The sequence below is a fragment of the Rhizobium sp. AP16 genome (assembly GCF_000281735.1).
Classification (GTDB): Bacteria; Pseudomonadota; Alphaproteobacteria; order Rhizobiales; family Rhizobiaceae; genus Rhizobium; species Rhizobium rhizogenes.
This window is the reverse complement of sequence record NZ_AJVM01000063.1, coordinates 165,705-223,375: the sequence shown is the minus strand read 5'-3', so window position 1 is coordinate 223,375 and position 57,671 is coordinate 165,705. Positions and strand designations below refer to the sequence as shown.

Genomic DNA, 57,671 nt, shown 5'->3' with positions numbered 1-57,671 from the left:
TCATGCGATCACGATCATGGGGGATTCCTTCCCGGCGATCGGCATCGTCGCCGCCGTCCTCGGCGTCATCAAGGCCATGAGCCATATCAACGAATCGCCTGAGGTGCTCGGGCACCTGATCGGCTCGGCGCTGGTCGGCACCTTCCTCGGCATCATTCTGTCCTACTCCGTCTGCGCGCCGCTGGTCTCGCAGATCAAGATCGTGCGCAACAAGCAGCATCGCCTCTACGTGATCGTGAAGCAGACGCTGCTCGCCTACATGAACGGCTCCGTGCCGCAGGTGGCGCTCGAATACGGCCGCAAGACGATCTCCTCCTATGAGCGGCCGTCCATCGACGCGGTCGAGCAGGAAATGATGAACCCCGGCGGTGAGAGCAAGGCGGCCTGACGATCATGAGCCAGCAATCAACGCACCCAAAACAGACGATGGATCCCGTCCTCTTCGCCAAGCTGACCGGTGGCCTTGGCGACCCTGCGACGCTTGCAAAGCTGGGCACGGCCTTCGGCCAGGTCTATGCCGAGTTCCTCCCCGACATCATCAAGAGCGAAACCGGCCTGGATGTCTCCGTCGGCTATGCCGGCTGCCGGTCGGGCCTGATGAGCGAGCTCGTCGCCGGCATCGGCAGCAATTGCGCCCTGGTGAACGGCTCCCTGCGCAACTGGTCGCAGAACTTCCTGCTCGGCTGCGGCACGGGCTTCGTCATGACCTTGATGGAGCATCTGCTGGGCGCCCAGCCCGAGACAATCGACTCCCCCGCCGCGCGGCCGCTTTCGGTAATCGAACTCGACCTCTCCGTCATGGTGTTCGACAAGATCGCCAACGTGCTGCGCTCGGCCGTCAACGCGACCGGCGGCTTCGAACCCTATCTGGATCCGCCCTACAATATCGAGGATCGTCCGACGCCGGTTGCCGGCCAGACCGACGATTTCGCCGCCGCCATCGCAATGACGATCTCGCTCGGCAAGACCGTTTCGGAAATCGTCGTCATCGTTCCGCAATACGAGCTGCTGCGCACCGTGGTCAGCGCGCCGCGAGCGAAGAACCCATCCGCCTCGACCGGCGCGTGGGCGGAGCAACTCAACGAGCAGGTACGCCGCTCGCAGGTGACGCTCGAAGCCCGCATCCGGCTGCAATCGCTGACGCTCGACACGATCTCCAGGCTCGCCGTCGGCGATGTCATTCCCTTTATGGATACGAGCGACGTCCAGGTCGAGGTCAGCGCCAACAGCAAGGACCTCTATGTCTGCGAATTCGGCCGCTCCGGCGAGAACTACACGGTACGCGTCAAGGACACCGTGAATTCCGACGACGAGCTTCTTCGACACCTGATGAATTGAGCGGCCGGGGTGCGGCCCGCACCCACGGCAGCTTGAGGCAAGTTTCAACTGGAATAGTGATTTCATGGCTACGAAGACGACACAGAAAAGCAGCGAGGATTCGCTCGAAATCGCAAGCAGCGACGCCGCATTGGACGAGGCTATCGACGGCCTGCGTGGCGTCCTGAAGAAAGATACCGACGGCGTCGCGCCGGATTTCGATCTCGACGCGTTCGGCGCCGAGCCGGCCACCGGTCTTTCGGCCTTCGGCGATGAATTCGGTGGCGACGATGCAGGCTCCGCCTTCGGCGCAGGCGATTTCGGCGGCCCCTCCGCCTTTGCCGAAACGGCCGCTCCCGGCAGCGCGCTGAGCGCCAATCTCGACCTGATCATGGATATCCCGATCGACGTCCAGATCGTGCTCGGCAGCAGCCGCATGCAGGTTTCCGGCCTGATGAACCTGACCGAAGGCGCGATTATCGCCCTCGACAAGAGGATCGGTGAACCCGTCGAAATCACCGTAAACGGCCGCTGCATCGGCCGGGGCGAAATTACCGTCCTGGAACACGACGATACCCGGTTCGGCATCAAGCTGATCGAGCTGTCCAACAACAAGGCGAAATGAGTCATTTCGCTCCGTTTATTTGATTTTGCATACTATTCCCGAAGATCATTTCGGGATCGGGCAATGAAAGCCTGATTTCTTTTCAGAATAAGCCACTCCCTGTTCGGGACGGAGATGAAGACCATGATGGACTTTGACGATTTCAGCGGCGCCCTTGCCGAGAAACCGTTGTCTCAGGCCGAGAAGGCCGCAGCCGTTCTTCTTGCCATGGGAAAACAAGTGGCGGGACGGCTGCTGAAATATTTCACGCAGCATGAATTGCAGCTCATCATTGCCTCGGCGCAATCGCTGCGGCTCATTCCGCCCGACGAACTGGCGCAGCTCGTGGCGGAATTCGAGGATCTCTTCACCGAAGGCGCCGGCCTGATGGACAATGCCAAGGCGATCGAGAGCATTCTCGAAGAGGGCCTGACGCCGGACGAGGTCGATAGCCTGCTCGGCCGACGCACGGCCTTCCAGGCCTATGAGGCTTCGATCTGGGATCGCCTCGGCGAAGCGGATCCGGCCTTCGTCGCCAAGTTCTTCCTGCGCGAACATCCGCAAACCATCGCCTATATGCTGTCGATGATGCCATCCTCCTTCGGCGCCAAGATCCTCCTGCAGCTGCCGGAGGCGCAGCGCGCCGACATCATGAACCGCACGGTCAATCTCAAGGATGTCAGCCCGAAAGCGGCGCAGATCATCGAGAACCGCGTCCAGGGGCTGATGACGGAGATCGAAGCCGAGCGCAACGCATCCGGCTCGACCAAGGTGGCGGAGCTGATGAACGAGCTCGACAAGCCGCAGGTCGATACCCTGCTGACGTCGCTCGAAACGCTGAGCAAGGAATCGGTCGACAAGGTTCGCCCGAAGATCTTCCTCTTCGACGACCTCATGCTCATGCCGCAGCAGAGCCGTGTGCTGCTGCTCAACGACATCGCCTCGGATATCATCACCATGGCGCTGCGCGGCTCGACCATGGACATCCGCGAAATCGTGCTCGCATCGATCAGCCCACGCCAGCGCCGCATGATCGAATCCGATCTGCAGGTGCCCAGCAACGGCGTCAATGCACGCGAAATCGCCGTCGCCCGACGCGCCATCGCGCAGGAAGCCATCCGGCTTTCCAATTCCGGCCAGATCGAACTCAAGGCCAAGGACACGACACCTGTGGAGAAAGCCGCGTAAGTTCGACGCGACTCACCTGAATCGTCCTAGACTGTTCAAAACAGGGCCGCGCGTGCTGCGCGGCCTCTTTCCGTTTCGCGAAGGACGGCTGCTTTGGCTGACGAAGACAAGGACAGTAAAACAGAGAAACCGACGGAGAAAAAACTCCGCGACACCATGGAGAAGGGCAATGTGCCCCACTCCCGGGAAGCCACGATCTTTGCTTCCATGCTGGCGACCGTCATCTATGTCACCTTCTTCCTGCCGGAGCGCATGGGGCGCATGGGCGAGGTGCTGCGAGACCTCTTCGAGAAGCCGGATCAATGGAAGCTGGAAACGGGGCCGGACGCCCTTTCACTGTTTACCCGAATCGGTTGGGAAGTCGGCAATCTCGTGTTGCCCGCCATCGTTCTGTTCTTCATCTTCGGGATCGGCTCCTCGATGTTCCAGAACCTGCCCACGCCGGTTCTCGACCGCATTCAGCCGAAATTCTCGCGCATATCGCCTGTTTCCGGCTGGAACCGCATCTTCAGCACATCCGGCCTTGTGGAATTCGGCAAGTCGCTCGCCAAGATCGTGGTGGTCAGCATCATCATGTTCTTCGTACTGCGCGGCCAGTTCTTCCACGCGATCGATTCGCTGGCTTCCGATCCGCAGACGATTTTCGTTCGGCTGTCGACCATCGTCCAGAGAATCCTGATGATCGTGCTGTTGGCAACCGCCGTCGTCGGCATTGCCGACGTGCTGTGGAGCCGTCACCATTGGTTCGATCAGCTGAAGATGACCAAGCAGGAGATCAAGGACGAATTCAAGCAGTCGCAGGGCGATCCGATCGTCAAGTCGCGCCAGCGCTCGGTTGCCCGCGACCGCGCCCGCCGGCGGATGATAAAGCAGGTGCCACGCGCAACCCTTGTTATCGCCAATCCGACCCATTTCGCCGTGGCGTTGCGCTATGTCCGCGAGGAAGGCGACGCGCCCGTCGTCGTTGCCAAGGGTCAGGACCTCATCGCGCTGAAAATCAGAGAGATTGCAGAGGCAAACGGCATTCCCGTTTTCGAGGATCCGCCACTCGCACGCTCCATGTTTGCGCAAGTCTCGGTCGATAGTGTCATCCCGTCAGTATTTTACAAGGCCGTCGCAGAGCTAATCCATCGGATCTACGCACAGTCGAATAGAACACGGGTACGATAAATCGAATGAAAAAATGCCCCTACTCTGCTCAACGTGAACGCATTCTCGCTGAGGCCATCAGCCCGGTCGCCAGCGAATTGCGGCTTCTCGACGCCGCCGATCTGATTTCGCTGCTGCGATTCGAACGATACGGCAATCTTGCGGACCTCGTGGCCTCGGCCGCCGAGCTCTATTTCCTTCCCGGCATCGTCAATTTCGGGCTCGGCGGCGATTACAAGCTCGATTGGAGCGGCCCGGCCGAGGTCACGATCGACCTCGAAATCAAGCCGCGTGGCGTCACCATCTATGCCAAGCTCGCGCTTGCCGACCATCATGCCGGCATCGAGATCAACCACATCGCCTTCGAGAAAGCATCCGCTGATCCGGACGAGAATACAGCACTTCTCGCCCGCAGTCTCAAGGATGCCCGCTATGCGATCGGCAGCGCAACGCAGGCGGCCTGAGGACGCCTGAATCATTCCGGAATTTACGATATGAAGATCCGCTGAGGAGCGTCGGCGTCAACTGATGTAACCGAAGCGGATCGCCTTCGCGATCGCCTGGATGCGATTGACACTGTCGAGCTTGATCGTCGCCGAGCCGAGATAGGCGTTGACGGTATGTACCGACAAACCGAGCTTTTCGGCGATTTCCTCGCTGATCCGTCCGTCGCCGGCCAGTTGCAGGCAGGCAATCTCTCGTTCGCTCAATGCTTCGGCGGCCGGCGAGCGGCGCTCATCGAGCGACAGAAGCTCCATCATGATCTGGCAGCTGCGGCCATGCAGCTCGACGATCATGTCGCTCGCCACGTCCATGAACTTCGCGGTGAAAACGACATAGCCATTGCCGACCGAGCCCAGCCGCACCGGAAAAGCAACACCGGCGAAAGGCAGGAGATGCGGCTTCAGGCGCTGGGTGAAAGCGGCAAAATCCGGCGTCTCGGCCGTGCTGTCGCTGTCGCGGCCGTTCCACATCAAAGGTAGCAGCGACTTCTCGATATGCTCGATCATCGCTTCGCCATAGGCCTCGACGAAGGCCTTGTTCATGACGGGATTGGCCGAACCCCAGTTCTCCAGTTCGCAGACCAGGCGCTGCTTGCTCGGCAGGCCGGAACCGCTGAGCCGATAGAGTGCGAAATTCTGCGCGTCGATCAATTTCTGCATCGACACCAGCTTCGGGAAGAGATCGGAGCGGCCGGAAATCCGATGCAAACGACTAAGCTTCGTCTCGCCCGACATGTCCGTCGCCTTGCCCGGCTGATATCGCATTCAATAGGCCTTCAAACGAGGTTGTTTCTGACGGCAAACGCGATGGCTTCCGATCGCGTTTTCGTCGCGGTCTTGCGCATGACGCTGGTGATGTAGTTGTTGATGGTATTGCGCGAGATGCCAAGAATCATAGCGATCTCGTCGCTGGTCTTGCCCTCGGCAATCCAGAACAGACATTCCAGTTCGCGCTCGGTCAAATCGAAATCGCGCTCCAGCTTGCCTTCTACACTGCGGGTGAAGCTGGCGAAATAGCCCGCCAGCAGCCCGACATCGCGCAACCGCTCCGGCGACAGCAACAGGCTGTCACGGGCCAGAAGCATCAGCGAGAACCGCGTGCGCCCGACATTGAAGGTCAGCGCGCAATAGTGACGGCTGACACCCTCCGGCGGCTCGACATCATCGGGCAGGAAGGCAAAAACCGGTTGGAACAGCGACATGGATTTTTCCAGCTCGCCGGCACGGCCATAGCCGTTCGTGAGTTCGGAAGCCAGGCGCCGGACGAGATCGAAGGGCCAATCCGAAGACACGACGAAATCGAGCCCGCTCTCCTGAATCAGGTCGCAGCGCGCCAGGAGATAGTGAGAGGCGCCGACATAATCCGTCAGCACGCGCAGGCCGGATTGGAGATAGGCCGGTCCCGCAACGGCAGTCAGTTGCAGAATGAGCTGATCGCGCGACATGGCGCTGGAAGGGGCGGCTGCTCGCGCATCCTTATCGCCCTTGCTCGCCTGCGATATCTGCATGTCCATTTTCTGCGTTCCTGCCACTGTCGGACGATGGGACGTCAACGAGAGCATTGCTCGGTCTGGACCCAGGGCACCCCCCCCGAAAACCGACATCGATCTTCAAAAAAGGCGCCTGCGCCAACTTAAATTACGATTACGCCTCAAACGCATCCGGCGGAGGCACGGCGCGCAAGCGCTAACATGAATTCCACTTCGGCAATCGCATTGGCCCAGATCGCCGGAAACCCAATCAACAAACTATAAACTGATTTCTCCGCGTCCCTGCATCTTCAAACCTTGAATTCACCGGGGGCGGATTACAGCCCGATTCGCGCCGATTCGGCGCTGTTGCGGACAGATGAGCAGACTGTAAGTCGATTCTTTCTACCCAGCAATGAAATTTGCCTTCTCTTCTTCACTTGCCAACATCTCATACAGCCTGATTTCGTGATGGTGGCTTGCAGCAAATATTCGCGAAATCCAGGATTGCAACGACCTTGTTGCATCCTATCCGTTCACGCGAAAAGACCGGGATCTCCCCGGTCCTTTTATCAGGCGGCCTTGTCGACGGCCCATTTTCTGAGGATCTTGGCGGCTCGCTCCTCGCTGATTTCCACCATCCGCGAGAGGCGACGCTCCGGCCCTTCCTTGACGCGGCGATTGAAAGTGCTGTTGTCCTCGCCCATCGTCAGCAGATCGTCGGTACTGTCGAAGCCGAAATCCGAACCGAAGCCGTCCATCAGCGCCGCGCCGGGTCCGCCGACCGCGCCGGGTGCGAAATCCGGCAATTCGAGCCCGGCCGCGTCCGGCAGAGCCGTGCCGTTGGCACCGCCGCCAAGCGAGCGGATCAGCGGACGGAAGCCCAGCCAGATGATGAGGACGGCGACCGCGACGAAGGCGAGCGAATTGATGATGCCTGCGATATTGCGGCTCAGCACATCCATGATGTTGAGACCCGACGCGTTGTCGTCGAGCAGCTGGGTGTCGAGGAAGTCCATCGCATTGACCGTCACCACGTCGCCGCGGCTTGGATCGAGGCCGGCAGCGGTTGCAACGATCTTCTGCATCTCGGCGATATAGGCATCGACCTTTGCCGGATCGGCCGGCTGACCGACCATCTGGGCGATACGGCCCCTGTTGACCACCACAGCGACCGACAGTTTTTCGATCCTGTAGCTGTTGCGGACCGTTGCGGTCGTCTTGCTATTGATTTCGTAATTGGTCTGCTCTTCGCGCTTGTCGGTCTGGTCGTTCGATGTCGGCCCATTGCCGCCGGCCTGAGGTGCGGCCTGCGGAATGTTCTGCTCGACGGTCGCCGCCGTGTCCGACTGGCGCTGCTGCGACTTCTGCGCTTCCTTGGTGGTGCGGACCGAACGCTCGACCTTTGATTCCGGATCGTAGGTGGTTTCCTGCACCTGCTGGCTGTCGGTGTTCAGCTGGGCCGTCACGCTGGAGCGGAAATTGTCCATGCCGAGGAAGGGTGCCAGCGCCTTGTCGATATTCGATGCGATTTCGCCCTGAACATTCTGCACGATGCCGAGATTGCGGTTCAGAGCCCCATTGCTCTGATCGTCGCCGGAGGCGAGCAGCTGCCCGGTGGAATCGAGGATGGTGACGTCGTCGACCTCAAGACCGGGCACGGCGGAGGCGACGAGATGGCGGATGGCCTGGGCGGCCTTGCGCGCCGCTTCGGCATTGGCCCGGATCATCACCGAGGCCGTCGGCTTCTGGTCCGCCTTCCGGAAGTTGCCGACATCCTGCATGACGATATGAACACGCGCCGCGCTGATGCCGGAGATCGAGGTGATCGTCCGGCCGATTTCGCCCTCCAGCGCACGGACACGAGTCACTTCCTGCATGAAGGAGGTCAGGCCGAGCGAGCCGACATTGTCGAAGAGCTCATAGCCGGCATTGGTGCTGTTCGGCAGGCCGCGCTCGGCAAGTAGCGCGCGGGCCTTGCCGGTCATGCCGGTCGGCACGGTCAGGCTGGTGCCGTCCGCCCCCACCTGGAAATTGATCTTGGCTTCGGCAAGCGCAATGCTGATCTGATTCAGATCGGTCGCATCCAGGCCGACATAAAGCGTCTCCTGGGCAGGCTTGTTGACGTAAAGGGCTGCAAACAGGACCAGCGCCACGGACAAAATGCCCACGCCGGCGAGAGTCAGCAACCGCGTCCTCCCGAGATTCTGCAGATTCCTGAACAAGGGAACTAATTGATTTAACAGATTCATTCTGTTCTCGCACGATTCGTCAAAGACCTGATGGCTTTGTGCCCTGCAGCGAAGATAGGAATCGAAACTTGTGCGAGCGTTTCGTCCGGCGGGGAAAACGAGAGAAGCGAGAAGAAAACTATTTAAAAAAGTATAGGAAAAACAATACCAGGTACCGGCGGTTGCGGTCAGAAGAAATCGAAATCGCCGGCAGCCTTGGCAAGCGGCTGGGAATGGCCGTGACGCTGGCTGCCGCCCAGTGCCTTCTGCATCTCGGTGAGCTTCACCAGGCTCAGCGCCGTCGCGACATCGACCATCCAGCCATCCGGCATGTCGCCGGTAATGGTATCGATGAATTCGGCGATACCGCGTGTCTTCTGTACGGCCAGATCGATGCCCTGCATGACCTTCATCGCGTCAGGCGATTCCAGCACATTGACGCCGCTGAGATCGAGCAGTTGCGGCTCGATGCGCTCGATCAGGTAAGCGATATCGTGCAGTTCCGCGACGATCCGCATCAGGATGGCGGGGAGCGTCTCCTGCATGGCGGTCATGTCGGCGCGCTGGATGTTGGTCATCGGGTAGTCCTCGCTGATCAGAAAAATTCGATCGCATTGTCGACAGGCTTCGGGGCTGCAACGGGGCGCTGTTCCAGGGCCACGGTCTTCTGTGTTTCGGCGCCGGTCAGCGGATATTGCCGCGCACGGCCGGAAACCGGCCAGTACTCCACCTTGCGCCCATGCTCGCCGCCCGTGCTGGAGCTGACGACCGGGATGCCTTCATCCCGCAGGAACTGCATGGCGAAGGCCGCATTCTGTTCGCCGACATTGGAGAAGGTGGCGATCGTCTTTGCGCCGCCGAAAACCTTCGCCTCCAGCCGGTCGCGACGCGCGCCCTGCTTCAGAAGACCGTTGATCAGCAGTTCCATCAGATGCACGCCGTAGCGCGTGGCGTCGCCGCCGCTTGTCGGCGAGGACGCCATTCCCGGCAGCAGAAAATGGTTCATACCGCCGACGCCAGCCACCGGATCGCGCAAACATGCCGCCACACACGAGCCGAGAATGGTCGCCAGGACCACCTCGGGGTCACCGATGACCTTATACTCGCCCTGAATGATATGCACACGACGGGCGGTGGCCTCGAGGATCATTTCAGCGCTCCGAACACGGCCTCGATTGCAGCCTTCATCTTTTCGATGGTGAAGGGCTTGGCGAGAACATTGTTGGCGCCAAGCTGTGCCGCCTTCTGCACCAGGGCGCGATCGCCCTGCGCCGTCAGGATGATGAAGGCGGCCTTCTTGGTTGCCGGATTGGTGCGAACGGCCTGCAACAGGCCGAGACCATCCATCTTCGGCATGTTGAAGTCCGAGATCACCAGATGATGCGGCTGCTGCTGCATGATCTTCATGCCCTGCTCGCCGTCGCCGGCGGCAGTGATCTGCTTGAAACCCAGTTGCGTCAGCGCATCGCTGAGCAACAGGCGGCTGGTGACCTGATCGTCGACGATCAGAACTTTGATTTTCTCCGCTAGAGACATTATTCGCTCCCTTCCTTTCGGGCGGCTGTTACTTTCAATATTTCCTCGCCAATGGCGTTCAGCGGAAACTGCTGTTCGACTGCACCGAGCTCAAACGCGACCCTCGGCATTCCATAGACCACGCAGGTCTTTTCGTTCTGGCCGATAGTGCGCGCGCCGGCATGACGCATCTTGAGAAGACCCGCGGCGCCATCGCGCCCCATGCCGGTCAGGATCACGCCCACGGCGTTGCGGCCGGCAAGCTCGGCCACCGAATCGAACAGTACATCGACGGAAGGGCGATGGCCGTTGACCGGCCCGCCCTCGACCAGCCGGCAATGCGGCGCCGAAGAGCTGGCGACCTGCAGATGCCTTTCACCGCCGGGTGCCAGATAGATCTTGCCGATCTCCAGCCGCGCGCCGTCGCTCGCCTCCTGCACCACGGGGGCGCAGAGACGGTTGAGACGCTCGGCGAAACTGCGGGTGAAACTCGGCGGCATATGCTGGGTGATGACCGTCGGCGGGCAATTGGCCGGGAATTTCTGCAGCACCGCGATCAACGCCTCGACACCGCCGGTGGAGGAGCCGATCGCAACGATCTTGCGGCCGACACGGAAATCGGCAACCGCGGGCGGCGGGGCATGGCTGGCGGCAGGCTTGACATATTGCCGCTGCGAACGGGCCGCCGCCTTCACCTTTTCGGCGAGATCGCCGAAGGGACGGGGCTCGCCCGGCACCGGCTTGCCGACGCAATCGAAGGCACCGATCTCCAGCGCGGCCAGCGTCGCCTCCGCGCCGCGATGCGTCATGGTCGAGACCATGATGACCGGCATGGGCCTCAGCGTCATGATCTTTTCGAGGAAGTCGAGGCCGTTCATGTTCGGCATCTCGATATCGAGCGTCACGACGTCGGGATTGAGCGCCTTGATCGCGGCACGCGCTTCCAGCGCATCCCCGGCCTGGCCGATGACGTCGACCTCAGGATCGGAGCGCAGGACGGCGGTGATCAGGCCGCGCATGGTGGGCGAGTCGTCGACGACGAGAACGCGGGCGGGAGCGCTCATGGTTTTCTCCCCCCGTGCTTGCCGATATGGCGATAGGTGGTGATACCGATATTGTCGAAGAGGTGCTTGGCGTCGCCGGCGACCCGCTCGGAATGGCCGATATAGAGATGGCCGTTGTCCTGCAGCTGACCCGCGAAACGCGACCAGATCTTCGTCTGCGTCGGCTCATCGAAATAGATGACGACGTTGCGGCAGAAGATGACGTCGAAGCTGCCCTTGAACGGCCATTGCGCCAGGAGGTTCAGTTCGTTGAAGGTGATCAGCCGCTTGACGCGATCGTCGATCTGGAACTTGCGGCGCCCCTGGATCTCCACTTCCTGGAACCATTGCTTGCGCATGGCGGGCGAGACAGTTTCGAGTGCTGCCTCGTCATATGCGCCCGCGCGGGCAAGGCCGAGAATCTTCGGATCGATATCCGTCGCCAGTATCCTGAAATCGAGGTCCGCGGCATTCGGCATCAGCGACAAAACCGTGAGCGCGATGGAATAAGGCTCCTGGCCGTCGGAACAGGCCGCCGACCAGATGCGGACGCGACCGCCCGCCTTGGCGCGCGCCAGAAGGCCCGGCAGGACCTCGTCGCGCAGATGATCGAAATGGTGGTTTTCGCGAAAGAAGCGCGTGAAATTGGTCGTCAAGTGCGACAGCATCTCGCGCCGCTGGACGGCGCCTGCCGGCGAAGAAACGAGCTGGCAATAATCGCGGAAGCCCGGCAGGCCGAGCGCGCGGATATGCTTGGACAGCCGCGAATAGACCAGCGATGCCTTGGTCTCGTTCAGAGAGATCCCGGCGTCCGAATAGATCATGGCGGCGATTTCGGAGAGATCCCGGCGGGTCAGCGGATATTCGCCGCTGGCCAGCACCTCGTCCGGGGATACTCTTAGATCTATTGCTCCCATCACGCTCATGCGGCCTGGCTTTCGTGTTCGGGGAACAGGGTTTCGAGTTCGATGAGACAGATCATGCGGCGGTCGATCGCCAGGACGCCACGCGCGAACTGCCGTTCATAATCGGAAGAGACTTCCGGCGTCGGCTGGATCGTGTCGTCGGTGACCGTGAGGATATCCGACACGGCATCGACCAAAAGGCCCACGACCTTGCGCTTGACCTGCGCGACGATGATCACATGCCGCACGGTTGGCTCGGCGCGCCCCATGCCGAGCCGGGCAGAGAGGTCGACGATCGGCAGCACGGCGCCGCGCAAATTGATGACGCCAAGCATATAGCCGGGCGAATGCGGCATCGCGGTTGCGGGCGTCCAGCCGCGAATTTCGCGGACGGACATGATGTCGACGCAGAATTCCTGATCGCCGATCCGGAAGGCGATCAGCTCTCGGGCACCATGGGTCAGGCTCTTGATCGCGTCGGACATAGGCTCAACCCACCGCTGCGTAGGATATTTCAGCCTTCAGCGACTGGCCGCGCGAGGCGCCGACCACGGCATCGACATCGAGGATGAGCGCGACACGCCCATCGCCGAGGATGGTCGCCGCAGCGATGCCGGGCACATGGGTGTAGTTCGCCTCGAGGCTCTTGATGACGACCTGACGCTGGCCCTGGATGGCATCGACCATGAGAGCGCGCTGTCCGCCGCCTTCCGATTCCACCAGCAGCGCGACGCCTTCGACCGGATCGGCCTGGGTGGCGCGGAAGTTCAGGATGCGTCCGACATCGACCAGCGGGCAGAAGCTGTTGCGGATCGAGATCAGGCGATGGTTGGCACCGAAGGAATGAATAGCGGCGGCTTCCGGTTGCAGGGTTTCGACGATTGCGGTCAGCGGCACGACCAGCGTCTGGCCGGCCACAGTCACCACCATGCCGTCGAGGACGGCAAGCGTCAGCGGCAAGCTCATGGTGAAGACGGAGCCATGTCCCGGCTTTGAGGTGATGTTGATGCGGCCGCCGAGCGCCTGGATCGAGCGCTTGACCACGTCCATACCGACGCCACGGCCGGAAATGTCGGAGATCTTGTCTGCGGTCGAAAAGCCCGGCAGGAAGATCAGGTTGTCGATTTCCTCGTCGGAAAGATTGGCATCGGCGGCGATCAGGTCATTGTCGATCGCCTTCTGGCGGACCTTCTCGCGGTTGATGCCGGCGCCGTCGTCGGCCAGCTCGATCAGGATGCGGCCAGAGCGATGCTTTGCCGTCAGGCGAACCGTGCCTTCCGGGTTCTTGCCGAGTGCCGCGCGCTTTTCCGGGGTCTCGACGCCGTGGTCGACAGCGTTGCGGATCATGTGGGTGAGCGGCTCAGCCAGCTTGTCGATGACCGTCTTGTCGACTTCGGTGTTTTCACCCTCTGTGATCAGACGGATCGACTTGCCGGTCATATCGGCGATTTCGCGGACGATGCGCGACATGCGCTGGAAGACCGGCTTCACCGGCTGCGCGCGGATCGCCATGACGCTGTCCTGGATCTCGCGGGTGAGCTGCTGCAGCTCCTCGAGGCCCATATTGATCGAGGATGTACCGTTATTGTCGTTTTCGATGACGCTCTGCGACAGCATCGCCTGGTTGATGACCAGTTCGCCGACGAGGTTGATCAGGCGGTCGACGCGATCGAGATCGACACGGATGGTCTGGCCGACGCCGGCAGCGGCGGCATTGTTCTGCGCGGCGGCACTGGCAGCGGCAGCCGCAGCTTCCTTCTTTTCGACGCGGGCGGCGGCGAGCTGCGCGATATTGCTTACCGTCTCGGCGGCGGCAACCGCGGCGGCCACATCATTCGCTGGCTGCGGCGCTTGCTCGACCACTTCCGCGGCCTGTCCGGCGCCATCATCGTCGAGGGCAGAGAGATCGAATGGCACGGGCACCATCGGCAGCTCATCGTCACCCTTCGAGGCGGCATCCTCGATCCGCCGGACATCGAGCTCGCAATCCCATTCGGCGAATTCGAAGACGGTGCGGATGGCATCTTCGCCCTTGTCCGTCCGGACCGAGATCGTCCAGGCGAAATAGGCGCCTTCAGCATCGATTTCGTCCAGGCCCGGCAAGGCATCCATATTGCAATGAACGCTCAGCTCACCGATGCGCGCGAGATCGCGCAGCAGCAGCGTCGCATCATTGCCCTTGGCGTAGAGATCGGCGCGCGGCTTGAAGCTGACCTGGTATTCCGGCATGGCTACGGGCGCTTCGTCAGCACCGAAATCATCATCGAAGCTGAAGGGGATCGGCTGGAAACCGCTATCATCCGTCGCGGCAGGCGCAACCTCGACCGGGGCCGGTGCGAGTGCGACGGGCTTTGCCTGCTTGGGCGCAGCTTCGACAGCGGCGGACGCCGAAGGCAACTCGCCATGGGCCAGCGCCTCCAGCTCCTTGACCAGGCCTCGGCTACGGGCAGGATCGACGCTGCCGCCGTCGCGGGCCACATTGGTCAGATCCGCCAGCACATCGGCGGCCTTCAGCATGACCTTCAGGACATCCTGGGTCGGCTCCAGCTTGTTGGATCGAACGCAATCGAGCGTCGTCTCGAAGACATGGGCAAAGGAGACGAGATCATCGAGACCGAAGGCCCCTGCCCCACCCTTGATGGAATGAACGGCGCGGAAGACGGCATTGACGGTTTCCGGATCGCGGTCGCCATCATTCATTTTCAGGAGACCGGATTCCAGTTCGGCGAGCTGCTCTTCGCACTCCTGGAAGAAAATCTCTTTGATTTCGTTCATATCCATGAGGGACGGATCCTGTTTAAGCGGTTACACGCTCGATGGCATCGATCAGCTTGGCGGGGTCGAAAGGCTTGACGATCCAGCCCGTCGCACCGGCCTGGCGGGCACGGTTCTTCTTTTCGGCATCGCTTTCGGTCGTCAGCACCAGGATCGGGATAGCGCGGTACTTGTCGTTGCGGCGCACACCCTCGATGAAACCGAAACCGTCAAGGCGCGGCATGTTGATGTCGGTGACGATGACGTCGGGATTGGCTTCCTCGAGGACTTCCAGCCCCTCGATGCCGTCTTCAGCCTGAATGGTCTCGAAGCCGGCATTGTTGAGGGTGACGAGAAGCATGTTTCGAATGGTCCGTGAATCGTCCACGGTCAGCACTTTTTTCTTCATTGCCGGATCTCCTTGGCAAGCAGGTGATCGATGTCGATACCGATCATCTGCAGCGTTTTTTGAAATGCATCCGACACCTTCGAAAAGGTGAAGGACAGCTTGTCTTCATCCCAAGTCTTGGCGGCGGCCATGATGACCTGAATGCACAAAGCGCCGATCCTTTCGACGCTGGAGGCGTCGATCGCGACGTTGCTGCCGCGCAGCCCCATCAGCTTGCCGCGAAGCGCCGAGGCCTCGTTGAGGTCCAGCACCGCGGCCAGACTGACTGTCTTTTCGCCTTTCCTGCTCGCCATCGCTTCAATCCTTGTTGCCTGAAATCGAGCCCCGTGGCCCGCATTCGCATGTAATAGAGTGGTCAATAGGCATTCCGTTCGCCCCCAGCTGCTGCCCTGCGGGGCGGAAAATCGAATTCGACATCATCGTCCTGACGCAGGCCGAAGACGTCGTCGCGCCTGGGGGCCGGCAGACGTTGCGCGCCGACCGCCGAACGCGGCGCCACGGCATGGCGCCGTTCACGTTCAAGGCGGAACTCGCGGATCGTGCGGCCGAGATCGAGGATGGTGTCATGGAGGTGATCGGCACCCTCCTGCGAACGACCGGCGAGGCTGCCGGCAGCGGAAGCGCGTTCGCTGAGACTGCCGATCTCGACAGTCACGCTGCGCAGGCCCGCAGCCTGTTCGTCGGTGGCGGCGGCGATGCCGGAGATGGCGTCGTTGATATCGGTCACCTGGCGCACGATACTACCGATCGCCTCCTGCGTACGACCGACCATCCGCACGCCGGCGTCGACCTGCGCCTTGGTGCCGGTCACCAGCACCTTGATCTCGCGGGCGGCATCGGCGGAGCGCTGCGCGAGAGCGCGGACTTCCTGGGCGACGACCGCAAAACCACGACCGCTGTCGCCGGCACGCGCCGCCTCGATACCGGCGTTGAGAGCCAGGAGGTTGGTCTGGAATGCGATCTCGTCGATGACGCCGATGATCTGGCCGATCTTTTCGGCCGATGTCTCGATGTCGGCCATGGCGGAGATGGCCTGGCCGACAACCTGACCGCTGTCTTCCACCGCAACGCGCGTGGAGGCGGCGGCGCGCTCGGCCGACCGGGTGCTCGTCGCATTGCCGCCGATCTGCTCGGCAAGCTCAGCGAGCTGTCTCGCGGAGGTGGCGAGCCCCTTGGATTGTTCCGTGGAATCCTGCGCAAGGGACCGGGAATCACGAGCGATGGCATTCGTCGTCGCTTCGGCCGCCTGTACGCCGACGGACAGGGCCGTAAATTGCTGCTGGATATCGTCCAGCGCGGCATTCAGTGCTTCCACCAGTTCGGTGTAGGCCGGTGGGGCATCGGCCGGCATGCGGACCGTGAGGTCGCGCTCGGCAAGGCCCTGGATGACATCTGCGAAGAGACCGGCCACTTCCGCCTGATCGGCGGCCCGCTGATCGGCCAGCGCACGCTGATGATTGAGGCGCAGCTCGTTGAAGCGCAGCGATACCGCGATTTCGACATCGACCATGACAAGACGGACGGCGGCCTTGACCAGCTCGCTCAGTTCACGAGCGCGGCGCTTGGTTCCCGGCAAAACGGCCCGGCCACCCATCTCTTCGACGATGCCGGCCAGAATATGCTCCAGAACCACGCCATGGCCGGCGACGTGCCAACGCGGGTCGAGCCCCATCTTGCTTTCGCTGTCGGAGAGAACCTTGACGCGCTCCGCATAGAGGCTGTCGAAGCGGGCATCCGTCAGCACGTCCCAGTGGGAGGATTGCAGATCCTGCAGCCGTTCGAGCTGGCTCTCGCTGGCAAAATTGCGCGCGGCGTCCGGAAAGGTCTGGAAACGGTGAAAGAGATCGCGCAAGCCTGCTTTCAGATGGGTCTCGAGCATCGGCCGATTGCGGCGCACGATCTCGCATTGCTCGGCGGCGAGCCCCGCAAAACGCAAGCGATCGCGAAGGCTTCCCGCCTGCGTCCGCCCTGCCTGATCTGACGGCGAATCCTGCGCCAAAATCGTCCCTGCCGAACTGCCGGGCGCAAAGAGCCCCGGCGAAACCGCTAATAATCGGGTTCAGACGCTATGAGAGGACGAGAAAGGGCGGAGGTCGCCGTCGATCGATTGATCGCGGCACACTGAAGCTCGCTCGTTCATCAAAGTCTGTTCCCGGACCTATTTGATGAGATTGATACCGGATCGAGCCCGGTACGACGGGGCGGCTTCATGCCTGGTGAGAACGAGTAACAATTGTCCCATTCCGACGTGCAGCTTCCATGTTTATGGTTAATTCCTTGCTTGAAGGTTAATAGCCGTCGTCGGACCCTCCGTTTTAATTTGAACTGTTCCCGGTTCAATTTCGCTCACTGGCCGATTCGAGTAAAACCGGGGCCGGCCGCAAGTCACGGGCAAGCTTCATGCTTTAATCCTGCAAGTAGAGACACCTTCGATGTCGACGTGGAGAGAGCAATGATTGTTCTTGGTTTGACTGCCTTGTTGACCGCCGGCATGACGCTTGCCGCCTTCACATTTCTGAGCCGCCTCGAAGAGGTGCGCGTGAAGAGCTCCCCGCGGGTACTCTGAAAATTCCTTTCCAACGCCCATAGGCGACACAAATCCCTCATGAAGGGGTCCTATGTGCGCGGCATCGCGCCGCGCTTTCCGCCATCTTTCCCGCGCATCGGGAGCTGGCGTCGAGCTCGATAGTTCCGTATGAAGCCTCACGACCCGGCACCGAGATCGACCTGTCAATGTCCGATACGACCAATTCCGAATCTAGCCACCAGAGACTTTCGCCGCGGCTTGCTCTCGCCATCATCTTCGGCATCACGCTTTGGCGCGTGATCATGCTCGTCTTCAACAGGACGGATCTGTTCGTCGACGAGGCGCAATACTGGTTCTGGGGACAGAACCTCGATTTCGGCTATTATTCCAAGCCGCCGATGATCGCCTGGGTTATCCGTTTCTTCAATGCGATATCGGGATCGGACTCGACCTTCTGGATCCGCGTTTCCGCGCCGCTCTTCCATCTTGCCACCGCGCTGATGCTGATGCTGACCACGCGGCGGCTATTTGCCGGGGATACGGGAGAAGAGATCGCGCCTTGGGTCGGCGTCATCTTCGTCACCCTGCCGGCCGCCTCGCTGTCGGCGGTGCTGGTATCGACCGATACGATCCAGATCCTGTTCGTCACCATTGCCATCTGGGCCTTTCTCGGCCTGACCCGGCGCTCGTCCCTCCTCGAGGCGCTGATCCTCGGCGCCAGCCTCGGCATCGCCTTCCTGACGAAATATTCCGTGCTTTTCCTGCTGCCGGGCGTCGGCATCGCCATGCTGACCTTGCGTTCGGCGCGTATTGCCTGGCGCGACGTGTTCATCGCCGCCATCGTCGGCGCCATCGTCGTTTTCCCTAACCTCTGGTGGAACTTCGCCCATGACGCAGCGACGGTGCGCCATACCGAAAGCATCGCCCGGTGGAATGGCGGGGGCAACAGTGGCGGGTTGGTGCAGCACCTGCTCGGCGGGCTCGGCTTCCTCGGCGCGCAATTCGGCGTCGTCGGCCCTGTCATCTTCTATGCCATGCTCTGGGCCGTCTGGCGGTTGATCCGCGGAAAAAGCGACGATAGGGAAAAGCTGCTTATCTGGCTGTCGGTTCCAGTCGTCGCCATGATCACGCTGCAGGCGCTGTTCGCCAAGGCCTATGCCAACTGGGCCGTCGCTGCCTATGCAGCCGGCACCATCCTCGCCGTCTGGATTCTCTATCGCCTGACGAAGAAGGGCCTCGTCGTTTCGCTGATCATCGGCGCCGTCGTTGCCTTCCTGCTGCCGGTGCTCACTGTCCTTGCCTATGACATCAAGCTGCCGAACGGCGATCTGGTGATGAAGCGCTATGTCGGCCGCAGCGCCATCAGCCTGGAGGTCGCCGATATCGCGACCAAGGCGAACTTGCCCGACATCGTCTCCAGCGACCGGGATATTCTCGCCGACCTGTTCTATACGCTGAAGGGTAAGCCCTATCGCATCCATGCCCGCAATTTCGGCGGCTTCCCCAAGAGCTATTACGAGCAGAATTTCTCGCTGCCCTCGAATACGACCGCCGATGTGCTCTATGTCGACGACGGACCGCTCGATTGCACGGCTGGCCGATCGGAACTGATCAAGAGCTGGTCGCCCGAGTTCGGCTACAAGAAAGGCAAGACGATCTACGCCTATCGCGTTTCGCCAGCCTGCCTCACGCCCGCTCCCTAGTCCTGACCCTGCTTGGGGGCGCGACGTGGACAGACGCCCCAGCCAAGCTCCGGCATTTCCGCGAAGACGGCGCCACCCTCTTCGAAGGCGAGGCGCAATTGCGCTTCCGTGGCCCGATGAATATCATGATGGCCGCCCTCGTAGTCACGAATCGTGCTTCGTGACACGCCGGCCCTTTCCGCGATGTCCGACTGTGTCCAGTCCAGCAGCCCGCGTGCCGCTCGGCAGAGCGCGGGGGTGAGAATCATTGGTTTATTGCCTTGATTCACAACCAGAAACCACCCATATTGGTCAACATAAGCCAAATATGTCATAAACTGCGCGGGATTTCCAGTATCGAGGAGATGGCTAATGCCACACGACACGCCTTTGATTTCGACCATCGTCATGGGCCTTGTGCTGGCATTCATTTTTGGCGCCATCGCCAATCGATTCAAACTGCCGCCGCTTGTGGGTTATCTCATCGCCGGCGTGCTTGCAGGCCCGCATACGCCGGGCTTCGTCGCCGACCAAGGTCTTGCACCTGAACTCGCTGAAATCGGCGTCATTCTCCTGATGTTCGGCGTCGGCCTGCATTTTTCGCTGAAAGACCTGCTGTCGGTGCGCGGCATAGCCGTCCCCGGCGCCATCGTCCAGATCGGCTTTGCCACCCTGCTCGGCTGGGGGCTCGGCGCGCTGATGGGCTGGCCGCTCGGCGGCAGCCTGGTCTTCGGCCTAGCGCTCTCCGTCGCCTCGACTGTCGTTCTGTTGAAAGCCCTGCAGGAACGGCGGCTGATCGAGACCGAGCGCGGCAAGATCGCGGTGGGCTGGCTGATCGTCGAGGATCTGGCCATGGTGCTGGCCCTCGTCCTCATTCCCGCCGCCGCCAGCATTTCCGGCGACGGCCATGGCGCGGTCGAGCCGCTATCAGCCGGCATCAACCGGTTGTTCGGCCTCGATATGGGCCTCACCGGCATCATCGCCATGACGCTCTTCAAGGTCGCCGCCTTCGTCGGACTGATGCTGGTCGTCGGCCGGCGGGTTATTCCCTGGATCCTGCATCGCATCGCCCATACCGGCTCGCGCGAACTCTTCCGCCTCGGCGTTCTTGCCATCGCGCTTGGCGTTGCCTTCGGGGCCGCGAAACTCTTCGGCGTGTCGCTGGCGCTCGGCGCCTTCTTTGCCGGCATGATTCTCGCGGAAAGCGAACTCAGCCATCGGGCAGCGCAGGAAAGCCTGCCGCTGCGCGATGCTTTCGCCGTGCTGTTCTTCGTCTCGGTCGGCATGCTGTTCGACCCCAACATCCTGATCGAAAACCCTCTGCCGCTGCTGGCGACGGTGTTCATCATCGTCATCGGTAAATCCGCCGCCGCCTTCTTCATTGTTCTGGCCTTCCGCAAGCCGATGAGTACGGCATTGATCATCTCGGCCAGTCTGGCGCAGATCGGCGAATTCTCCTTCATCCTCGCCGCCCTCGGCGTCGAGCTCGGCCTATTACCAAGCGAAGGCCGCGACCTGATCCTCGGCGGCGCGATCATCTCGATCATCCTCAATCCGCTGGTCTTCTTCGCGTGCGACTGGCTGCGGAAGAGATTGGATGGCAAGCGCCCGAGCGAAGTGCCGGAGGTGGTCGAGCCCGCCGCGCAGGCTGAACAACCCTCGGCAAGCGAAGCTCCTGCGGCCGCTGCCGAACAGCCAGCCCCCGCCGCCATCGACGAGGAGGAGCGCACGGTTACGCTCACCGGCCACGCCATCCTGATCGGTTACGGCCGCGTCGGCAGCATCGTCGGGGAAAACCTCAAATCATCCGGAACGCCCTTCGTGGTCATCGAGGATGCAGAGAAGCGCATCGCCGAGCTGAAGCAGGCGGGGATCGAGACGATCTACGGCAACGCCGCCTCCGCGAAGACCCTCGGATATGCCAATATCGCCGAGGCCCGCAGTCTGGTCATCGCCATCCCCAACACCTTCGAAGCCTGCAGTGCGGCGGAACAGGCGCGCGCCATCAACCCATCGATCCTGATCGTCGCTCGCGCCCATTCCGACGCTGAAATCGACGTGCTCAAGCAATATGGCGCCGATACCGTCATCATGGGAGAGCGGGAAATTGCGCTGGGCATGGTTGACCGGTTGGCTCAAGTGCATCATGACAGGCCGCACTATGAAGACGCGGAGCGTCCTGATATCATGACCGAACCGTCGGAACCTGCTCCGACGAAGGAATGAAGGCATTTATAACCGTTGAACCCGTTCGAATTCGGCGCCGCCGACAACGAAGAGAACGATGAGAGGACGCACCACGCCGGAACGCGCGTGATCGCCTCGCTGTTCGTCGCCTTCTTCGCCTATCTCGGACTGGCGCTCGGTGGCGGCATCAATCTTGCCGCGCGGGCGGATGCGGAAGCCTTTTCCTCGGGCAGGGACAGCCAACCGCTTTACATCGCCCAGCGCGATCCGTTGCGCGGCATGGTCGTCGCCGACCGCTCGGCCCTGCCGAAAGCCACCTGGCACGATATCGGGCCGATAACGCTCGCGGCCATTCCGTCTTTTGGACGTCTCATCGACCCGTGGCAGCCGCGCGATCGCGGCGACGTCACGCGACCGGAAATCTTTACATTTCGCGCCTATCTCGCCCGCGCGCCGCCGGCCAGCTTCGTCTGACCGGTTAACGCGCCCATCGGCGCATCCCCGACATGACCTACGTCCGCCAGCGGCCCCGCCGCTGGCATAAGTGTATTTCCAAGGATAATACCCATGCGCACTTCACGATGGCTGGTGGCACTCTACTCGGTGATCATCGTGCTTGGCTTTCTCGTTGCCTTGCCGAACGTACTTCCGCAGTCGACCCTCAGCAAAATCCCAAACTGGCTGCCGCATAGCCAGGTACCACTCGGCCTCGACCTTCGCGGCGGCTCCTATCTCGTCCTCGAAGTCGATGAGAAGGATCTGACCAACGGCCGGCTGCAATCCTTGCAGCAGGATTCGCGCCGCGTCCTGCGCGACAAGAACATCCTGACCCGCTCGATCGTCCGCAACGGCGACCAGATCGTCGTAACGCTCACCGATCCGACGCAGAGCGGCGATGCGGTGACCCAGCTGCAGACGCTTGCCAACACGATCACATCCGGTCTTTCGGCCGGCCAGTCCGACCTGACGATCGCCCCGAACGCCGGCGCGATCACCATGTCCTTCTCGAAGGCCGGTATCGCCAGCAACGTCGATTCCGCCGTCCAGCAGAGCCTGGAAGTCATCCGCAAGCGTGTCGACCAGGTGGGCGTCGCTGAACCGACCATCCAGCGCGTCGGCCCCAACCGCGTTCTCGTGCAGCTTCCAGGCGCACAGGACCCGTCGCGCCTGCGCGAGCTTCTCGGCTCGACCGCGAAGATGTCCTTCCATCTGCTCGCCGACAATGTCGATCCAAACAATCCCGGCCCCGGCGTCACGATCCTCAAGGACGAGCAGGGCCAGAGCTATCCGGTGCTCGATCGTATCGAGCTTTCCGGCGACCGCCTGACCGACGCCCGCGTCAGCTTCGATCCGAACACGCATGAGCCGCTCGTCACCTTCCGCTTCGACAGCGCCGGCGCCAACCGCTTTGCGGAAATCACCCGCGAAAATGTCGGCAAGCCCTTCGCCATCGTGCTCGACAACAAGGTGCTGAGCGCACCGAATATCCGCGAGCCGATCACCGGCGGTTCGGGCCAGATCTCCGGCAACTTCACCGCCGATAGCGCCACCACGCTCGCAGCCCTGCTGCGCGCCGGCGCCCTGCCGGCCAAGCTGACGGTCATCGAAGAACGCACCGTCGGCGCCGACCTCGGCGCCGATGCGATCCAGAAGGGCATCTATAGCGGCCTGGTGGGCTTCGTCCTGGTTGCCGCCTTCATCTTCGTACTCTACGGCGCCTGGGGGATCCTCGCCAATGTTGCACTGCTGATCCACACGATTCTGACCTTCTCGGCCCTGACGCTGGTCGGTGCCACGCTGACGCTGCCCGGCATCGCCGGCATCGTCCTCGGTATCGGCCTTGCGGTTGATGCCAACGTTCTCATCAACGAACGTATCCGCGAAGAAACCCGCAAGGGCCGCGGTGCCTTCGCCGCCATCGATAACGGCTTCAGGAAGGCCTATTCGACGATTATCGACGGCAACATGACAGCCCTGATCGCGGCTGCCATCCTGTTCTACTTTGGCTCCGGCCCGGTTCGCGGCTTTGCCGTCACCATGGGTCTCGGCCTCATTATCTCGATGTTCACCTCCGTCGCCTTCGTGCGCGTCGTGATGATCGCCATCACCCGTCGCCGCAAGCTGAAGGTGCTCAACATCAGGCCGCTGATCCCCTTCAGCCCCTATGACAAGCACATTCACTTCATGAAGGCCCGCTTCTTTGGCGTCACCGTCTCGGCGATCCTGTCGATCGCCTCGGTGGTACTGTTCATCCATCCGGGCCTCAACTACGGCGTCGATTTCCGCGGCGGCATCCAGATGTCGGTCAAGACCAAGGACGCGGCCGACTTGTCGACGTTCCGCGAGGGCCTGAACACACTCGGCCTCGGCGAAATCTCACTGCAGTCTTTCGGCGACAACAACAGTATCCTTGTCCGCGCCCAGCGCCAGGACGGCGGCGAAGAGGCACAGACAGCCGCGGTGACCAAGCTCAAGGCAGAAATCACCAAGATCGACCCAGCCGCGACCATTGAAGGCACCGATGTCATCGGTCCGAAGGTCTCGGGCGAGCTTGCCTGGGCCGGCATCCTGTCGGTCGTGATCGCCAGCCTGGCGATGCTCGTCTACATCTGGGTGCGGTTCGAATGGCCGTTCGCGGTCGGCGCCATCGTCACGTTGGTCCTCGACGTCACCAAGGCGATCGGCTTCTTCGCGATCACCGGCCTCGATTTCAACCTGACGGCCATCGCCGCGATCCTGACGCTTGTGGGATACTCGGTGAACGACAAGGTTGTGGTCTATGACCGTATGCGTGAAAACATGCGGCTCTACAAGTCGATGCCGCTGCGCGACATCATCGACAAGTCGATCAACGAGACCCTGGCGCGAAGCCTCTATACCAACGCCACCGCCTTCCTGGCGCTGGTGCCGATGGCGATCTGGGGCGGCAGCGCCGTCTCCAGCTTCGCGATCCCGATGGTGTTCGGCATACTTGTCGCTGGCGCCTCGTCGATCTTCATTGCCGCGCCGATCCTGCTCTTCCTCGGCGACTGGCGCCGCCGCCATGCCAAGCCCGTCGCCAACGATGCCGCACCGGCAGACGGCAAGTCCGGCAAGGACAACAAGCAGATCCCGGCCGCCGAATAAGCAGCGGATCGACATGAATGAGGACGTGCCCGGTCTCCGGGCACGTCCAAGCGGTCTTCAGGCTGGATCACTCTAGATCGACGGCATATGCAGCGGCAGCCCCGGACGTGGCGCCACTATTCTTTCCAAAGCACCGTTTTCCTGCTCGCTAATGAGCACATATTTTCCGTCGGGCGTGAAGGCGATGTTGCCCGGCCGCATGCCGTTGGTGCGGATCCGGCCGGTAATCTTTCCGGCGGGATCGATCAGGCAGACTTCGCCCAGCCCGTAGAGCGCGCAATAAAGCACGCCATCGCGATCGAAGGCCATGCCCGCAGGGCCGCGCAGCGCCGTGACGGCGGGCGTCGGTATCACCTGTGCAAACAGCTCTTGCCGTGCGCCGACGACCTGACGATGGATTTTCCCGGTCAGGGTCTCGCTGTAATAGAGCCGCCCGTCCGAACCGAAGGCGATGCCGCTGGCATGGAGCAGGCCGGTCGCGAGCACCCGCAACACGCGGCCCTCGCCGGGGTCGATCTGATAGACGCGGCCATTATAGGGAGCTCGGAAGAAATCCGGATTGATATCGGAGCCTTCGTGCAGATCGGAGGCGCGGACACCGGAATCGGTCATATAGAGCAAGCCGTCCGGGCCGAAGGCAAGATCGTTCGGATAGAGAAACGGGCCGTCGCTGCCGCCTTCGATGACCTGCAGCGTCCGGCCTTCCGGCGAGAGGCGAACCAGGGAATTTTCAGGGCCGCCGGCTACCCAGAAGCAATTGTTGCCATCGACAGCGAGGCCGCTTGGCAGGCCGCCGGGTCGGCAGACCTCATGACGTGTCCCGTTGGCGGCAATCACGCTCAGGCAGCGGCGACTGTCGCCCATCTCCACCAGCGCGACGCGCCCATCCGGCAGACCAACCGGCCCTCCAGGCTGGCGCAATCCGGTGGCGATTGTCTCGTTCATGCTCGGGACCCCTCACCTCTGCGCTCCAAAAATCGACTGTCACAAATGTTACATAAGTACGCAAAAGGCCGTTTTCGAGCAGGCATTCGTTAAATCTGAAGTAGTTCCTCGGCGGGAAGGTCACATCGGCGTGTAAAACCGGCCGAACTTGACAGTTTTGGACAATTGGGAACATTCATCGAACATTCGGATATGATTGCGATCGTGATTCGCCGCCGATTCCGCATTCGCGCGCCTGCCGTGCGAAGCCTTCAGGAGAGCCCATGAGCGCCGCCTATCTGGAAAAGCTGAACCCGGAGCAGCGGCTGGCGGTGGAGCACGGCACCACGGTCGAAGGCAGCCATATTGCCGGGCCGCTGCTGGTGATTGCCGGCGCCGGCTCCGGCAAGACCAACACGCTCGCCCACCGCGTCGCACATCTGATCGTCAAGGGCGCCGATCCCCGCCGTATCCTGCTGATGACCTTTTCCCGACGCGCCGCCGCCGAAATGGGCCGCCGCGTCGAGCGCATCTGCCGCGAGGTTCTCGGCGCCAATGCCGGCATCATGGCCGACGCGCTCGCCTGGACCGGCACGTTTCACGGCATCGGCGCACGGCTTCTCAGGGATTATGCCGAGCAGATCGGCCTTGACCCAGCCTTCACCATCCATGACCGCGAGGACAGTGCCGACCTGATGAACCTCATTCGGCACGATCTCGGCTTCTCCAAGCTGGAAAGCCGCTTCCCGACCAAGGGAACGTGCCTTGCCATCTATTCCCGCGCCGTCAATTCCGAAGCGCCGCTCGAAGAGATGCTGCGCGATTTCTTCCCCTGGTGCGCCACTTGGGACAAGCAGCTGCGCGACCTCTTTGCCGCCTATGTCGAGGCCAAGCAGGCGCAGAACGTCCTCGATTACGACGACCTGCTGCTCTACTGGGCGCACATGCTGCACGAACCGCTGATCGCGGAAGACATTGGCGGCCGCTTCGACCATGTGCTGGTCGACGAATATCAGGATACCAACCGGCTGCAATCGTCGATCCTGCTGGCGCTGAAGCCCGATGGCCAGGGGCTGACCGTGGTCGGCGACGATGCGCAGTCGATCTATTCCTTTCGCGCCGCGACGGTGCGCAATATTCTCGATTTCCCCACCGCCTTCACGCCATCAGCCAATATCGTCACGCTCGACCGTAACTATCGCTCGACGCAGCCGATCCTTGCCGCCGCCAATGCGGTCATCGACCTCGCCTCCGAGCGCTTCACCAAAAACCTGCGCACGGAGCGGCAGAGCGCCGAGCGCCCGCGGCTGGTGACGGTGCGCGACGAGGCCGATCAGGCGCGCTATATCGCCGACCAGGTGCTGGAAAACCGCGAGAGCGGCGCGAAGCTGAAGCAGCAGGCCGTGCTGTTTCGCACCTCAAGTCACAGCGGACCGCTGGAAATCGAGCTCACCCGCCGCAACATTCCGTTCGTCAAATTCGGCGGACTGAAGTTTCTCGACAGCGCCCATGTCAAGGATATGCTGGCCGCTCTCCGCTTTGCCCAGAACCCGCGCGATCGCGTCGCCGGCTTCCGGCTGATGCAGCTGCTTCCGGGCGTCGGCCCCTCGACCGCGCAGCGCGTGCTCGACCATATCGGTGAAGAAGCCAGTCCGATGGCCGCTCTTGCCGAGTTTCCTGCACCGCCGCGCTCGGGCGAGGACTGGACGGGTTTCGTTGCGACCATGCAGGAACTGAAAAGCGGCAAGGCGGGATGGCCGGCGGAAATCGGTCTCGTGCGGCAATGGTACGAGCCGCATCTGGAGCGGGCACATGAGGATGCCTCGACGCGGCTGGCGGATCTGATCCAGCTCGAGCAGATTGCCGGCGGCTACGGCTCGCGCGAACGCTTCCTCACCGAACTGACGCTCGACCCGCCGGACGCCACCAGCGACCAGGCGGGTGTACCGCTGCTCGACGAGGATTATCTCATCCTCTCGACCATCCATTCCGCCAAGGGTCAGGAATGGACGAAGGTCTTCCTCCTTAACGTTGTCGATGGCTGCATCCCGGCCGACCTCGCCGTTGGCTCGTCCGCCGAGATCGAGGAGGAGCGGCGGCTGCTCTATGTCGCCATGACGCGCGCCAAGGACGGCCTCGACCTGGTCATTCCGCAACGCTTCTTCACCCACGGCCAGCATGCGCAGGGCGACCGGCATGTCTTCGCCTCGCGCACCCGCTTCATTCCGGTGACTTTGCTGCAGTTCTTCGAAGTCTGCGGCTGGCCGCAGGCGCGATCAGACAGCCCCGCCGCGATCCAGGCGCGGCAGGTGCGCGTCGATGTCGGCGCGCGGATGCGCGGCATGTGGCGGTGACGTCAGTTTAACTCCCGGAACATCTCGATGATCGCCGAGAAATCGCGGCCGCCATTGCCCTGCTTTTCGAACAGCGCGAAGAGTTGTGCTGCCTCGGCGCCCAGCGGCGTCGATGCGCCGCTCGACAATGCCGCTTCCTGCGACAGGCGCAGATCCTTCAGCATCAGCGCCGCCGCAAAGCCGGGTTTGTAGTCGTTGTTGGCGGGTGACGTCGGCACCGGGCCCGGCACCGGGCAATAGGTGTTGATCGACCAGCATTGGCCTGAAGATGTCGAGGCGACGTCGAACAGCGCCTGATGCGAGAGGCCGAGCTTTTCGCCGAGAACGAAGGCTTCGCAGACGCCGATCATGGAAATGCCGAGGATCATGTTGTTGCAGATCTTCGCAGCCTGGCCGGCGCCGGCATCGCCGCAATGGACGATCTTCTTTCCCATCACTTCCAAAAGCGGCTTGGCAGCCGCAAAACTCTCCGACGAGCCGCCGGCCATGAAGGTGAGCGTTCCCGCCGCCGCGCCGCCGGTGCCGCCGGAAACCGGCGCGTCGAGCGACAGGCAACCGACATCCCCGGCCATGGCGTGCGCCTTGCGGGCGCTGTCGACATCGATGGTGGAGCTGTCGATCAGCAAGGTGCCCTTCGGCACCGAGCGCAAGATGTCGGTCCAGACGGTTAGCACGTGCTGACCTTTCGGCAACATGGTGATGACGGCTTCGGCGTCCGCCAGTGCCTCGGTCAGCACGCTTGCGGCCTTGACGCCCGTCGCCTCCGCTGCCTTCAGCATGTCATGCGAGAGGTCGAAGCCGATGACGGCGTGGCCGGCCTTGACCAGATTGGCGGCCATAGGGCCACCCATATTGCCGAGCCCGATGAATGCGATCCGTGTCATGATGCTCTCCTCCCATTCTCTCTTACGCTGCGAAAAGCGGCGGTTGCGCCGGTACGAAGAAGCGCTCGATGGCGGCGGCATCGACATCAGCAAGGCTTGCCGGCAACCATTTCGGATTACGGTCCTTATCGATGACAGCGGCACGCACGCCTTCGTAGAAGTCCGGATTATACAATATGCCGAGGCAGGCACCGAGTTCACGATTGAGGCATTCGGCAAGGCTGGCGCTCGCCCGGCCGGCACGCAGAAGCCGCAAGGTCAATTTCAGGCTGGTCGGCGAGCGGGTGCGGATCGCCTCAGCCGTTTCAGCGGCGAAATCGCCGGGCTCACGCGCTAGCCCCTGCAGGATATCCTCGACCGTGTCATGCGCCAAAGCCCGGTCGATTGCATCGCGGTTGGCAGCAAGACGGCTTTCGCCGGCATCGAGAGCCAGGCCTGCAATTGCCCTGTGCACATCTGTCGGCAATGCGGCGGAAGGCAGCGCAGCGATCGTCTCGATCAAGACCAGCAAATCCGAAGAGGCAATGGAATGATCGGCCAACTCCGCATGGATGGCATCGGCGGCATTGATGGCGAGACCGGTCAAACCCATCCAGGTGCCGGTTTCACCGGGCATGTGCGACAGCAGCCATGTGGCGCCGACATCGGGGAAATAGCCGATGCCGGTTTCCGGCATGGCAAGCCGCGTGCGCTCGGTGACGACACGGTGGCTACCATGCGCCGAGAGACCGACGCCGCCACCCATGGTGATGCCGTCCATCAGCGCCACATAAGGCTTGGGATAATGGGCAATGGCATGGTTGAGACGGAACTCCTCGCGCCAGAAGGTCTCGGCGCCATCCGATTTTTCCTTGCCGCTCTGGTGCAGCAGGCGGATGTCCCCGCCGGCGCAGAAGGCCCGTTCACCCTCCCCCTTGATGATGACGCTGGCGATGGAGGGATCGGCAGCGAAATCATCCAGCGCCGTCGCAATCGCCCGGATCATCGGCAATGTCAGGCTGTTCAGCGCCTGCGGCCGGTTGAGGCGGATGAGACCCGCCGATCCCCGGCGCTCGATGATGACCTCGTCCGTGCTGTCCATTCGAATCTCCCTATCCTTGCTTCCCTAATCAATAGGCGCTCAGCGGTTGTCGGCAAGGATCATCTCGGCGGCTTTTTCGGCAATCATGATGGTCGGCGAGTTGGTGTTGCCCGACGTGATTGACGGCATCACCGAGGCATCGGCGATCCGGAGCCTTGCCAGCGCCCGGAACCGCAAGCGCGGATCGACTACGCTCAGCGGATCGCCGCCCATGCGGCAGGTGCCGACCGGATGAAAGATCGTCGTGCCGATATCGCCGGCGGCGCGATCGAGATCGGCATCGGTCTGATAGGACGGGCCGGGCTTGAACTCTTCCGGCCGAAACCTGGCGAAAGACGGCTGCGCCACGATCCGCCGCGTCAGGCGGATGGAGCGCACAGCGATTTCGCGGTCGCGCGATGCCGAGAGATAGTTTGGGCTGATCGCCGGCTGCATGGCGAAATCGGGGCTTCGGATATGCACCGAGCCGCGGCTCTCGGGCCTCAGATTGCAGACGCTGGCGGTGATCGCCGGAAAGGGATGGACGGGATCGCCGAACTTGTCGAGCGAGACCGGCTGCACATGATATTGCAGATCCGGCGTTTCCTTGTCCGGGCCGGAACGGGTGAAGATGCCGAGCTGGCTCGGGGCCATCGCCATCGGCCCGGAGCGGCGGACGAGATATTCGAGCCCGATCGCCGCCTTGCCGAACATCGACGTCGCCTTCTCGTTCAAGGTCGGCACGCCTGTTACCTTATAGGCCATGCGCAGCTGCAGATGATCCTGCAGGTTCTCGCCGACCGCCTTCACCTCACGCACCACCTCAATACCGGCCTCGCTCAACACCTCTCCGCGGCCGATGCCGGAGAGTTCGAGGATTTGCGGCGAGCCGATCGACCCGGCCGACAAGACCGTCTCCCTGGTCGCATAGGCGCGCTTCGCCACCCCGTCATGCTGGAATTCGACGCCGGTAACGGCATCGCCCTCGATGATGAGGCGGCGCACCTGTGCCTTGGTGAGGACGCTGAGATTGCCTTGCTTTAACGCTGGCCGCAGGAAGGCTTTCGACGTGTTCCAGCGGATGCCGGAGCGCTGGTTGACATCGAAATAGCCGGAGCCTTCATTATCGCCGCGATTGAAATCCGCAGTTTCCGGAATGCCGGCTTCTCGCGCCGCCGCCTGGAAGGCATCGAGCACGGCCCAGCGTACGCGGGCCTTTTCGACCCGCCATTCGCCGCCGGCGCCGTGCATCTCGTCCTTGCCCCTGTGGTGATCCTCGGACTTCACGAAATAGGGGAGAACATCATCCCAGCCCCAGCCGGCACAGCCGAGCTGCCGCCAGAGATCATAGTCGCGCGCCTGCCCGCGCATATAGATCATGCCGTTGATCGAGGAGCAGCCGCCGAGCACCTTGCCGCGCGGATAGTTCAGTGCGCGGCCGTTCAGCCCCTCTTCCGGCGTGGTGGTAAAGCACCAGTCAGTGCGGGGATTGTTGATGCAATAGAGGTAGCCGACCGGAATGTGGATCCAGTGGTAATTATCATTGCCCCCTGCCTCCAGCAGCAGCACCCTGGTGTTGCGATCCGCCGACAGCCGGTTAGCCAGCACGCAGCCGGCACTGCCGGCACCGATGATGATGTAGTCGAAGCGATCCATGTCCTGCCAGCTTAACGTCGATATTCAAATCCCAGCTTCCGTCCCAGCCGCGACGCATAGAACTCGCCGATGATGCCTCGGCGGAAGAGCAGGACGCAGACCATAAAGACGATGCCGGTGATGATGGTGACGGGGAAATCCGAGGTGGCGAGATAGTTTTCCAGCGTCGCCACCAGGCCGGCGCCGAAGAGCGGGCCGATCAAGGTGCCGATGCCGCCGAGGAGCGTCATGAGGATCACCTCGCCGGACATCTGCCAGGCGACGTCGGTGAGCGTCGCGAACTGGAAGACCAGCGCCTTGACCGCGCCGGCGAGCCCGGCCAGTGCGGCCGACATGACGAAGGCGCCGAGCTTGTAGCGCGCCACGGAATAACCAAGCGAAATCGCCCGCTGCTCGTTTTCACGGATCGATTTCAGGATCATGCCGAAGGGTGAATTGATGAAGCGCCAAATGATCAGCACGCTGATGATGAACACCGCCAGCACGAAGTAATACATGTTGAACGCGTTGTTCAAATCGAGAATGCCTAGGAGATAGCCGCGCGGCACCGACTGGATGCCGTCCTCGCCCTTGGTGAACTCCGCCTGCAGGCAGAAGAAATAGAACATGTAGGAGAGCGCCAGGGTGATCATGGAGAAATAGATGCCCTGGCGGCGGATGGCGACGAAACCCATGATCAGGCCGAGCAGCGCCGCGCCGCCGACGCCGATCAATATGCCAAGTTCCGGCGGCAGGCCCCATTCCTTCACCGCATGCGCGGTGAAATAGGCAGCGCCGCCGAAAAAGGTCGCATGGCCGAAGGACAGCAGCCCGGTATAGCCGAGCAGCAGGTTGAAGGCGCAGGCAAACAACGCGAAGCACAGCACCTTCATGACGAAGATGGGATAGATGAAGAACGGCACCCAGATCAGAACGACGAGGCCGGCGACCAGCAGCAGCTTTTGCACTGTCAATGCCGGGCGTGTGCTGGATTTGGGCGAGGTGATATCGGTCATTGTCACACATCCCGGCCAAAGAGGCCCGCGGGCCTGAGGAGCAGCACGATCGCCATGATCACGAAGATGACGATATTAGAGGCTTCCGGATAGAAGACCTTGGTCAGGCCCTCGGCAACCCCCAGCATATAGCCGGTGACGATGGCGCCCATGATCGAGCCCATGCCGCCAACGACCACGACGGCAAAGACGATGATGATCATGTTCGATCCCATCAGCGGCGAGACCTGGTAGATGGGTGCCGCCAGCACGCCGGCAAAAGCCGCAAGCGCCACACCGAAACCATAGGTCAGCGTCAGAAGCACCGGGACGTTGACGCCGAAGACCTGCACGAGCACCGAATTTTCCGTCGCGGCGCGCAGATAAGCGCCGAGCTTGGTCTTTTCGATCAGCAGCCAGGTGCCGATGCAGACCACGAGCGAGGCGACGACCACCCAGCCGCGATAGACCGGCAGGAACATGAAACCGATGTTCTTCGCGCCTGCGAGCGCCGACGGCACCGCATAGGGCTGGCCCGAGGAGCCATAGAGATAGCGGAAGGTGCCCTCGATGGTCAGCGCCATGCCGAAGGTGAAGAGCAGGCCGTAAAGCGGATCGATCGTGTAGAGCTGCCGCAGGCATAGCCGCTCGACCACAGCGCCGAACAGGCCAACAATCAGCGGCGCCAGCACCAGCACCGGCCAGTAACCGATGCCGGCATAGGCAAGCAGCAGATAGGCGGTGAAGGCGCCGAGCATGTAGAAGGCGCCATGGGCGAAATTGATCACCCGGAGCATACCGAAGATGATCGCGAGCCCGAGGCTCAGAAGCGCATAGAAGGAGCCGTTGATCAGCCCGATCAACAATTGGCCGAGAAGCGCCTGGAGTGGAATGCCGAATATCGTGGTCATGGCGTCAAACCCCCAGAACCTTGTGCAGCATGCCCATCCGTTCCGGCAATTCGCCGACCGGAAATTCCGCAACCATCTGGCCGTGATCCATCAGATAGAAGCGATCGGCAATGCGGCTCGCGAAGCGGAAGTTCTGCTCGACCAGAAGAATGGTCATGCCGCGCTCCCGCAACTTCCTCAGCACCTCGCCGATGCGCTGGACGATGACGGGGGCGAGCCCTTCCGTCGGTTCATCAAGCAGCAGCATGCGGACGCCGGTGCGTAGGATGCGGGCCATGGCGAGCATCTGCTGCTCCCCGCCGGAAAGCTTGGTGCCGGGGCTGTTGCGGCGTTCGTGCAGATTGGGAAACAGCTCGAAAATCTCGTCCACGGTCATACCGCCCGCAGCCACCACCGGCGGCAGCATCAGGTTTTCGTGGACGGTGAGCGTCGAGAAGATGCCACGCTCCTCCGGCACGAAGCCGATGCCCTTATGCGCCGTCTTGTGCAGCGGCACCTGCATCATGTCGGCGCCGGCAAAGGCGATCCTGCCCTTGCGCGCCCGGACGATGCCGACGATGGTGCGCAGCGTCGTCGTCTTGCCGACGCCATTGCGGCCGAGAATAGTGATAGTCTCGCCCTCGGCGACATTCATGTCGACGCCGTGCAATATGTGGCTTTCGCCATACCAGGCGTTGAGGCCCTGGACTTCGAGCAGTGCTGCCATCGTCAGTCCTCCTCCGTGCCCATATAGGCCTCGCGGACGCGCGGGTCCTGGCTGACCGTGGCGTAATCGCCGGCGGCAAGGATCTCGCCGCGCTGCAGCACCGTGACATGGTGGCAGATATTGGCGACGACGGAGAGATTGTGCTCGACCATCAGCACCGCGCGGGTACGCGCCACCTCGCGGATGATGGCGGAGACGGTGTTGACGTCCTCCAGCCCCATGCCGGCCATCGGCTCGTCGAGCAACAGCACCTTCGGATCGAGCGCCAGCGTCGTTGCGATCTCCAGCACGCGCTTGCGGCCATAGGAGAGATCGGCGGCGACGGCATCGCGCTCCTTCGTCAGGCCGACGGCCGCGAGCAGTTGCTCGGCGCGGTCGTCAAGGCTCGCCAGTGCCGAGACCGGCAGCCAGAATTGATGCGCCAGATTGTTCGACCGCTGCAAGGCGACACGGACATTGTCGAGCACGGTCAGATGCGGAAAGACGGCAGAGATCTGGAAGGAGCGCACCAGTCCCATGCGCGCCACCTTGTCCGGCTTCGTTCGGGTGATATCGGTGCCAAGCAGGGTGATAGTGCCATGCGTCGGCTGCAGGAACTTGGTGAGCAGGTTGAACACCGTCGTCTTGCCGGCGCCGTTCGGACCGATGAGGGCGTGGACGCTGGCATCATGCACGTCGAGATCGACATTCTTGACGGCCGTGAAGCCGCCGAAATCGCGGCGAAGACCACGGGCGGACAAGACCACCCGTGGCACTTCCTGTTGCTTTGTCGCGGGTATCGCCATCAGGTCGCCCGCGTTGTCATGGCTTGACCAGATCGCAGCCGCTCTTGGCCGGATCGATATAGGCTTCCTTGCCGGGAATGGTCGCCAGCACGTTGTAGTAGTCCCACGGCTCCTTACTCTCTTCGGGTTTCTTGACCTGAAGGAGATACATGTCGTGGATCATGCGGCCATTCGCGCCGACCGTGCCTCCGCGTCCGAAGACGTCATCGACCGGCATTTCGTGCAGCTCCTTGGCAACCGCTTCGGTGTCGTCGGTGCCGGCCTTCTGCACAGCCTTCAGATATTGCAGCACGGCGGAATAGGTGCCGGCATGGATCATGTTCGGCATCTTGCCGGTGCGGGCAAAGAAGCGCTTGCCGAATTCGCGGCTCTTGTCGTCGAGGTTCCAGTAATAGCCCTCGGTCAGCGTCAGCCCCTGCGCCGCCTGCAAGCCGAGGCCATGGACTTCGGCGAGCGTGAAGAGCAGCGCCGCCAGATGCTGACCGCCCTGGGTGATGCCGAATTCCGACGCCTGCTTGATGGCGTTCGCCGTGTCGAGGCCGGCATTGGCAAGACCGATGACCTTGGCGCCGGACGATTGCGCCTGCAGCAGGAAGGACGAGAAATCGTTGGTCGAGAGCGGATGGCGCACCGAACCGAGGATCTTGCCGCCGCTTGCCTTGACGTAATCCCCGGTCTGCTGCTCCAGCGAATAGCCGAAGGCATAGTCGGCGGTCAGGAAGAACCAGGTATCTCCCCCCTGCTTGACCAGAGCACCGCCGGTGCCGACGGCCAGCGCATGCGTGTCATAGGCCCAGTGAAAGCCATAGGGCGAGCACTGCTTACCGGTGAGATCCGTCGTCGCCGCGCCGGTGACGATATCGATCTTCTTCTTTTCCTTGGCGACGGCCTGCACGGCGAGCGCCACCGACGAGGTCGTCAGCTCCATGATGGCATCGACCTTATCCTGGTCATACCATTGCCTGGCGATGTTGGAGGCGATGTCCGGCTTGTTCTGGTGATCGGCATTGATGATCTCGATCGGCACGCCCAGCACCTTGCCGCCGAAATCCTCCGCAGCCATCTTGGCCGCTTCCACCGAGGACTTGCCGCCGAAGTCGGCATAGACGCCCGACTGGTCGTTCAGAATACCGATCTTCACCACACCGTCGGACGCACCAGCCGCGAAGGCGGCGGTGCCGGATGCAAGCAGAAGTGCCAGGGATGCAATGAGACTCTTTCGCATATCCTCTCCTCCCAGAGATTTGGCAAACATGAATCTGTTCAAAATTGGCGAGCCGTTCTCCTCAAAACGACTTTCCTAACATTCAAGATCACGGAAATCGTGCGTTGACGCAAGCGGTGTTTGGAACTAATTCCAAACAAGGTCTGTTCATTTTTGAACAGAAGGGAAGACATGAAGAGCGCGCCGCATTTCACTTGGGACGATCTGCAATTTTTCCTGGCCGTGGCGAGGACGGGGCAGCTTTCGACCGCCGCACGGCAATTGCGCAGCAGCCACGCCACCGTCTCACGCCGCATCGACCGGCTGGAATTCGCCTTGAAGGTCAAGCTCTTCGAGCGCAATCCGCGCGGTTACGTGCTGACAGGCATGGGCCAGCGCTTCATCGACACGGCCGAGCGGATGGAACAGGAAACCGAGCGGCTGCGGGCGGACCTGACTGTCGGCTCGGCGGCGCAGCGCGGCGTGGTACGCATCAGCGCGCCGGAAGGTATTTCCAACTTCTTCTTCACCACCATGCTGCCGGAGTTCACCGCGCGCTATCCGAACATCTCGCTGGAGCTGGTGACGATCCAGCAGATCATGTCGCTGTCGCGCAAGGAAGCCGATATCGTCGTCGTGCTCGACCCGCCGAAAGCCGGCCCCTACTTCACCGAGAAACTCACCGACTACCATCTGCAGGTTTATGGATCACGGGACTACCTTGCCAACCACCCGCCGGTCGAAAGCCGTAACGATCTGCCGGACCATGCCTTCGTCGGCTACATCGAAGACATGATCTTCGCGCCCGGTCTCGATTATCTCGGCGATATCCATCCGCGCATCAAGCCGCAATTCCAGAGTTCCAGCATCTTCGCGCAATTGACGGCGACGAAGAACGGGCTTGGGCTCTGCGTATTACCCTACTTCATCGCCTGCCGGCATCCGGATCTTCAGATGGTGCTGCCGGATGACGTCGACCTGAAGCGTCACTACTGGATCACCTGCCACCGCGACCTGCGCCAGTCGCCGCGTGTGCGTACTGTTATCGATTTTCTGATGGAAGCAGTGCACCGCAATGCCCCGGCCTTTCTCGGCCACGGATCGGCTTGAATATCCGATGTCAAAGACTGGGTGCCGCGAACACCTTGCGTAAGCCGCTAGCATCGAAGCCGGATCTGTCGGCGAGCTGAAGTTCCCATTCCAGCGACGAGCGCACGATCGTCTCCATGCAATTATACTTCGGCGTCCAGCCCAGTTCGCGATGGGCAAGCGTGGCGTCGGCAACGACGCTGGCGGTATCGCCCGGCCGGCGCGGCGCCATGTGAATCCGGAAGGCACGGCCATGCACGCGCATGACCATGTTCAGCACATCCAGCACCGAATAGCCGACGCCATAGCCGCAATTGGCGACAAGCGGCCGGCCGCCATCACGCAGATGCCGGAGCGCCATCAAATGCGCGTCGACGAGATCGGAGACATGGATATAGTCACGCACGCCGGTACCGTCATGCGTCGGATAGTCGGTGCCGTAGATCTCCACCTGACGGCGGCGGCCGAGTGCGGCCTCGCAGGCAACCTTGACCAGATGGGTGGCGCCATCGGTCGATTGCCCGGCCCGCCCCTGCGGATCGGCGCCGGCAACGTTGAAATAGCGCAGCGCCACATAGCGGAAATCATACGCCGTGGCTGCATCACGCAGCATCAGCTCCGACATCAGCTTGGACTGACCGTAGGGCGTTTCTGGCAGGAGGGGCGCGCTTTCCTTCACCGGTCTATCGGCGGGCTGCGAGCCATAGACTGCGGCGGTGGACGAAAAGACGAAATGGCGAATGCCGGCTCTGATCGCCGCACTCATCAGGGTGCGTGTCTTGCCGGTATTGTTCTCATAATAGCCAAGCGGGTCTTCGATCGAGGCCGGCACGACCGAGGATCCGGCAAAGTGAATGATGGCGTCGATATCGTTTTCGGCAAAGATCGTCTGCAACAGGGTTTCATCGGCGGCATCACCAAGATAGAAGCGCGCGGCCGAAGGCACAGCCCAGCGAAAGCCGGTGGACAGACGGTCGACGACCACGACGTCCTCGCCGGCATCCAGCAATCTCCAGACCATATGGCTGCCGATATAGCCGGCTCCGCCCGTCACCAACACCGTCATTCTTCGCGTCCCCGCCAAGTCTTAAGCAGGGGATATATGAGGGTTGTATTCGTGCGATTTGATTAAAAGCGCGCGCTGTGGGGGCCGTTGGGAGGGGAAGTTTGTTGCTATGGTTAGGAGGGGTTTTCCGGGATTGGTGGGATTTTAGTGATCCGGGTCAAACACACAAAAAACCCGGCTCAGCGGCCGGGTTTAGTCAATTCATCTGCCAGCAAGCCTATGGGCTCACAAACTCAAAACATACCGGCTCAACCGCTCGGCCGCATCTTCCACCTGTGCCGGATCGCGCAGGAAGCAGGCGCGCAGGAAGAGTTCGCCTCCCTGGCCGAAGGCGGTTCCAGGTGCGAGGCCAACGCCGGTCTTGTCGACGATGTCGATGGCGGCCTTGCGGCTGTCGGTGACGCCGTCGATCTTCAGGAAGGCGTAAAGCGCGCCGTCCGGCTTCAGGGTCTGGACGCGGTTGGTGGCGAGCAGCGCGTCACAAAGGATATCGCGCGAGCGGGTGGCCTTGGCGATGTTGGAGCGGACGAAATCGTCGCCTTCGTTCAGTGCGGCGACCGCGCCCTTCTGCATGAACTGCGCCACGCCGGAGGTCGAATACTGCACGAGGTTTTCCATCACCTGGCCAATCTCGGCGGGTGCGACGATCCAGCCGACGCGCCAGCCGGTCATCGACCAGTTCTTCGAGAAGGAATTGACGAACAAGATCTTGTCGTCGGCTTCCTTGATGTCGAGGAAGGAAGGAGCCCGGCCGCCGGCATAATAGTAAAGTGCATAGATCTCGTCGGCCATGATCCAGAGGCCATGCTCGCGGGCAAGCGCCAGGATATCAGAGAGGTCCTTGTGCGTCGCAGTCCAGCCGGTCGGGTTCGACGGCGTGTTGATGAACAAGCCCTTGGTCCTCGGCGTGATCGCCGCCTTCAGCCGCTCGAGATCAAGCGTCCACTTACCATTCTCGAATTGCAGCGGCACGCCGACCGAGCGGGCGCCGGCAATCTCCAGCGCCGCCGCGATATTCGGCCAGGCGGGCGAGAAGTAGATCATTTCATCGCCGGGCGAGGTGATCGCCTGCACCGAGAGCTGAATTGCCTGCATGCCGGAGCCGGTGACGTAGAAATTCTCCATTGGCAGGGAGACATCGAAGTGCCGGGCGTAATAGGCCGACAGGGCCTGACGCAGTTCCGGGATGCCGCGTTGCCAGGTGTAGAAAGTTTCGCCGGCATTGAGCGAGGCCATGGCGGCGCGATTGATGAAATCCGGCGTCGGCAGATCGCCCTCGCCGACCCACAGCGGCAGCAGGCCGTCGCGGCCACGAGCGTAATTCACGACTTCGACGATCCCGCTTTCGGGCGCTGCCAGGGCGCGCGGGCTGAGGCTATTCAATATCGACATGCAAAGTCTCCGGTTTTCGCCTTCATAGAGCAGAACGGCTGCGAAATCCCATGACTTTGCCTTAGCGACCGATCGATTTCCGTGATGAATAAAAGCCCCGGCCCTTGCGAGGCCGAGGCTTTTGAAGAACGGATCTGTCGAAGCGACTTAGCGCTTGGCGAGAAGATCGCGGATTTCGGTAAGCAGCTGGACATCGGCGGGCGGCGGCGCTGCCTCGGCAACCTTGTTGTCCTTGCGCTCGACCTGCGCCCGCAGCGTATTCACGCCCTTGACCATCAGGAAGATGATCCAGGCAAGAATGAGGAAGTTGATGAGAACGGTGATAAAGCTACCGTAAGCGAGAACCGCGCCCTGCGCACGGGCACCAGCCAACGTCGGTGCATTGACCGCCGAGGAAAGGCCAAGGAAGTAATTCGAGAAATCGAAGCCGCCGAAAATCGCGCCCACGATTGGCATGATGATATCGTCAACCAGTGATTTTACGATACCTCCGAAGGCGCCGCCGATGATCACGCCGACCGCGAGATCCATGACATTACCTTTGGCGATAAATGCCTTGAATTCATTCAGCATTGACTAGTCCCCTTCGCGTTGCCATTGAATTCATCATTAACTATTAGCATCATCTTTTGTATTATTTTTCAATAGCGAACCAACATGATAGTTAACGCGCGACCGTATATCCCACGGTAACTGCCCCGATGAAGCAATTTTAAAGTGCGATCACCGGCTTACTTGTTCGTCAGTTGCGGGTAACACAACCAAAACGATGAAAAGACGTTGGTGTCGCTGGTGAGTGATTCGCCCGGCTCAGGCCTTTGCGTCAGGATTTGGCCGCTGCCGTCGATATCACCCGCGAGATCAGTCTGCGAACGCACTCGGCGTTCGGTGGCTGCTCGAAGAGGATGCGGTACATGATCGGCGAGATGACGTAATCCATCAGTTCAGTAAGCGTCGGGAATGGCTCGCCCCGAGCCTGTGCCCGGGCTATGAGGACGCGCAATTGCTGCTGGGTGTAGCCGCTGCATTTTTCCGCATTGGCCGTGTCGGGCACGGACAGGATATCGCGGGTCATCTCCCGTCCGGCACCGGAGGACATTTCGTCGGCATATTGCTCGACCCAGGCCTGCAGGTCCTCATAGACGCTGCCCGTCTCGGCCGGCTCCATCTCCGGCTGCAGGCGCGAAGCGGCGACGTCGGCCAGAAGCTCCTGCAAATCACCCCAGCGGCGATAGATCGTCGATGGCGTCACATTAGCGCGCTGGGCGATCAACGGGATCGTCACCTCTGCACGATCCATCACGGCCAGCATATCGCGAACCGCTTGGTGCACCGCGGCCTGAACCCTGGCGCTGCGCCCGCCGGGGCGCGGATTGTCCTTGGAACCCATGATCTATGCCAATCTTTCCCTTTGCTGCTGGCGGCGCGCAAAAACAGGACGCGCCACTAACGCAAATTATTTGCTTTTATCTGCATCAAGTACTACATAGCGGTTAACGCAACTTTTTAGCTTTAGGCAGGATGTAATCGATGACTCCGATCGAATCCACCGCCAATTCACAAACGCCGCTCGGCCGGCGGCTGGCGCCGCTCTTTTATGCCGCCACCAGCGCCACCTTCTTTGCCGCCTCTTCGGCACCGACCCCGCTCTATCGCATTTACCAGCAGGCCTTCGCCTTCTCGCCGGTGCTGATCACGGTAATCTTCGCCGTCTATGCCTTTGCCCTTCTTGTCTCGCTGCTGATCGTCGGCTCGATCTCCGATCACCTCGGGCGCCGGCCGGTGATCTTCGTCTCACTCCTCCTCAATATGGTGGCGATGGCGCTGTTTTTAATGGCCGACGGCCCGAATTGGCTGATCGCCGCCCGTATCGTGCAGGGCTTTGCCACGGGGGCGGCGGCAAGCTCCATCGGCGCTGCCCTTGTCGATCTCGATCCCACCAAGGGGTCGGTCACCAACAGCATCGCGCCTCTGACCGGCATGGCGATCGGCGCGCTGGGCACCAGCGCCCTGGTGCAATATGCGCCGGCGCCAATGTTCCTCGTCTATGCCGTCACGCTCGTCCTCCTCGTGGCACAAGCCATCCTGATCTGGGCGATACCCGAAACGACCCGCCGCAGGGCCGGCCTGCTTGCCTCGCTGAAGCCCGAAGTGACCGTCCCGCCGCAAGCCCGCCGAACGCTGCTGGCATTGACGCCGATCAATATCGCCGTCTGGGCCCTGGCCGGCTTTTATCTCTCGCTGGTTCCGTCACTGGTGAGTACCACGACAGGCAGCACCGCGCCCCTCGTCGGTGGCTCAGTGGTTGCCGCGCTGACGGTCAGCGCTGCGACGACTGTATTCTTACTGCGCAAAAAAATTGCAGCAACGACGCTGACGTTCGGAATATCCACCATGACGCTCGGCATTCTCACCATCGTTGCCGGCGTGCATATAGCTCAAGTGCCGATCCTTATCGCCGGCACGCTGATCGCCGGCGCCGGCCTCGGCACCAATTTCCTCGCCGCCGTGCGCAGCATCATGCCGCTCGCCAAGCCCGACGAACGCGCTGGCCTGCTCTCGGCCTACTATATCCAAAGCTACCTCTCCTTCAGCCTTCCCGCTATCCTGGCCGGATTTCTGTCAAAGGCCGTGGGATATACGGAAACCACCGACATCTACGCGGTCGCCATCCTGCTGCTGGTCGGCAGCGGCGTGCTGGCGCTGAGGGCGGGGCGGAAAAAAATGGTGGCTTCGGTATAAGGCGTCCGCCAACTCGCTACTATCGATAGCGAAACGGCCACCTACCAGACGCAGAACAATGAAAAGGGCCGCTCCCGGCAGGAACGGCCCATTTTTATGCTCTAGAGAAGTCGATCCTCAGGCTGCAGCTTTCACGCTGTACGGATCAAATCGTCCGTAAAACGTCTCGCCCTTGGCTGCCATATCCTTGAGCAGCGCCGTCGGCGCGAAGTGCGGGCCGTAGGTCTTGGCCAGCGTTTCGCAAAGGCTCACGAAGGCTTTGACGCCCATGCCGTCGATGTAGGAGAGCGCGCCGCCGGTATAGGGGGCGAAGCCGAAGCCGAGGATGGAGCCGACATCGGCTTCGCGCGGATCGGTGACGATGCCCTCTTCCATGGTGCGGGCGGCTTCGAGCGCGATGGTGGCGAGGAAGCGCTGCTTCAGGACGGCGACATCGATCTCGTCCGCCTTCTTCTGCGGATAGAGGTCCTTCAGGCCCAGCCACAGCGATTTCTTAGCCGGCTTCGGCGGGTAGTCATAGAAGCCCTTGGAGTTCTTGCGGCCCAGACGGCCCTCACCTTCCACGAGACGGCTGATCAGTTGCATGTGGCGCGGATCGACTGCTTTCTCGCCGAGGTCGGCGACGGTCGCCTTGAGGATCTTCAGCGATAGGTCGATAGCGACTTCGTCGTTGAGTGCCAGGGGGCCAACCGGCATGCCGGCCATCTTGGCGGCGTTTTCGATCATGGTCGCGGGCACGCCTTCGATCAGCATGTCATAGGCTTCATGGATATAGCGGAAGACGCAGCGATTGACGAAAAAGCCACGAGTGTCGTTGACGACGATCGGCGTCTTCTTGATCGCGGCGACGTAATCCAGCGCCACGGCAAGGGCGCGGTCGCCCGTTTCCTTGCCGAGGATGACTTCGGTCAACATCATCTTCTCGACCGGAGAGAAGAAATGGACGCCGATAAAATCGGCCGGACGCTTGGAGTTCTTCGCAAGGCCAGAGATCGGCAGCGTCGAGGTGTTGGAGGCAAAGATGGCGCCTTCCGGCAGCACGGCTTCGACCGCCTCGATGACCGCTTTTTTGACTTCGCGATCCTCGAAGACCGCTTCGATGACGAGATCGGCATCGCTGAGATCGGCATAGGTGGCAGACGGCGTGATGCGGGAGAGTAGCGCCGCGCCATCTTCCTGCGTCATTCTTCCCTTACCGACAGCATCCTTCACCAGACCTTCGCCGACGCTCTTGCCCTTGCCGGCAGCTTCCAGATCGCGGTCGATCAGCGTCACGGACAAGCCGGCCGCGGCCGTGACATAGGCGATGGAAGCACCCATGAAGCCGGCACCGACGACGCCGACTTTCTTCAGCACCGTCTTCAGCTGTCCGGCCGGGCGGCGAGCACCCTTGCCGAGTTCCTGCATGGAGATGAACAGCGAGCGGATCATCGAATAGGCTTCAGTGGTCTGCAGCACCTGGGTGAAATAGCGTTGCTCGATCTTCAGGCCGGTGTCGAAAGGCACCTGGAGGCCTTCATAGACACATTTTAGGATGGCGAGCGCCGCCGGATAATTGCCCGATGTCTCTCGGCGCAGGATGGCCGGAGCAGCCGGCCAGAGCTGGGCCGAGGCCGGCGTCCAGATACCGCCGCCGGGGGCCTTGAAGCCCTTTTCGTCCCAGGGTGCGACCGGCTTCAGCCCGTCCTTGATCATCTGCTTGGCGGCCGGGATCAACTGATCCGGCTCGACCACCTGATGAACCAGGTTCATTGCCTTGGCGCGCACCGCCGTCAGCGACTGGCCTGTCGTCATCATCTGCAAGGCCGATTGCGCGTCGGTCAATCGCGACACACGTTGCGTGCCGCCAGCGCCGGGGAAAATGCCGACCTTGACTTCCGGCAGAGCGATCTTGACGCTTTTCGCGCTGGACGCAACGCGGCCGTGGCAGGCCAGCGACAGCTCGAAGGCACCACCCATGCAAGTGCCGTTAATGGCGGAAACCCACGGCTTGCCGCAGGTTTCGAGCTTGCGGAAGAGGCCGGTCATGCGCCCCACAAGATCGAAGAGTTTCTGCGCGGCGCCGGCCGGCTCTTTCGCCTTCTCATCCTGATAGAAGGAGAACATCGACTTGATCATCGAGAGATCAGCGCCGCCGGAGAAGGAGGACTTGCTCGAGGTGAAGACCACGCCCTTGACCGCCGCGTCGGCAACGGTCGCGTCGATGATGGCGTTCAGTTCGTCCATCACCTCGGAGGTGAAGACGTTCATGGATTTTCCGGGCATGTCCCAGGTAACGAGCGCGATGCCGTCTGCGTCGGTCTCGATGGTGAAATTTGTGTAAGCCATTGCTTTCCCCTCCCTCAGACGCGTTCGACGATCGTGGCCGTGCCCATGCCGGCGCCGATGCAGAGCGTGACCAGCGCCACGTTCAGATCGCGGCGTTCCAGCTCGTCGAGCACGGTGCCGAGGATCATCGCGCCGGTGGCGCCCAACGGATGGCCCATGGCGATGGCGCCGCCGTTGACGTTGATCTTGTCATGCGAAATGTCGAAAGCCTGCATGTAGCGCAGCACGACGGCGGCAAAGGCTTCGTTGAGCTCGAACAGATCGATATCGGCCAGCGACATGCCGGTGCGCTTCAACAGCTTCTCGGTGACGTCGACCGGGCCGGTCAGCATCAGCGCCGGGTCGGAGCCGATATTGGCAAAGGCCTTGATGCGGCCACGCGGCTTCAGCCCCATGCTCTCACCGCCCGCCTTTGAGCCGAGCAATACAGCCGCCGCACCGTCGACGATCCCTGAGGAATTGCCGGCATGATGCACATAGTTGATGCGTTCGATTTCCGGATGCGCCTGGATGCCGACAGCTTCGAAACCGCCCATCTCGCCGGGCATCTGGAAGGACGGGTTGAGCGAGGCCAGCGCCTGCATGTCCGTACCGGGGCGCATATGCTCATCCCTGTCGAGGATCGTCAGGCCGTTGATATCCTTCACCGGCACGACGGAATTCTTGAAATAACCCTTCTCCCAGGCATTCGCCGCCCGCTTCTGGCTCTCGACGGCATAGGCGTCGACATCATCACGGGAGAAGCCGTATTTGGTGGCGATCAGGTCGGCGGAGACGCCCTGCGGCATGAAATAAGCCGGGAAATTGACAGAGGGGTCCATGAACCAGGCGCCGCCGGACATGCCGAGGCCAACGCGCGACATGCTCTCGACGCCGCCGGCGATGACGATATCGTCAGCCCCTTGCGCGATCTTGGCCGCGCCGAAATTCACGGCATCGAGGCCGGAAGCGCAGAAGCGCGAGATCTGCATGCCGGGTGCGGTGGTCGAATATCCCGCCTCGAAAGCAGCTGCCTTCGGGATGACGGCGCCGGCGTCCAGAACCGGATCGACGCAGCCCATGATGATGTCGTCCACCGTTCCGGTGTCCAGCCCGTTGCGATCGCGGATCGCCTCCAGCGTCTTGGCGGCCAGACGGACGGACGGTACTTCGTGCAGCGATCCATCCTTCTTGCCACGCCCGCGCGGCGTGCGAACATGGTCGTAAATGAAAACCTCAGTCATCTCTCATCTCCCTGCGGCGGCAAGCGCCGTTCTGTTCAAAACGCTTCCGCCGCCAGTTCCATCATCGTGTCGGCACCGGCCTCGATGCGGACCTTGCGCAGTGCCGTTTCCGGCATGATGCGTTCCATGTAGAACCGCGCCGTGACAAGCTTGTTCTTAAGATAATCCTCGCGCGCGGTGTCGCCGTTCGCAAGACCGTCCTGCGCCGCCTTTGCCATCTTTGCCCACATATAGCCGAGGACGACGAGGCCGAAGAGGTGCATGTAGTCGGTCGAGCCGGCACCGGCATTGTCGGGCTTGGCCATGGCATTCTGCATGAACCACATGGTCGCGGCCTGGGCATCGTTCAAGCCCTTCTTCAGGTGCTTGGTGAAGAAACCCAGCTGCTCGTCGTTTCGGTTCTCCTCGCAGAAATCGCCGATTTCCTTGAACAGGGCCATGACGGCACGACCGCCATTCAATGCCAGCTTGCGGCCGACCAGATCGAGCGCCTGGATGCCGTTGGCGCCCTCATAGATCATGGTGATGCGGGCATCGCGAACATACTGGCTCATGCCATGCTCTTCAATATAGCCGTGGCCGCCGAAGACCTGCTGCGCCATGACGGCATGATCGAAGCCCTTGTCGGTCAGGACGCCCTTGAGGATCGGCGTTGCCAGACCAAGAATATCGTCAGCCGCCTGCCGCTCCTTCTCGTCCTGCGAGCGATGAGCAATGTCAGACTTCAGCGCCGTCCAGAGCAGGAAGGCACGGCCGGCCTCGTTGAAGGCGCGGATGGTCATCAGCGTGCGGCGGATATCGGGATGGACAATGATCGGATCGGCCTTCTTGTCCGGCGCCTTCGGGCCGGAGAGCGAACGGCCTTGGATGCGGTCGCGAGCATAGGCTGCGGCGTTCTGATAAGCGATTTCCGCAATCGAAAGCCCCTGCAGGCCGACGCCAAGGCGGGCTTCGTTCATCATCACGAACATGGCGTTGAGGCCCCTGTTCTCGGCGCCGATGAGGAAGCCGGTCGCCTCGTCATAGTTCATGACGCAGGTGGCGTTGCCATGAATGCCCATCTTGTGCTCGATGGCGCCGCAGGAAACCGGGTTGCGGGCGCCGAGCGAACCATCTTCCTTCACCATGAATTTCGGCACGATGAACAACGAGATGCCCTTGGTGCCTTCCGGCGCGCCCTCGATGCGGGCAAGCACCAGATGCACGATATTGTCGGTCATGTCGTGTTCGCCGGCGGAGATGAAGATCTTCTGCCCGGAAATCTTGTAGCTGCCGTCGCCTTGAGGCACCGCCTTGGTGCGCAGCAGGCCGAGATCGGTGCCGCAATGCGGCTCGGTGAGGTTCATGGTGCCGGACCAAGTGCCCTCGACCATCTTCGGCAGGTAGGTGCGCTTCTGCTCGTCGGAACCATGCACGAGGATCGCGGCGATCGCGCCCTGCGTCAGGCCGGGATACATCATCAGCGACATGTTGGCGGCGGAGGTATATTCGCCGACGGCGGCATGCAGCGTGTAGGGAAGTCCCTGCCCGCCGAACTCTTCCGGCACGGCAAGGCCGATCCAGCCGCCTTCGCAATAGGCCTGATACCCTTGCTTGAAACCCTTCGGCGTCGAGACCGTGGCGTCGTCGTGGCGCACGCAGCCTTCCTGATCACCGGAATAATTGAGCGGAAAGAGCACCTCTTCCGCCAGCTTGGCCGCCTCACCGACGATCGCCTCGATCATGTCGGGGCTGGCCTCGGCAAAGCCCGGCAGATTGTTGTAGCGTTCCAGCCCAAGTACGTCGTTCAGGACGAAGAGCGTGTCGGTCACTGGGGCCTTGTAGACTGGCATTTTTCGAATTCCTCCAATTCGGTGCCGGACCTCGTATTCCGGCCTTTGAGGTAGTCTTACAAAATATTGACGTTTGCGTAAACGTCAAATTTGACTGGCGCTGCGGTTTTTTTGGTGGGCGAGGAAGTCGCAATCGATTTCGGACTATCGGGAACAAAGGCAGGATCCAGCCGGTATCGTACCCGTCACATTTATAAGAACATGAACATATTCAATAACAAGACCGAAATAAAAGGTTAAGATTTCGGCAAAACTTAACGGGTTGTTTACCACGTTTCATAGATTGTGCGGGATGAGCAGCGATGCTTCGCGCTTCCTTCATCAATATGGTTCGGGGAAGCGCCGTTTCGCGGCTCGGTCTGAGGAAAGTCTACTAAATCATCCCTTTCCGAACGGTGGGATGCGGTCTTGCGCTGAGAAAGCCAAGTCGCCCTCCCGCACAGCAAGAAGGCCCAGAGCGGGGTCGAGGCGAGCAAAAGATGAGCGGATCGCGATCAAATCCTACCGGCACGGGCGACTGGACGTCGCTGGATGCGCTGAGTCGCACCATCGAAGGGCTGGAAGCACGCATCGAGGGCCTGATGGGCACGGCTGCCGCGCAGGATACGCGCCAGCGTGTTGCGGGCGGCTATGGTGCAGTGCCGGAACGCCGGGTCATGCCGGAACGCACCCCCCTACCGGAGCGGGCGCCGCGTACCGAACGCGAAGCCTATGCAAGCCGTCCCTATGAACGTCCTCTCCGCACCGAGCGCGCCGAAACCGAGCTGCGTTCCGACCCCCTTGCAGAAATCCGTCAGCGGCAGCGCATGCTGGAGGCCAGCCGCGAGCGCATGCATCCTCGCCGTGAGGATAGTGCCGTGGCCGAGCAGCCGCTTGGCCGACGCGTCGCAGACCATCACGCTCCCCGCCCGCCGCTGCCTTCGGCACTGCGGCCTACCGCCGAAAGCTCAGTCGATATCGCCCAGGCGCTGGTCAACCTGCGCCAGGACCTGAAGCGCGATATCGCCGAAAGCGTTACCCGCGAGGTCAGCGCGCTGCGCGCCGAGATCCGCGACATCCGTGACAATACCGAGGACAAGCATTTTGCCGCCGACGTTCGCGAGGACATGGCGCGGCTTGCCGACAGCATCAGCCAGCTCGCAGTGCACCCCGGCAAGCCGGAAACCACCGGCCTGAAGGCGGAGTTCGACGAACTGCGCTCGCTGATGGACGGGCTTGCCCGCGAAGAGTCCCTGCACCATGTCGAGCGCCAGGTTCAGGCGATCGATACCGCCGGCCTGCAGGACGAAGTGGTGTCGCTTGCCTATCGCCTTGACGATATCAAGCAGCATCTGGGCAGCATGAGCGACAGCCCCACCGTGCGAGCGCTGGAAAACAAGCTGCTGACGATTGCCACCGCCATGGAAAGCCTCGGCGGCATGATGAAGCCGCAGGATCAGGCCATGCAGCGGCTCGAAGGCCGCATCAGCGGCATCGCCGACCAGATCGACACGATGAGCCGCGATACCACGCGCCAGCAGCCGTCGGACGATCTCTCCAACCGCCTCGAAGCACTGGCCATGCGTATCGACGACCTCGGCAACAGCAAGACCGTCGCCCGGCTGGAAGAACGCCTGGACCAGCTGTCCCAGCTGATGGAGCGCTCGCAGAGAGCCGTGCCGCAGCCGGAACTTATCAACTACCTCGCCGACATCTCGCGCAAGATCGATGCGCTCGACCATGGTTCCGTCGACCATGTGCTGGCCGAGCGGCTGGACTACCTGGCGCGGCGCATCGACGAAATGGAGTCCCATCCGGTGCAGTCAGTGGCTGGCCTCGATGACGGTGCTGTTCGCCAGCTGGAGGGCCGCCTCTCCGATATCGCCGCGCGCCTGGAGGTCAGCACCGCCGCGCCGCCGACCGACACGCTGGCGCTGCGCCATCTCGAAGAGCAGATCGCCCACCTCTCGACATTGCTGATGAGCGAGCCGCGCCCCGGCGCCGACCACATGCCCGTCGATTTCGACCGCCGCATGAGCGCCATCGAAGAGTACATGACGACCAACGACGAATATGTAATCGAGGCGGCCCGCCACGCGGCGGAAGCGGTCGTCGAGGCCTATTCACGCGAAGGCAACTTCGGCAATGGTGCACATGCCTCCGACATGTCGGCAATGACGGCGCTAGCCGAGGACCTTCGTCACCTCGAAGACCTCAGCCGCAGCAGCGACGAGCGCACGCACCGCACCTTTGAGGCACTGCACGACACGCTGCTCCAGATTGCCGATCGCCTCGACCATATGGAACACCGCCGGCCGGCGGCTGCCATGCCCGCCGCCAGTTTCGAGAGCGACGTCTTTGCCGAGGCCGAGGCCCCGCCGATCAAGCCGCCTTTGGCTGCGCCGCAGCAGGCTGGCCCGATCATCCGCACCATCGCTCCGGCGGAACCCCAGCCCTCAGGGGAAGTCGCCGTCACCCAAGCCATCGACGCCGCCACCAAGGCGGAGATCAAGGCTGCGGCGAAGAAAGACGGCGTGAAACCGGGCCTGCTCGCCAGCCTCGGCAAACGCTTTTTCACGCCTGAGAAAGCCGAACCGATCTTCACGCCCGACCGGCCCGTGATCGAGCCGGCGCCGTCGATCGATCCGATCGACATGATGCCGGCCGAAGAGGCAAACGAACTCATCGAGCCGGGCTCGGGCGCTCCCGATATCAAGAAGATCCTGGAGCGTGTACGCGCCAGCCAGAATGCCGCGCGCAGCGGCAATGCCAAGCAGCCGAGCGAAAACGAACGCGCCGACTATATCGCCGCCGCCCGTCGCGCCGCGCAGGCCGCCGCGATGGAAGTGGACCAGACGCAGCGCTCGGCTCCCGCAGCCAAGAGCGACGACAAGAAGCGCGGTGCATTCTCGCGCTTTCGCCGGCCGATCCTGCTTGCCGTCGGCGCAGCCCTGCTCGCCATCATGGCCTTCCCGCTGGTCAACACGCTGACGCGCGGCCAGAAGGCGCCGACCGAGATCTCCGTACACACCTCGGCGACCGACGCCGCCCAAACGCCAACATCGAACGCTCAGGCGACAGCGAGTGCACCGGCCAGCCAAGCACCGGCGACGCAAGCCTCAACCGACAGCACTGCGGGAACGGCACAGCCCTCCCCAGCTGTCGCGCCCACCAGCGATCACCTGACCACGGCGGCTCCGCTTGACGGCAACCAGACCAGCGAGGCATTGATGCCGGCCGGCAGCACAGCACCCGTCCAGCAGACCACGGCCTTCGCGCCCACGGATGCCGCAGCCACCACAACTCCCGCATCCGCCGCGATCACTGTGCCCGACGGCATGCAGCCGCCGACGCTCGTTGCCGCTGCCAAGTCGGGCGATCCCGTCGCCCTGTTCGAGATCGGCGCGCGCTACACGGATGGCCGGGGCGTGACTGCCGACCTCAAGCAAGCCGCGAGCTGGTATCAGCTTGCCGCCGACAAGGGTTATGCGCCGGCGCAATACCGGCTTGCCAGCATGTACGAGAAGGGCAACGGCCTCGACCGCGATCTGGCCAAGGCCAAGAGCTATTACGAGCAGGCCGCCAATCAGGGCAATGCCAGCGCCATGCACAACCTCGCCGTCCTCGATGCTTCCGGTACGGCCGGCCCACAGGATTATCCGACGGCGGCAAACTGGTTCATCAAGGCCGCCAATCTCGGCGTCTCCGACAGTCAGTTCAATCTGGCTATCCTCTATGCACGCGGCAACGGCGTGAAGCAGGACCTGCAGGAATCCTACAAATGGTTCGCGATCGCCGCCAAGGGTGGTGACAAGGACGCAGCGCAGAAGCGTGATGAAGTGGCGAACGCCATGAAGCCGGACGCGCTTGAAGGCGCCCGCGCCAAGGTCGACCTCTGGAAGGTACAGCCGCTGGACGCCGGGGCCAACGGCACCAACATCCCCGATGAGTGGACGACCGGCAAGGGCGTCAACACCGCCTCGGTCGACATGAAGAAGGCGATCCGCAATATCCAGGCGATCCTCAACAACAACGGCTTCGATGCCGGCGCTCCGGATGGTTCCATGGGCGAGAAGACGGTCGCCGCGCTGAAGAGCTTCCAGAAATCAGTCGGCCTGCCGCAGGACGGAAAGGTGACCGACAAGCTCGTCAAGGAACTGCTGGCACGCAACAACTGAGCGTCGCGCGCTTCATTTCGGATCTAGGAAGCCCTTGAGCACGCTGTCATTGCGATGAACGACCTCGAGCAGGGTCTTGCAGGCGAAAACCTGCTTGCCCTTGCTGTCGTTTTTCTTACCCGCAGCCGACTGCCTGATCATGTCATCGGCGGATTTGATTGCCTCGCTGACCGTCTCATAAAACGGGCTTCCCTCGACGCGGTCGACCCTGTGAATTCCCTCGGCATCCAGGAATGCATCCACCTTGCTCTCGTTGAGGGTCAGGTTCGGGCAATTGGCGGCAAGGCCGGTTGCGACCCCATATTGCTTGGCGATCATGACAGACCGATCCGCTTGCGCGACGGCGATCGATGCGACGCTTATGCCAGCAACCAAGATCGAAATAGCAAGTTTTCGCAACCGAATCCCTCATGTGTTAAACTTGTGCGTGTTCGGCCAATTCTAGCAACACGCCTGTGACGACAAAAAGGCCTATAGCGGCTTTAGGCCGGCTTTGCATCGTGAAGAAAACCGTCACATGATCGCGAAAAAAGCCACGCTAAGTTGGGATGAAGACTGCAAAAGCTGAGAGATGTCAGCGCTTTTCCTAAGGCTCTGGCAATCATTTCAGATTAGGCTCCCCTGTTTAATGGGGAATTGTCCATAGGCGTCCGCTCGTTTGCGCTCGGATGTCTGCAACTGGGATCAGACCGTGACGATCTATCTGCCGATCGCAGAACTGTCCGTGAATATCTTCATTATTCTCGGCATGGGCGCAGCCGTTGGGTTTCTCTCCGGCATGTTCGGCGTCGGCGGCGGCTTTCTGATCACGCCGCTTCTGATCTTCTACAACATCCCCCCCGTCGTCGCCGTCGCCACCGGTGCCAACCAGGTTGTCGCCTCGTCGATCTCCGGCGCCATTACCCATTTCAGGCGTGGCACGCTGGATATGAAGCTCGGATCGGTTCTTCTGATCGGCGGTCTTTCCGGCGCTACGGTCGGCATCTGGATCTTCTCGCTGCTCCGACGCATCGGCCAGCTCGATCTCTTCATTTCGCTGCTCTACGTCGTGTTCCTCGGCACGATCGGCGGCTTGATGCTGTGGGAAAGCCTGAACGCGATGCGCCGCGCCGCCCGCAACGAGCCGGCGGCACCCCGCAGACCGGGGCATCATAGCTGGGTGCACCGGCTGCCGCTAAAGATGCGCTTCAAGAAATCGAAGATCTATCTGAGCGTCATCCCGGTGATCGCCCTCGGCTTCGGCATCGGCATCCTGACCTCGGTCATGGGTGTCGGCGGCGGCTTCATCATGGTGCCGGCGATGATCTATCTCTTGCGCATCCCGACCAATGTCGTGGTCGGCACCTCGCTGTTCCAGATCATCTTCGTCACCGCCTATACGACGATCGTCCAGGCGGCGACCAACTATTCCGTCGATATCGTGCTCGCCTTCCTGCTGATGGTGGCGGGCGTCATCGGCGCACAATATGGCGTGCGCGTTGGTCAGAAGCTGCGCGGCGAGCAGCTGCGCGCCCTGCTCGGCCTGCTGGTGCTTGCCGTCGGCCTACGCCTGTTGATCGCGCTGGTGGTCACACCTGCCGATATCTATTCGGTCGTGCTCGAAGGATCGGGCCGATGAAACGTTACAGCCTGATCCTTGCCGCCAGCCTCCTGCTTGCGCCCTTCAGCGCCAAGGCACAGGTGCTGCTCGATCAGCCGACGACCTCGACCACGGTGCGCGAGACGATGGAGATCGGCACTTCGACCAGCGAAATCGCCATCACCTCCGATTTCACCGGTGCGGATCTGACGATCTTCGGCGCGCTGTCCAATACCGACCAGCTGCTTCTGGCGATAGGCCAATACGACATCGTCGTCGTGCTGGAGGGGCCGCGCGAAAATGCCACCGTGCGCAAGAAGGAGCGGGTTTTCGGCATCTGGATCAACACCCGCTCGATGACCTTCGAGCATGTGCCGCAGGCCTATTCGCTATCGAGCACGCGGGCCGTCGACAACATCACCGCGCCGCTTGAACTGAACGACCGCGGCATCGGCACGGATCATATTCCGCTCATCCCGGTCGGTTTTGTCGGCAGCGGCGCCGATGTGCCGGAATTTCGCCAGGCCTTCCGGCGGCTGCAGCAGTCCGGCGGCCTCTACGAAAGCGATCCAGCCGGCGTACGCTTCGTCAGTTCCAGCCTGTTCAAGGCAACGCTGAGGCTCCCGGCCAACGTGCCGAACGGCGTGCATACCGTGCGCGCCTATCTCTTCAAGAGTGGCAAGTTCATCGGCGAGAAAGCCCTGCCGCTGCGCGTCATCAAGACCGGCATCGAGCAGACCATCACCGACGCCGCGCACGGACAACCGATTGCCTATGGCATGTTTTCAGTGTTGCTGGCGGTGATCACGGGATGGACGGCGAGTTTTGTGTTCCGGAAGCGCTGATCAGGCACTCTTCTTCCGGGCCACCACCTCCAGATAAGCTTCCGTCAGTCGTCCAAGCACCGACGGCGTGCCCGGCGGCAGCACCTTGCCCAGGTGCCTTGCCCTCAGCTCCTCCATAAAGTCCTCCCAGAGCGCCGGCCCGCCATCCTCCAGCAACTCGGCACGGATCGACAGCTCTTCGGAGACTGGCAGGTGCTTGCGGCCCCAGGCGCCCATATGGGCAAAAAGCGGCACGAGCTCGATCGCCATCTCGGTGAGGCTGTAGATGGCTTTCTGCTTGTGTGTCGGATCGTCGTCGCGGGTCAGGAGCCCACGCTCCACCAGCCGCTTTAGCCGATCGGCTAGGATGTTGGAGGCGATGCCCTCCTGCGAATTCTGCAAAAGCTCGCGAAAGTGGCGGCGATTGCCGAACATGATGTCGCGGATGATGATCAGGCTCCAGCGGTCGCCGAGGATTTCGAGCGTCAGATTGATCGGGCAGCCGGAACGATGAGGTGCGTCCATAGAGATCTCCAAAAAACTGCTTGCATTTTGCCATCAGTCAATCTAGCTTTCAACCGCTTGCTTTTAGCAACCAGTTTTGATTGTGATATGGTTATCATCAAGGAGGAAACCGATGAGAAAGCTTGTTGTCTGGAACCTGATGACGCTCGACGGATATTTCGAGGGAACGAAGCCCTGGGATCTGGATTTCCACATGCTCGCCTGGGGAGACGAGCTGGAGCGCTATGCGACCGATCTCGGCCGCGAAGGCGATCTCCTGATCTTCGGCCGCAAGACCTATGAGGGCATGGCCGCCTATTGGCAGACCGCGACGGAAACGCCCGATATCGCCGCCTATATGAACGGCATCGCCAAAATCGCCGCTTCGCGGACGATGGACAAGGCGGAATGGAACAATACCCGCGTCGTTTCCGACATCGCGACCGAAGTCAAAAGACTGAAAGCGGAGCCGGGCAAGACCATATTCGTCTTCGGCAGCGCCGAGGTGACCGATGTGCTGCTGAAGGCGGGATTAATCGACGAAATCCGCATCTGTCTCGTCCCCGTCGTTCTCGGAGCCGGCAACCCGCATTTCAAGCCGGCAGGAGAACAGCGGCCGATGAAGCTCATCGACTCCCGGCCTTTGAAAACCGGCGCGGTGATCCTGCGCTATGAGCCCTTGAAAACGGCCTAGGCCGAGAGATTGCCGAAGCGAACCGAATAGATCCGGTCGCGGCCGAGCAGATGGGCAATGAGGTTCTCCCGGTCGAACAGTCCGGTCATGGCCTTGTGGCGCAGGTCCAGCCCACCGGTCATGACGCCGAAAGCGGGCATCAGCAGGCGGGCGCCGTCGGTGGCAAAGCACGGCCTGCGGATGGATTTCTCGCGACGACGGACGGTGGCGGAGGGATGCAGATGGCCGGCGATCTCGCCGGCTTGCCGTCCCAGCTTCGGCTCGTGACGGAAGGTCAGCCCGCCATAATGCATCTCATCGACGGATTGGCCGGGCAAATCGACCGTGCCATCCGGATCGTGGTTGCCGTTGATCCAGATCCATTCGCGGCCGCGCGCCATGGTGACGATCAGGCTGCGGAATTCCTCCGGCAGATGCTCGGAGCCGACGCGATCATGAAAATTGTCACCGAGCGAGACGACGAGCTTCGGGTCGTAGCGGGAGATGACGGCGGCAAGCACGGTCAGCGTCGCCAGCGTATCGTAAGGCGGCAGCAGCATGCCGCGCCGCGCGAAGGCAGCACCCTTTTCCAGATGAAGATCGGAGACGACAAGAATCCCGGCATCCGGCAGATAGAGCGCGCCGAGCGGATCGCAGACGGCGGCAACGCCATGAACGATGGTCTCTACGCCCGATGCAGGCGTCAGGCCATTCATCTCTCGCGCTAGCGCCAGCCGGTTCATCACCTTAGTCTACCTTCATCATTCGTTTCGCATGATCCCATCCCAAAACCGCTTCGCGCTTTTTGGGATCACGCTTATTCCATGGCCTCGCGGATCAGATCATCCGCCGCTTCGGCCAGCAGGACATCGTGGGCTTCGCCCGGCACCGGCACCTTGCCGATTTCCAGCATCACCGGCACAGCAAGCGGCGAGATGTGATCCAACGCCCGATGGGTGATGTGGCCCTTGATTCGCTTCAGCATATCCCCAAGACGGCCGATATCCAAAAGTCCCGTCGCCGCATTCTGCCGTGTCGCCTGCATCAGGATATGGTCGGGCTCATGGCTGCGCAGCACGTCATAGATCAGATCGGCAGACACCGTCACCTGCCGGCCGGTCTTTTCCTTGCCGGGATGACGACGCTCGATCAAGCCGGCAATCACGGCGCAATTGCGGAAGGTCCGCTTCAGCAGGAAGGATTCATCAAGCCACGCCTCGAGATCGTCGCCGAGCATATCCTCGTCGAAGAGATCGGAGAGGCTGAGATGGCCGTTGGCGATCATCACGCCCAGATCCTCCAGCCCCCAGATACCGAGCGAATAATCGGTGGCGACGAAGCCCATCGGCTTTGCCCCTGCCCGCTCCAGCCGCCGCGTCAACAGCATGCCGAGCGTCTGGTGCGCCAACCGTCCTTCGAAGGGATAGGCGACCATGTAGGCCCGGCTGCCGCGCGGAAAGGTCTCGATCAGCAACTCGTCGCGCTTCGGCAGCATCGACTTGTCTTTCTGGATTTTCAGCCAGTCGCGCACCTGATCCGGCAGACGGCACCATCGATCCGGATCGGCGATCATCGAGCGCACCTGATCGGCAAGGTAGGTCGACAACGGAAACTTGCCGCCGGCATAGGACGGGATTTTCGGGTCCATGGAAAAGGCCTGCGAGGCTAGACACTCATTCTCACGGATACCTTCGAAGCGCAGAACCTTGCCGGAGAACAGAAACGTGTCGCCGGGCGATAGCTGTTCGAGAAAATACTCCTCAACCTTGCCGAGAGACGCCCCACCTCGGCCGAGCGAGCCCAACGCATTGCGCTTCACCATACGGATATTCAGCATCGCCTCTTCGACGATGGTGCCGAGGTTCAGTCGGTATTGCTGCGCCACCTGTGGATTGGAGACCCGCCAGCGACCCTCCGGCGTCTTGCGGATGCGGGCATAGCGCTCATAGGTTCTGAGCGCATAGCCGCCGGTGGCGACGAAATCGACGATGCGCTCGAAGGTCTCCCAGGAAAGATCGGCATAGGGCGAAGCGCTGCGGACCTCATCATAGAGTTCCAGCATGTCGAAGGGTTCGGCGCAGGCCATGCCGAGAACATGCTGGGCCAGGACGTCGAGCGCACCGGTGCCAACCGGCGGCGTATCCTGCGCCCCGACATAATTGGCGTCGAGCGCCGCCTGGCATTCCATCACCTCG

51 protein-coding genes (2 of these 51 cut by a window edge) are annotated in these 57,671 nt (G+C 61.7%); 17 read left to right on the top strand and 34 right to left on the bottom strand.

Annotated elements, in window-relative coordinates:
* The 6 genes from motA to PMI03_RS17535 form a co-directional block, all read left to right on the top strand.
* A protein-coding gene (gene motA / locus PMI03_RS17560) for a flagellar motor stator protein MotA (protein WP_007695731.1) crosses the window boundary here: on the top strand, nucleotides 1-388 show its final stretch. The gene continues 485 nt to the left of window position 1, outside the view; only the last 388 of its 873 coding nucleotides appear in the window; its start codon lies off the left edge, out of view; it ends in the stop codon at nucleotides 386-388.
* Between the two features lie 2 nt (nucleotides 389-390).
* Nucleotides 391-1,338, top strand: coding sequence for a FliM/FliN family flagellar motor switch protein (locus PMI03_RS17555; RefSeq protein ID WP_374188763.1), 948 nt, complete (start codon nucleotides 391-393; stop codon nucleotides 1,336-1,338).
* A 64-nt stretch (nucleotides 1,339-1,402) separates the two neighbouring features.
* Nucleotides 1,403-1,942 (top strand): flagellar motor switch protein FliN, encoded by a 540-nt coding sequence (gene fliN / locus PMI03_RS17550; RefSeq protein WP_007695724.1) that lies wholly within the window; start codon nucleotides 1,403-1,405, stop codon nucleotides 1,940-1,942.
* A 123-nt stretch (nucleotides 1,943-2,065) separates the two neighbouring features.
* Nucleotides 2,066-3,109: a flagellar motor switch protein FliG gene (gene fliG, locus PMI03_RS17545; protein WP_007695722.1), complete on the top strand. Its 1,044-nt coding sequence runs from the start codon at nucleotides 2,066-2,068 to the stop codon at nucleotides 3,107-3,109.
* Nucleotides 3,110-3,202: 93 nt separating this feature from the next.
* A complete protein-coding gene (flhB, locus tag PMI03_RS17540; protein WP_007695720.1) occupies nucleotides 3,203-4,279 on the top strand; it encodes a flagellar biosynthesis protein FlhB in 1,077 nt (358 codons plus the stop codon).
* A gap of 5 nt (nucleotides 4,280-4,284) precedes the next feature.
* The gene (locus PMI03_RS17535) at nucleotides 4,285-4,722 is read left to right on the top strand and encodes a hypothetical protein (protein WP_007695718.1); all 438 of its coding nucleotides are present in this window, start codon (nucleotides 4,285-4,287) and stop codon (nucleotides 4,720-4,722) included.
* 57 nt (nucleotides 4,723-4,779) lie between these two features.
* Here PMI03_RS17535 and visR read toward each other — a convergent pair whose 3' ends face one another.
* The 13 genes from visR to PMI03_RS17470 form a co-directional block, all read right to left on the bottom strand.
* Nucleotides 4,780-5,526 (bottom strand): transcriptional regulator VisR, encoded by a 747-nt coding sequence (visR, locus tag PMI03_RS17530; protein WP_007695717.1) that lies wholly within the window; start codon nucleotides 5,524-5,526, stop codon nucleotides 4,780-4,782.
* Between the two features lie 11 nt (nucleotides 5,527-5,537).
* Entirely contained in the window at nucleotides 5,538-6,275 is a 738-nt protein-coding gene (gene visN / locus PMI03_RS17525) for a transcriptional regulator VisN (protein WP_007695715.1), read from the bottom strand.
* Nucleotides 6,276-6,802: 527 nt separating this feature from the next.
* Nucleotides 6,803-8,482, bottom strand: coding sequence for a flagellar basal-body MS-ring/collar protein FliF (gene fliF / locus PMI03_RS17520; RefSeq protein ID WP_007695713.1), 1,680 nt, complete (start codon nucleotides 8,480-8,482; stop codon nucleotides 6,803-6,805).
* A gap of 167 nt (nucleotides 8,483-8,649) precedes the next feature.
* Nucleotides 8,650-9,039, bottom strand: a complete 390-nt coding sequence (locus PMI03_RS17515) for a hypothetical protein (protein ID WP_007695712.1) — start codon at nucleotides 9,037-9,039, stop codon at nucleotides 8,650-8,652.
* Between the two features lie 17 nt (nucleotides 9,040-9,056).
* Entirely contained in the window at nucleotides 9,057-9,611 is a 555-nt protein-coding gene (gene cheD / locus PMI03_RS17510; RefSeq protein ID WP_007695710.1) for a chemoreceptor glutamine deamidase CheD, read from the bottom strand.
* Complete coding sequence (locus PMI03_RS17505; protein WP_007695708.1) at nucleotides 9,608-9,997, bottom strand: response regulator; 390 nt, start codon at nucleotides 9,995-9,997, stop codon at nucleotides 9,608-9,610. Before PMI03_RS17505 ends, cheD begins: the two co-directional genes overlap by 4 nt.
* Complete coding sequence (gene cheB, locus PMI03_RS17500) at nucleotides 9,997-11,040, bottom strand: protein-glutamate O-methylesterase CheB (RefSeq protein WP_007695700.1); 1,044 nt, start codon at nucleotides 11,038-11,040, stop codon at nucleotides 9,997-9,999. Before cheB ends, PMI03_RS17505 begins: the two co-directional genes overlap by 1 nt.
* Nucleotides 11,037-11,945 (bottom strand): protein-glutamate O-methyltransferase CheR, encoded by a 909-nt coding sequence (gene cheR / locus PMI03_RS17495; protein ID WP_007695699.1) that lies wholly within the window; start codon nucleotides 11,943-11,945, stop codon nucleotides 11,037-11,039. Before cheR ends, cheB begins: the two co-directional genes overlap by 4 nt.
* Complete coding sequence (locus PMI03_RS17490; protein WP_007695698.1) at nucleotides 11,942-12,409, bottom strand: chemotaxis protein CheW; 468 nt, start codon at nucleotides 12,407-12,409, stop codon at nucleotides 11,942-11,944. Before PMI03_RS17490 ends, cheR begins: the two co-directional genes overlap by 4 nt.
* 4 nt (nucleotides 12,410-12,413) lie before the next feature.
* Nucleotides 12,414-14,705 carry a chemotaxis protein CheA gene (locus tag PMI03_RS17485; protein ID WP_007695697.1) on the bottom strand — a complete coding sequence of 764 codons (2,292 nt, stop codon included), beginning with the start codon at nucleotides 14,703-14,705 and terminating at the stop codon, nucleotides 12,414-12,416.
* A 16-nt stretch (nucleotides 14,706-14,721) separates the two neighbouring features.
* A complete protein-coding gene (gene cheY1 / locus PMI03_RS17480) occupies nucleotides 14,722-15,087 on the bottom strand; it encodes a chemotaxis response regulator CheY1 (RefSeq protein ID WP_007695696.1) in 366 nt (121 codons plus the stop codon).
* Nucleotides 15,084-15,380, bottom strand: coding sequence for an STAS domain-containing protein (locus tag PMI03_RS17475; protein WP_007695695.1), 297 nt, complete (start codon nucleotides 15,378-15,380; stop codon nucleotides 15,084-15,086). Before PMI03_RS17475 ends, cheY1 begins: the two co-directional genes overlap by 4 nt.
* A 62-nt stretch (nucleotides 15,381-15,442) precedes the next feature.
* A complete protein-coding gene (locus tag PMI03_RS17470) occupies nucleotides 15,443-17,086 on the bottom strand; it encodes a globin-coupled sensor protein (RefSeq protein WP_007695693.1) in 1,644 nt (547 codons plus the stop codon).
* Between the two features lie 734 nt (nucleotides 17,087-17,820).
* Between PMI03_RS17470 and PMI03_RS17465 the strand changes: the two genes are divergently transcribed.
* Nucleotides 17,821-19,317 carry a glycosyltransferase family 39 protein gene (locus PMI03_RS17465; protein WP_007695691.1) on the top strand — a complete coding sequence of 499 codons (1,497 nt, stop codon included), beginning with the start codon at nucleotides 17,821-17,823 and terminating at the stop codon, nucleotides 19,315-19,317.
* On the opposite strand, the gene PMI03_RS17460 is transcribed toward PMI03_RS17465, so the two are convergent.
* Nucleotides 19,314-19,631: a DNA-binding transcriptional regulator gene (locus tag PMI03_RS17460; protein ID WP_037221080.1), complete on the bottom strand. Its 318-nt coding sequence runs from the start codon at nucleotides 19,629-19,631 to the stop codon at nucleotides 19,314-19,316. The genes PMI03_RS17465 and PMI03_RS17460 overlap by 4 nt on opposite strands.
* 37 nt (nucleotides 19,632-19,668) lie before the next feature.
* Between PMI03_RS17460 and PMI03_RS17455 the strand changes: the two genes are divergently transcribed.
* The 3 genes from PMI03_RS17455 to secD all read left to right on the top strand — a co-directional run bounded on the left by PMI03_RS17455 (nucleotide 19,669) and on the right by secD (nucleotide 24,609).
* Nucleotides 19,669-21,522, top strand: a complete 1,854-nt coding sequence (locus PMI03_RS17455) for a cation:proton antiporter (RefSeq protein ID WP_007695689.1) — start codon at nucleotides 19,669-19,671, stop codon at nucleotides 21,520-21,522.
* Nucleotides 21,523-21,537: 15 nt separating this feature from the next.
* Entirely contained in the window at nucleotides 21,538-21,957 is a 420-nt protein-coding gene (locus PMI03_RS17450) for a hypothetical protein (protein ID WP_007695687.1), read from the top strand.
* Between the two features lie 93 nt (nucleotides 21,958-22,050).
* On the top strand, nucleotides 22,051-24,609 hold the full coding sequence (gene secD / locus PMI03_RS17445) for a protein translocase subunit SecD (RefSeq protein WP_007695685.1): 2,559 nt from the start codon (nucleotides 22,051-22,053) through the stop codon (nucleotides 24,607-24,609).
* Nucleotides 24,610-24,681: 72 nt separating this feature from the next.
* Here the strand turns inward: secD and PMI03_RS17440 are convergent, their stop codons facing one another.
* Nucleotides 24,682-25,554 carry an SMP-30/gluconolactonase/LRE family protein gene (locus PMI03_RS17440; RefSeq protein WP_007695683.1) on the bottom strand — a complete coding sequence of 291 codons (873 nt, stop codon included), beginning with the start codon at nucleotides 25,552-25,554 and terminating at the stop codon, nucleotides 24,682-24,684.
* 263 nt (nucleotides 25,555-25,817) lie between these two features.
* On the opposite strand from PMI03_RS17440, the gene PMI03_RS17435 reads away from it, so the two are divergent.
* Entirely contained in the window at nucleotides 25,818-27,887 is a 2,070-nt protein-coding gene (locus PMI03_RS17435) for an ATP-dependent helicase (protein ID WP_007695681.1), read from the top strand.
* A 2-nt stretch (nucleotides 27,888-27,889) separates the two neighbouring features.
* Here the strand turns inward: PMI03_RS17435 and mmsB are convergent, their stop codons facing one another.
* Genes mmsB through PMI03_RS17395 form a run of 8 tightly spaced genes read right to left on the bottom strand, consistent with a single transcriptional unit; the run spans nucleotide 27,890 to nucleotide 36,088 of the window.
* Nucleotides 27,890-28,771 (bottom strand): 3-hydroxyisobutyrate dehydrogenase, encoded by an 882-nt coding sequence (gene mmsB / locus PMI03_RS17430; protein ID WP_007695679.1) that lies wholly within the window; start codon nucleotides 28,769-28,771, stop codon nucleotides 27,890-27,892.
* A 22-nt stretch (nucleotides 28,772-28,793) separates the two neighbouring features.
* Nucleotides 28,794-29,852: an enoyl-CoA hydratase/isomerase family protein gene (locus PMI03_RS17425; protein ID WP_007695677.1), complete on the bottom strand. Its 1,059-nt coding sequence runs from the start codon at nucleotides 29,850-29,852 to the stop codon at nucleotides 28,794-28,796.
* Nucleotides 29,853-29,891: 39 nt separating this feature from the next.
* Nucleotides 29,892-31,487, bottom strand: a complete 1,596-nt coding sequence (locus PMI03_RS17420) for a GMC family oxidoreductase (RefSeq protein WP_007695676.1) — start codon at nucleotides 31,485-31,487, stop codon at nucleotides 29,892-29,894.
* Between the two features lie 11 nt (nucleotides 31,488-31,498).
* Entirely contained in the window at nucleotides 31,499-32,482 is a 984-nt protein-coding gene (locus PMI03_RS17415) for a branched-chain amino acid ABC transporter permease (RefSeq protein ID WP_007695674.1), read from the bottom strand.
* A gap of 2 nt (nucleotides 32,483-32,484) precedes the next feature.
* Nucleotides 32,485-33,372 (bottom strand): branched-chain amino acid ABC transporter permease, encoded by an 888-nt coding sequence (locus PMI03_RS17410; protein ID WP_007695673.1) that lies wholly within the window; start codon nucleotides 33,370-33,372, stop codon nucleotides 32,485-32,487.
* Between the two features lie 4 nt (nucleotides 33,373-33,376).
* Complete coding sequence (locus PMI03_RS17405) at nucleotides 33,377-34,078, bottom strand: ABC transporter ATP-binding protein (protein ID WP_007695672.1); 702 nt, start codon at nucleotides 34,076-34,078, stop codon at nucleotides 33,377-33,379.
* Between the two features lie 2 nt (nucleotides 34,079-34,080).
* Complete coding sequence (locus PMI03_RS17400; protein WP_012650932.1) at nucleotides 34,081-34,863, bottom strand: ABC transporter ATP-binding protein; 783 nt, start codon at nucleotides 34,861-34,863, stop codon at nucleotides 34,081-34,083.
* 16 nt (nucleotides 34,864-34,879) lie between these two features.
* Nucleotides 34,880-36,088 (bottom strand): ABC transporter substrate-binding protein, encoded by a 1,209-nt coding sequence (locus tag PMI03_RS17395; protein WP_007695670.1) that lies wholly within the window; start codon nucleotides 36,086-36,088, stop codon nucleotides 34,880-34,882.
* Nucleotides 36,089-36,259: 171 nt separating this feature from the next.
* Between PMI03_RS17395 and PMI03_RS17390 the strand changes: the two genes are divergently transcribed.
* Entirely contained in the window at nucleotides 36,260-37,177 is a 918-nt protein-coding gene (locus PMI03_RS17390; protein ID WP_007695668.1) for a LysR family transcriptional regulator, read from the top strand.
* 10 nt (nucleotides 37,178-37,187) lie between these two features.
* On the opposite strand, the gene galE is transcribed toward PMI03_RS17390, so the two are convergent.
* The 4 genes from galE to PMI03_RS17370 all read right to left on the bottom strand — a co-directional run bounded on the left by galE (nucleotide 37,188) and on the right by PMI03_RS17370 (nucleotide 41,004).
* Nucleotides 37,188-38,222 (bottom strand): UDP-glucose 4-epimerase GalE, encoded by a 1,035-nt coding sequence (gene galE, locus PMI03_RS17385; protein ID WP_007695666.1) that lies wholly within the window; start codon nucleotides 38,220-38,222, stop codon nucleotides 37,188-37,190.
* 225 nt (nucleotides 38,223-38,447) lie between these two features.
* Nucleotides 38,448-39,614, bottom strand: coding sequence for a pyridoxal phosphate-dependent aminotransferase (locus tag PMI03_RS17380; protein ID WP_007695657.1), 1,167 nt, complete (start codon nucleotides 39,612-39,614; stop codon nucleotides 38,448-38,450).
* Between the two features lie 147 nt (nucleotides 39,615-39,761).
* Nucleotides 39,762-40,187 carry a large conductance mechanosensitive channel protein MscL gene (mscL, locus tag PMI03_RS17375; protein WP_007695655.1) on the bottom strand — a complete coding sequence of 142 codons (426 nt, stop codon included), beginning with the start codon at nucleotides 40,185-40,187 and terminating at the stop codon, nucleotides 39,762-39,764.
* A 250-nt stretch (nucleotides 40,188-40,437) separates the two neighbouring features.
* Nucleotides 40,438-41,004, bottom strand: coding sequence for a TetR/AcrR family transcriptional regulator (locus tag PMI03_RS17370; RefSeq protein ID WP_007695651.1), 567 nt, complete (start codon nucleotides 41,002-41,004; stop codon nucleotides 40,438-40,440).
* A 140-nt stretch (nucleotides 41,005-41,144) separates the two neighbouring features.
* Here PMI03_RS17370 and PMI03_RS17365 point away from each other — a divergent pair, with 140 nt between their 5' ends.
* Nucleotides 41,145-42,356 carry an MFS transporter gene (locus tag PMI03_RS17365; RefSeq protein ID WP_007695650.1) on the top strand — a complete coding sequence of 404 codons (1,212 nt, stop codon included), beginning with the start codon at nucleotides 41,145-41,147 and terminating at the stop codon, nucleotides 42,354-42,356.
* A gap of 117 nt (nucleotides 42,357-42,473) precedes the next feature.
* Here PMI03_RS17365 and PMI03_RS17360 read toward each other — a convergent pair whose 3' ends face one another.
* From PMI03_RS17360 to PMI03_RS17350, 3 genes are read right to left on the bottom strand one after another with little or no spacing between them, the layout of a single operon-like run.
* On the bottom strand, nucleotides 42,474-44,684 hold the full coding sequence (locus PMI03_RS17360; RefSeq protein ID WP_007695649.1) for an FAD-dependent oxidoreductase: 2,211 nt from the start codon (nucleotides 44,682-44,684) through the stop codon (nucleotides 42,474-42,476).
* A 14-nt stretch (nucleotides 44,685-44,698) separates the two neighbouring features.
* Nucleotides 44,699-45,907 (bottom strand): acetyl-CoA C-acetyltransferase, encoded by a 1,209-nt coding sequence (locus PMI03_RS17355; protein ID WP_007695648.1) that lies wholly within the window; start codon nucleotides 45,905-45,907, stop codon nucleotides 44,699-44,701.
* 35 nt (nucleotides 45,908-45,942) lie between these two features.
* Entirely contained in the window at nucleotides 45,943-47,739 is a 1,797-nt protein-coding gene (locus PMI03_RS17350; protein ID WP_007695647.1) for an acyl-CoA dehydrogenase C-terminal domain-containing protein, read from the bottom strand.
* Between the two features lie 479 nt (nucleotides 47,740-48,218).
* On the opposite strand from PMI03_RS17350, the gene PMI03_RS17345 reads away from it, so the two are divergent.
* Nucleotides 48,219-51,896 carry a peptidoglycan-binding protein gene (locus PMI03_RS17345; protein WP_007695646.1) on the top strand — a complete coding sequence of 1,226 codons (3,678 nt, stop codon included), beginning with the start codon at nucleotides 48,219-48,221 and terminating at the stop codon, nucleotides 51,894-51,896.
* Nucleotides 51,897-51,908: 12 nt separating this feature from the next.
* Here the strand turns inward: PMI03_RS17345 and PMI03_RS17340 are convergent, their stop codons facing one another.
* Nucleotides 51,909-52,214, bottom strand: a complete 306-nt coding sequence (locus PMI03_RS17340) for a hypothetical protein (RefSeq protein ID WP_007695644.1) — start codon at nucleotides 52,212-52,214, stop codon at nucleotides 51,909-51,911.
* Nucleotides 52,215-52,587: 373 nt separating this feature from the next.
* Between PMI03_RS17340 and PMI03_RS17335 the strand changes: the two genes are divergently transcribed.
* Nucleotides 52,588-53,514 (top strand): sulfite exporter TauE/SafE family protein, encoded by a 927-nt coding sequence (locus PMI03_RS17335; protein WP_012650930.1) that lies wholly within the window; start codon nucleotides 52,588-52,590, stop codon nucleotides 53,512-53,514.
* Nucleotides 53,511-54,320, top strand: a complete 810-nt coding sequence (locus PMI03_RS17330; RefSeq protein ID WP_007695639.1) for a TIGR02186 family protein — start codon at nucleotides 53,511-53,513, stop codon at nucleotides 54,318-54,320. The genes PMI03_RS17335 and PMI03_RS17330 overlap by 4 nt, the downstream gene beginning before the upstream one ends.
* Here the strand turns inward: PMI03_RS17330 and PMI03_RS17325 are convergent, their stop codons facing one another.
* Entirely contained in the window at nucleotides 54,321-54,824 is a 504-nt protein-coding gene (locus PMI03_RS17325) for a helix-turn-helix domain-containing protein (protein ID WP_007695637.1), read from the bottom strand.
* 112 nt (nucleotides 54,825-54,936) lie between these two features.
* On the opposite strand from PMI03_RS17325, the gene PMI03_RS17320 reads away from it, so the two are divergent.
* Complete coding sequence (locus PMI03_RS17320) at nucleotides 54,937-55,497, top strand: dihydrofolate reductase family protein (RefSeq protein WP_007695634.1); 561 nt, start codon at nucleotides 54,937-54,939, stop codon at nucleotides 55,495-55,497.
* Here the strand turns inward: PMI03_RS17320 and pdeM are convergent.
* Both pdeM and PMI03_RS17310 read right to left on the bottom strand, forming a co-directional pair.
* Nucleotides 55,494-56,219, bottom strand: coding sequence for a ligase-associated DNA damage response endonuclease PdeM (gene pdeM, locus PMI03_RS17315; protein ID WP_007695632.1), 726 nt, complete (start codon nucleotides 56,217-56,219; stop codon nucleotides 55,494-55,496). The genes PMI03_RS17320 and pdeM overlap by 4 nt on opposite strands.
* Before the next feature lie 74 nt (nucleotides 56,220-56,293).
* Nucleotides 56,294-57,671, bottom strand: partial view of a ligase-associated DNA damage response DEXH box helicase gene (locus PMI03_RS17310; protein ID WP_007695630.1) — the 3' portion only. The gene runs 1,133 nt beyond the window's last position; the window shows 1,378 of its 2,511 coding nt (coding positions 1,134-2,511); its start codon lies off the right edge, out of view — the gene reads right to left on this strand; it ends in the stop codon at nucleotides 56,294-56,296.

Coding starts and splice junctions, on each gene's coding strand:
- PMI03_RS17395 (WP_007695670.1), bottom strand. CDS start 36,088: ATGCGAAAGAGTCTCATTGCATCCCTGGCACTTCTGCTTGCATCCGGC.
- galE (WP_007695666.1), bottom strand. CDS start 38,222: ATGACGGTGTTGGTGACGGGCGGAGCCGGCTATATCGGCAGCCATATG.
- PMI03_RS17505 (WP_007695708.1), bottom strand. CDS start 9,997: ATGTCTCTAGCGGAGAAAATCAAAGTTCTGATCGTCGACGATCAGGTC.
- PMI03_RS17360 (WP_007695649.1), bottom strand. CDS start 44,684: ATGGCTTACACAAATTTCACCATCGAGACCGACGCAGACGGCATCGCG.
- PMI03_RS17455 (WP_007695689.1), top strand. CDS start 19,669: ATGCCACACGACACGCCTTTGATTTCGACCATCGTCATGGGCCTTGTG.
- PMI03_RS17420 (WP_007695676.1), bottom strand. CDS start 31,487: ATGGATCGCTTCGACTACATCATCATCGGTGCCGGCAGTGCCGGCTGC.
- pdeM (WP_007695632.1), bottom strand. CDS start 56,219: ATGAACCGGCTGGCGCTAGCGCGAGAGATGAATGGCCTGACGCCTGCA.
- PMI03_RS17320 (WP_007695634.1), top strand. CDS start 54,937: ATGAGAAAGCTTGTTGTCTGGAACCTGATGACGCTCGACGGATATTTC.
- PMI03_RS17515 (WP_007695712.1), bottom strand. CDS start 9,039: ATGACCAACATCCAGCGCGCCGACATGACCGCCATGCAGGAGACGCTC.
- cheB (WP_007695700.1), bottom strand. CDS start 11,040: ATGAGCGCTCCCGCCCGCGTTCTCGTCGTCGACGACTCGCCCACCATG.
- mscL (WP_007695655.1), bottom strand. CDS start 40,187: ATGCTGAATGAATTCAAGGCATTTATCGCCAAAGGTAATGTCATGGAT.
- PMI03_RS17460 (WP_037221080.1), bottom strand. CDS start 19,631: ATGACATATTTGGCTTATGTTGACCAATATGGGTGGTTTCTGGTTGTG.
- PMI03_RS17405 (WP_007695672.1), bottom strand. CDS start 34,078: ATGGCAGCACTGCTCGAAGTCCAGGGCCTCAACGCCTGGTATGGCGAA.
- visR (WP_007695717.1), bottom strand. CDS start 5,526: ATGCGATATCAGCCGGGCAAGGCGACGGACATGTCGGGCGAGACGAAG.
- fliG (WP_007695722.1), top strand. CDS start 2,066: ATGATGGACTTTGACGATTTCAGCGGCGCCCTTGCCGAGAAACCGTTG.
- PMI03_RS17535 (WP_007695718.1), top strand. CDS start 4,285: ATGAAAAAATGCCCCTACTCTGCTCAACGTGAACGCATTCTCGCTGAG.
- PMI03_RS17340 (WP_007695644.1), bottom strand. CDS start 52,214: ATGATCGCCAAGCAATATGGGGTCGCAACCGGCCTTGCCGCCAATTGC.
- PMI03_RS17330 (WP_007695639.1), top strand. CDS start 53,511: ATGAAACGTTACAGCCTGATCCTTGCCGCCAGCCTCCTGCTTGCGCCC.
- PMI03_RS17390 (WP_007695668.1), top strand. CDS start 36,260: ATGAAGAGCGCGCCGCATTTCACTTGGGACGATCTGCAATTTTTCCTG.
- PMI03_RS17475 (WP_007695695.1), bottom strand. CDS start 15,380: ATGGCGAGCAGGAAAGGCGAAAAGACAGTCAGTCTGGCCGCGGTGCTG.
- PMI03_RS17415 (WP_007695674.1), bottom strand. CDS start 32,482: ATGACCGATATCACCTCGCCCAAATCCAGCACACGCCCGGCATTGACA.
- PMI03_RS17465 (WP_007695691.1), top strand. CDS start 17,821: ATGTCCGATACGACCAATTCCGAATCTAGCCACCAGAGACTTTCGCCG.
- cheY1 (WP_007695696.1), bottom strand. CDS start 15,087: ATGAAGAAAAAAGTGCTGACCGTGGACGATTCACGGACCATTCGAAAC.
- PMI03_RS17370 (WP_007695651.1), bottom strand. CDS start 41,004: ATGGGTTCCAAGGACAATCCGCGCCCCGGCGGGCGCAGCGCCAGGGTT.
- PMI03_RS17350 (WP_007695647.1), bottom strand. CDS start 47,739: ATGCCAGTCTACAAGGCCCCAGTGACCGACACGCTCTTCGTCCTGAAC.
- visN (WP_007695715.1), bottom strand. CDS start 6,275: ATGGACATGCAGATATCGCAGGCGAGCAAGGGCGATAAGGATGCGCGA.
- PMI03_RS17345 (WP_007695646.1), top strand. CDS start 48,219: ATGAGCGGATCGCGATCAAATCCTACCGGCACGGGCGACTGGACGTCG.
- PMI03_RS17410 (WP_007695673.1), bottom strand. CDS start 33,372: ATGACCACGATATTCGGCATTCCACTCCAGGCGCTTCTCGGCCAATTG.
- PMI03_RS17325 (WP_007695637.1), bottom strand. CDS start 54,824: ATGGACGCACCTCATCGTTCCGGCTGCCCGATCAATCTGACGCTCGAA.
- PMI03_RS17355 (WP_007695648.1), bottom strand. CDS start 45,907: ATGACTGAGGTTTTCATTTACGACCATGTTCGCACGCCGCGCGGGCGT.
- PMI03_RS17435 (WP_007695681.1), top strand. CDS start 25,818: ATGAGCGCCGCCTATCTGGAAAAGCTGAACCCGGAGCAGCGGCTGGCG.
- mmsB (WP_007695679.1), bottom strand. CDS start 28,771: ATGACACGGATCGCATTCATCGGGCTCGGCAATATGGGTGGCCCTATG.
- fliN (WP_007695724.1), top strand. CDS start 1,403: ATGGCTACGAAGACGACACAGAAAAGCAGCGAGGATTCGCTCGAAATC.
- PMI03_RS17400 (WP_012650932.1), bottom strand. CDS start 34,863: ATGGCGATACCCGCGACAAAGCAACAGGAAGTGCCACGGGTGGTCTTG.
- PMI03_RS17365 (WP_007695650.1), top strand. CDS start 41,145: ATGACTCCGATCGAATCCACCGCCAATTCACAAACGCCGCTCGGCCGG.
- PMI03_RS17440 (WP_007695683.1), bottom strand. CDS start 25,554: ATGAACGAGACAATCGCCACCGGATTGCGCCAGCCTGGAGGGCCGGTT.
- secD (WP_007695685.1), top strand. CDS start 22,051: ATGCGCACTTCACGATGGCTGGTGGCACTCTACTCGGTGATCATCGTG.
- PMI03_RS17485 (WP_007695697.1), bottom strand. CDS start 14,705: ATGGATATGAACGAAATCAAAGAGATTTTCTTCCAGGAGTGCGAAGAG.
- PMI03_RS17425 (WP_007695677.1), bottom strand. CDS start 29,852: ATGGACAGCACGGACGAGGTCATCATCGAGCGCCGGGGATCGGCGGGT.
- PMI03_RS17380 (WP_007695657.1), bottom strand. CDS start 39,614: ATGTCGATATTGAATAGCCTCAGCCCGCGCGCCCTGGCAGCGCCCGAA.
- cheR (WP_007695699.1), bottom strand. CDS start 11,945: ATGAGCGTGATGGGAGCAATAGATCTAAGAGTATCCCCGGACGAGGTG.
- cheD (WP_007695710.1), bottom strand. CDS start 9,611: ATGATCCTCGAGGCCACCGCCCGTCGTGTGCATATCATTCAGGGCGAG.
- PMI03_RS17490 (WP_007695698.1), bottom strand. CDS start 12,409: ATGTCCGACGCGATCAAGAGCCTGACCCATGGTGCCCGAGAGCTGATC.
- fliF (WP_007695713.1), bottom strand. CDS start 8,482: ATGAATCTGTTAAATCAATTAGTTCCCTTGTTCAGGAATCTGCAGAAT.